The following is a 56,910-nucleotide window of genomic DNA, read 5'->3' as shown; positions in this document are numbered from 1 at the left end:
CTCTCGGTCGTGGGCAGCGACCGCCTGCCCGCCAACGGCTACCTGCGCGCCAAGGTGGCGCAGGAGTCGCTCATCAGCAACGGCAAGGTGCCTTTCACCATCGTGCGGGCGACGCAGTTCTTCGAGTTCCTGAAGCCCATCGCGGATACCAGCACCAGCGGCCAGGCGGTACGGGTGTCGTCCGCCACGCTGCAGCCCATCGCCGCGCTGGACGTGGCCCGCGCGCTGGCCGAGGTCGTGTCCCAGCCGCCGCTCAACGGCCTGTGCGAGGTGGCCGGCCCGCAGGCCATCCCGCTGGACGAGCTGGTCCGGCGCGTGCTGCGCGCCGCCAAGGACACCCGCGAGGTGCTCACCGACGACGACGCTCCCTACTTCGGCGCCCGCCTGAGCGACGAGTCGCTGACCCCCGGGCCGGGCGCGCGCATCGCCGCCACGTCGCTGGAGCGCTGGCTGGCGGACCAGGCCGCCACGGCCTGAGCGCCCTGGCGCACCCGCGCAAGCCCATCTCCACCGGACCGACGAACCCAGACAAGGACCCCCCATGTCCCGACTCAGAAAGATCGCGCCGCTGCTGTGCCTGGCGTGCGCCGCATTGGCCGCGCAACCCGCCGCGGCCTCCCCGGACATTGCCGTCGCAACACTGATGACCAAGGCGCTGGAGAACCTTCCCGGCAAGGAAGCGCTGATGATCACGGTGGACTACGCACCGGGCGCATCGGACCCCGTCCACCGCCACGATGCGCATGCCTTCGTGTACGTGCTCGAAGGCTCCATCGTGATGGGCGTCAAGGGCGGCAAGGAGGTCACGCTGACCCAGGGACAGACCTTCTACGAAGCGCCATCCGACGTGCACCTGGTCGGCCGCAATGCCAGCGCCACCCAGCCCGCGAAGTTCGTCGTGTGGATGGTCAAGGACCAGGGCGTTGCGTTCTTCACGCCCTTGCCGTAGGCGCTTTTCAGCCGCCGCCAAGCGTCGCTCAGGCCGTCGGCCCCGGTGTGCGGGCCACGTTCATCAGCCAGCACACCATGCCGAAGTAGCCGACCAGCGTGAGCACTTCCACCAGCGTCGGCTCGCCCCACATCCGCAATCCTTCGCGCCAAGTGTCGTCGCTCACGCGGTGCCGGCTGATGAGCTCGCCGGCCACCGTGCGCGCCAGCGCGAGATCGGCACGCAGGTCGGACGGCGAAGGATCGCCCGCGTCCAGTGCGTCCAGCGCCGCGGCCGGCACGCCTGCGGCCGCGGCAAGGGGCAGGTGCATGTCCCACTCGAAGACGTTGGAGAGCTCACGTGCAACGACGCAGATGGTCCATTCGCGCAGCGCGGCGTCGAGCGTGCCCTCGTAGCGCAAGGTTTCCCCCACCTTGGCCACGGCGCGCAGCAGCGGCGGGCGATGCAGAAGGGGGCGGAATGGGCCGTACACGCCACGGCGCGGCCCGTTGATCAGCTCGTCGGCCGCCGCTTGCTGCGCGCCGTCCAGGGAGGCCGGCGGCCCAAGGCGCTCGCACTGGCCGGCTTCGGGAAAGGGCCGAGGGGAAGTCATGGAGGGAACAGATTTCATCGCAACTGCTTCTTCAGCGTTCAGGAGGAAGGGGTGGCGCCGCGCCACAGCCAAGCGGCCGAGACCAGCAGCAGGACCGTGGCTGCGGCGTTGGCCCACGTCAGCGCGTCCCAGCCGGCGACGAGGCCGGGGCCGAGTGCACGCACCAGCAGCGGGCCCAGGATCTGGCCGGCGGCAAAGGCGACGGTCATGCGGGCGAGCAGCGGCGTCGGGTTGGCGGGCAGCTTTTCACGCGCCAGTTGCAGGCCGGCCATCGTCGCGACCATGAAGGTGCCGCCCACGAGCACGGCGCTGGTGGCCAGCGCCCACAGCGACGGCGTTGCCAGCGGCAAGGCCGTGCCCAGCGCCATGGTTCCTTGCGCCAACGCCCAAACGCGCCTGCGCGGCCAGGCCGAGAGGTAGCGCGCGGCCGCCACGACGGACAGGGCCGCCGCCAGGCCAAACAGTGGCCAGGTGAAGCCGAACAGCAGCGGGTCGGAAACCTGCTGCCGCGCCAGCGCCGGCAGGAAGGTGGCCGGCACGATGTAGCCGAAGCCGAAGGTGCCGTAACACAGCACCAGCGGCAGGTGCCCCGGGGCTGCAGGCCTTGGGGACGGCCCAGGCCCAGGCGCAGACGCCACGGCCACAACCCCGTCCGCGCCTGCGTGCCGCAGCTTCAATCCCACGAACAGCGCGCCGCCTGTGGCCAGCAGTCCCATCTCCAGCCACAGCCAGCGCGCCGGCTGTGGCCCGCCGAGCCAGGCAAGCATGCCTGCCAGCGCAATGCCGAGGCCCACGCCGACGTAGAGCCAGGCGCCGAGTTGTGGTGCCTGCCGCCGGGCCAACGCCGCGAGGCCCCAGGCACTCGTGCACACCAGTGCCCACGCACTGAAGACGCCAGCGGCGCCGCGCAGCAGCGCCCCCACCCACGCAGGCAACCCGTGGCCCGTGCCCGCAATGGCCAAGGTGGTCAGCGCGACACCGGTCAGTGCCAGCCGCAGACCGCGTTGCGGATCGCTTGAAAACCAGGCCGCGGTCAGTGCCCCGAGCAGGTAGCCGATGTAGTTCGAGGCCGCCCATTCCGCGCCTGCGGCCGCCGTCAGCGTGCCGTCGCGCAGCATCAGCGGCATCAACGGCGTGAAGGCGAAACGGCCGATGCCCATGGCAACCGCCAGCGCGACGCCGCCGCTGGTGACGATCAGCCGGCTCATGTGGTCGCGGCCGGCGGATTGAGAAGGTGAAGTGTCCATCGCGAGCCGTATTGGACACACTTGATATCGCATTGAATACTGAATTATTGAGACATACACTTCTCTCAATGAGAATGATGAATCTCGACGACCTGCACATTTTTCGCTGCGTGGTGAGAGAGGGCGGCGTGACCCGCGCGGCCAGCCAGCTTCACCGTGTCCCCTCCAACATCACCACCCGCATCAAGCAGTTCGAAGAGCGCCTGGGCGTCACGCTGTTCAAGCGCCAGGGTCGTGGCCTGGTGCTGACCGATGCCGGCCGCACGCTGCTGGGCCACGCGGAGCGGCTGCTGCAGATGGCCGACCTGGCCGAGCAGGAGCTCTGCAGCGGCATCGTGCGCGGCGTGTTGAGACTGGGATCGCTGGAAAGCGCGGCGGGCGCCAGGCTGCCGCCCGTGCTGTCGGCGTTCCATGCGAAGCACCCGGAGGTCTCGATTGAATTGCAGACCGGCACGACCGGCGCCTTGCTGCGCCGGCTGGAAAACTTCGAGATCGAGGCCGCCTTCGTTTCGGAGCCTTTCGACAAGGGAAAACTTTCGTCGCGGCCGGCCTTTGAGGAAGAGCTGGTCCTGATCACCGCCCAGGGCGCTCCCGTGCTGCAACGCCCGGCGGACTTGGGGAGCCGGACGCTGGTGGCCTTCCCGCACGGCTGCTCGTACCGGCGCCGCCTCCATGAATGGCTGGCCGAAGAAGGCGTTTCACCGGGGCGGGTGCTGGACCTGGGTTCCTATCACGCCATCGTCGCCTGCGTGGCCGGCGGCACGGGCGTGGCCGTCGTCCCTGCGGAAGTGCTCGATCACGCCGTGCTGGGAAGCGCCGTGCAGCGTCATCCGCTGCCGATGCGGCTCAGGTCAAACCACACGCACCTGGTGTGGACGGGCGAGGCTGCTCCGGCGCTGCAAGGGCTGATCAACTTGCTGCCGCAACCACGTGACGGCACAAGAAGCGGGAACAGCCTGCCGGCCAGCACCGAGCCAGGCGCGCCAACGTCCGGGCGGAAGAAGGCGGCTCGCCCATCGCGGCGGCCCAGTGCGAGCGCGCGCACCGAGGGATGAGCCGGGGTTTGGGCGGCTGCCGCACGCGGCCCCACGGTGGCGCCGGCACCCCTCCTTAGCCACGTGGTGTCGCGGGCGCCAGGCGCGGGTGGAGTGCCAGTGCCAGCGGCACGATCGCCAGCGCCGTCAGTGCCGTCGTCACGGTTGCCGTTTGGATGCCCATGTAATCACCCAGAAAGCCATAGACGATGGGCGACAGCGCGCCTGAAGCGATGGTGCCCGTGTAGAACACGGCGAAGGCGCGTTCGATGCTGCCCGGACGAGCGAGGTCCGGCACCGTGCCGTAGAGCACCGACGATGTGCCGTTGAGCATCAGGCCCAGGAGCGGGAGCAGCACGAGTGCCGGCCCCAGCGGGCACAGCAGCACGGCCACGATGCATGCCGCCGTGCCGCCTTCGGTCACCAGCACCGTGCCCGTCACGCCGAGGCGCTCGCCCAGCCACCCGCAGACGAACTTTCCGGCAGCGCCGCCGATGAACACCATCGCCAGAGCCGTGCCCAGCATGGGCGGCGAGATCCCCTTGGCCTGCAGCAGAAAGGGCAAAAAAGTCAGCATGCCCATGCGCACCGCGGTGTCGAGCACGCCTATGGCCAGCAGCAGTTGGAAGCCGCGGCTCGATGCGTCCGGCACTTCCCTTTTCTGACGCTGCACTTTCGGCGTGTCGTGCGGCAGAGACGGGAGGAAAAGTGCAATGCTTGCCGCGACCAGGACACCCAGTGCGGTGACCACCCACAGCGCATGGCGCCACGGCATCCCGGCCACGAGAAACGACAGGGCTGCCGGCAATGCGGCCTTGCCCAGGTCGCCAGCGAAGTTGTAGATGCCCAGCGGTCCCCGGGCGCGTGGGCCGTAGGCGTGCGACACGGCCGAAGAAGCCAGTGGATGCTGGGTACTGGACCCGCAACCGGCCACCGCCAGCGCCACGCACACGCCGAGCAGGCCTCCCGATAGGCTGGCCGCCGCATAGCCCAGTGCCGCCAGCAGCGTGCCCAGCGCCAGCACCGTTCGACGCCCGATCCGCTGCGACAGCCGGCCGGCCGAGAGCTGCAGGCAAGCCATGGTGCCGCCGTAGACCGCGCGCAGCATGGCCAGCGCGCCGTAAGTCAGGCTGAATTCCGTCTGCCACACCGGCAGCAGCACGTAGATCAGGTCGGTGTAGCCGTCGTGCAGGGCATGCGCCGTGCAAGACAGCCACAGCACCCGGTTCGCCTTCGGCGTGGCGTGCTGGCGCCCAGTCGAATCGGGAGCGAGGGAGGGCGTCGTCATGCGCTGGATCGTAAGCATTCGCAAGCCACGCCACCACGGACGTAATATTGCGTCTATGGGGAGAAAAAGTCCCACCAACACCGAAGAGGCCGAAGCCGGCGTGGAGCGCTCGCGGCTGCCGCCGCTCAATGCGCTGCGCAGCTTTGAAGCGGTGGCCCAGCACGGCAGCTTCACGGCCGCGGCGGCCCAACTCAACGTCACCCATTGGGCGGTCGGCAAGCAGATCCGCCTCTTGGAAGATTGGTTCGGCAAGCCGCTGTTCGAGCGCCGCGCGCGCGGCGTGCGCCTGACCGACGAAGGCGCGGCCCTGCTGGGTGACGTCAGCGATGCCTTCGACCGACTGGCCACGGGCACCGCCCGGCTGCGCGACCGGGGGTCAGCTCGGCGCCCTTCGGGCACCGTTCGAGTCAGCGCCCTGGTCAGCTTCGCGGTGAGCTGGCTGCTGCCACGGTTGCCCGATTTTTGCGGGCAGTTCCCTGAGATCGACGTGCAGGTGTCCACCACGTCGCGCAGATTGCGCTACGTAGGCGGCACCTTCGACATCGGCGTGCGATCCAGGCATGAACAGAGCGTCGGCCTGGAGTCGCGTGTGCTGATGGCAGACGTGCGCCTGCCCGCGTGCAGCCCGGCCCTGCTGACGCAGCACCCGATCCGCGACGTCGCCGATCTTCGCCACCACACGCTGCTGCACTCCGCCAGCACCAAGGGCGCCTGGATGCGATGGCTGCGCGAGGCGGGCGCTTCCGGGCTGCGACCGCTGCGGCAGATGGAGTTCGAGCATGTCTTCCTGCAGCAGGCCGCCGCGGTGGAAGGCCTGGGCGTGGCGCTGGCCTCACTGCCGCTGATACGGCGCGATCTTGCCGCCGGGCGTCTTGTGTGTCCGCTGCCGGCACAGACCTGGCGCGCACCGGACTATGTGATGGTGCTTGCCACCGAGCGCGAGAGCGACGCGGCCGTGTCGGCCTTCAGAGACTGGCTGGTGCAAGCCGCGGCGCAAGAGCCGGGCATGCCCCCGACAGCATGACACCAGGGAGATTGGCCAAGTGCCCTGAGACGCCGTGAGCCTTGTCGCCAGGCGTTTGGGAAACCGACGCTCAGTGCCCGCGCCCTCGGTGCCGCCACACCCACACCAGCAGCGCCAGGCCCACGAGCGCGCCCATGAGCGCCATCTGGTAGCGCTGCAGCTCGCCCAGCAGCGCCTGCGCGGCAGCGCCAAAGCTCCAGCCGATGCCGCCCACCACCGCGGCCCAAATCACGGCGCCCACGCCGTTGTAGACGATGAAGCGCCAGGCCGGCAGCGGCGAGGCGCCTATGAACAGCGGCCCGGCGATGCGCAGCCCGTAAGCGAAGCGCAGGCCGATGATCAGGGGCGCATGCCAGCGCTCCAGCAACGCTTGCACGCGCTCAGCCTTGGCATGGAGCTTGGGATAGCGCGCCAGCAGCTGCGGCCCGCGCCAGCGGCCCAGCCAGAAGTAGATCTGGTCGCCCACCATGGCCATGACGGTGGCAATGCCGAACACGGCCCAGGGGTTCAAGTGGCCTTCATGCGCGGCGAAGCCCGCCAGCACCAGCAGGGTCTCGCCTTCGAGCAGGCAGCCCAGCGCCAGCATCCAGTAGCCGTGGGTTTCGATGAGCGCGCTCAGGTCCATGCACCACCTCCTTGCACCGCGGGCCGCTTCAGCAATTCGCGAGCCGGGCGCCCGCGCGCAGGGCCATCGCAGGGCTGGCGCCGGCCCCCCTGCATCACCGCCGCCCCGAGCTGCGCCTACAGCCGCTCGAAGATGCCCGCCGCCCCCTGCCCCGTGCCCACGCACATGGTCAGCATCCCGTAGCGCCCGCCACGGCGGCGCAGGCCGTGGATGAGCGTGGCCGCGCGTATGGCGCCCGTGGCGCCCAGCGGGTGGCCCAAGGCAATGGCGCCCCCGTAAGGGTTGAGCTTGCCGCGGTCCAGCCCCACGCTGTCGATCACGGCCAGCGCCTGCGCCGCGAAGGCCTCGTTCAGCTCGATCCAGTCCAGGTCGTTCTGGGAGATGCCCGCGCGCTTGAGCGCGGCCGGAATGGCCTCGATCGGCCCAATGCCCATGATCTCCGGCGGCACGCCCTTCACCGCGAAGCTCACGAAGCGCGCCAGGGGCTGCAGGTTGAAGCGCTTGACCGCAGCCTCGCTGGCCAGGATGAGCGCGCCCGCGCCGTCGCTGGTCTGCGAGCTGTTGCCCGCGGTCACCGAGCCCTTGGCGGCGAACACCGGCTTGAGCTTGGCCAGCCCCTCCAGCGTGGTGTCGGGGCGCGGGCCCTCGTCGGTGTCCACCAGGCGGCTGGTCTTCACCACGTCGCCGGTGTCCAGGTTGGGCCGGCGCCCTATCACTTCCACCGGCGTGATGGCGTCGCGCGCCTCGCCGCCGGCAATCGCCGCCACGGCCTTCTGGTGCGACGCGAGGGCGAACTCGTCCTGCCGCTCGCGGCTCACCTTCCACTGCGCCGCCACCTTCTCGGCCGTCAGGCCCATGCCGTAGGCGATGCCCACGTTCTCGTCGCGCGTGAACATCTCGGGGTTGAAGGACGGCTTGTTGCCGCCCATGGGCACCAGGCTCATGGACTCCACGCCGCCGGCGATCACCACGTCCGCCTCGCCCACGCGTATGCGGTCGGCCGCCATCTGGATCGCCGTGAGGCCGGAGGCGCAGAAGCGGTTGACCGTCGCCCCGCCCACCGACGAGGGCAGGCCGGCCAGCAGCACCGCCATGCGCGCCACGTTCATGCCCTGCTCGGCCTCGGGGAAGGAGCAGCCGACGATGGCGTCCTCGATGGCCGCCGGGTCCAGCGACGGCACCTGCGCCATCGCGCCGCGCAGCGCGGCGATGAGTAAGTCGTCGGGCCTCGTGTTGCGGAAGCAACCCCGGCCGGACTTGCCTATGGGCGTGCGCGTCGCCGCGACGATGTAGGCCTCCTGAACTTGCACCGTACTCATGTCGTGTGTTCCTCGCGGGGTTCAGTTGCGCACGGGCTTGCCGGTCTGCAGCAGGCCCATGATGCGTTCCTGGGTCTTGGGGTGTGCCAGCAGCGTGCAGAAATGCTTGCGCTCCAGGGCCATGAGGTAGTCCTCGGTCACCAGCGTGCCCGCGTCCACGTCGCCGCCGCAAACCACGTCGGCGATCATGCGGGCGATGCGGAAGTCGTGAGCGCTGATGAAGCCGCCGTCGCGCATGCCCACGAGCTGGGTCTCTATGGTCGCGATGCCGGAGCGCCCCGCCACCGGGAAGCTGCGCCGCAGCGGCGGCCGGTAGCCGCAAGCGGCCAGGGCCCGCACCTCGTTGAGCGCGACATAGAGCAGCTCATCCTTGTGCGGGACGACGAGGTCGCTCTCCAGCAGGTAGCCCAGCCGGCGCGAATCCAGCGCGCCCGTGCCCACCGTGGCCATGGCGGCCGCCGTGAAACCTTCCTTGAGGAAGGGCAGCAGGTCCGTGTTGGGCGCGGCCGCACCCTTTTCCGCGGCACGGCGGGCGATGTAGGTCAGGCCGCCCGCGCCCGGGATCAGGCCCACGCCCACTTCCACCAGGCCGACGTAGCTCTCCATCGCCGCCACGCGCCGCGCGCAATGGACGATGAGCTCGCACCCGCCGCCCAGCGCAATGCCGCGCAGCGCAGCAACCACCGGCACCTGCGCGTAGCGCACGCGCAGCATGAGCTGCTGCAGCTTCTTCTCCTCCGGGTCTATGCCCGCCGGCCCCTTGGCCATGAACACCGGCATGAGCGCTTCGAGGTTGGCGCCGGCGGAGAACATGTCGTCCGGCGACCAGACCACCAGCCCCTTGAAGCGCTCTTCCGCAAGCTCCACGGCCTTCATCAGCCCTTCGGTGACGGTTGGACTGATGAGGTGCATCTTGGAGGTGATGCTGGCGATGAGCACCTCGCCGTCCAGCGTCCAGGCGCGCAGCTCCTCGTTCTTGAACAGTTCCGTGCCCGACTGCAGCGCGTTGGCACCCAAGCCGGCCACGCTCTCGGGAAAGAGCTGGCGCTCGTACACCGGCAGCGCGTGCTTGGGCACGAAGCGGCCCTGCGACGCGCTCCACGAGCCCTCCGGCACGTGCACGCCGCCGCGCTCGGCCACCGGGCCCTCGAACACCCAGGCCGGCAGCGGCGCGCTGGACAGCGTCTTGCCCGCGGCGATGTCCTCGCGAATCCACTGCGCCACCTGCGTCCAGCCCGCGGCCTGCCACAGCTCGAAGGGCCCCTGCGCCATGCCGAAGCCCCAGCGCAGGGCGAGGTCCACGTCCCGCGCCGACTCGGCAATGTCGTGCAGGTGCACGGCCGCGTAGTGGAAACCGTCGCGCAGGATGGCCCACAGGAACTGCGCCTGCGGGTTGCTCGCCTCGCGCAGCAGCTTCAGCCGCTCCGGCGCCGGCTTCTTGAGCATGCGGCCGATGATCTCGTCGGCCTTGGCGCCGGAGGGCACGTAGTCGCGCTTCTCGGGGTCCAGGCGCAGGATGTCCTTGCCCACCTTCTTGTAGAAACCCGCCCCCGCCTTCTGCCCAAGCGCGCCCTGGGCGATCAGCCCGGCCAGCACGGGCGGCGTGGCGAAGTGTGGGTTGAACGGATCGTTGGGCAACTGCTCCTGCATGGTGCGCACCACGTGCGCCAGCGTGTCCAGGCCCACCACGTCGGCCGTGCGGAAGGTGCCGGAGTTGGCGCGGCCCAGCTTCTTGCCCGTGAGGTCGTCCACCACGTCGTAGCCGAGCTTGAAGCGCTCGGCCTCCACCATGGTGGCCAGCATGTTCATCACGCCCACGCGGTTGGCGATGAAGTTGGGCGTGTCCTTGGCCCGCACCACGCCCTTGCCCAGCCCGGTGGTCACGAAGGTTTCGAGCTGGTCCAGGATGCCCGGCGCAGTGCGCGGCGCGGGAATCAGCTCCACGAGCTGCATGTAGCGCGGCGGGTTGAAGAAGTGGATGCCGCAAAAGCGCTCCTGCACGCTGTCCGGCAGCCCCTGCGCCAGTTGCGTGATGGACAAGCCGGACGTGTTGGAGGCCAGGATGGCGTGCGGCGCCACGTGCGGGGCGATCTTGGCGTAGAGGTCCTGTTTCCAGTCCATGCGCTCGGCGATGGCCTCGATCACGAGGTCGCACTCGGCCAGCAGCGCCAGGTCGTCCTCGTAGTTGGCCGCGCGTATGAGCGCCGCCTCCTCGGCCAGCCCAAGCGGCGCCGGCTTGAGCTTCTTGAGGTTCTCCACCGCCTTGACGGCGATGCCGTTCTTGGGCCCTTCCTTGGCCGGCAGGTCGAACAGCACCACCGGCACGCGCACGTTGATGAAGTGGGCCGCGATCTGCGCGCCCATCACGCCGGCGCCGAGCACGGCGGCCTTGCGGACCTGGAATCTCATGGGGTCGTCCTCCGGTAAAGGGTCAAGCCGCGGGGCTCAGAACAGCGCCTCGTCCATCGCCATCAGCGGCTGCGCTCCGCTGCGGGCGCGCCGGATCAGCATCGCGGTCTCAGGCAACAGCTTGGCAAAGTAGAAGCGGATGGTGGCCAGCTTGGCGCGGTAGAAGGCGTCCTCGCCCTGCTTGCGCACGGCAATGCGCGCCTGCAGCACGAAGAGGTAGGCGAACACCAGATGGCCGCACACGCGCAGGTAGTCCACGGCGGCAGCGCCCACCTCGTCGCGGTTCTGGAAGGCTTTGAAGCCCAGCTCCGTCGTGAGCTTCACGACCTTGTCGCCCAGGTCGGCCAGCGGGTTGACGAACTCCTGCAGCGACTCGTTGACGCCTTCCTGCTCGATCAGCTCGCGCACCTTGGCGCCGAAGATCTTCATGCGCTTGCCGTTGTCGCCCAGCACCTTGCGGCCCAGCAGGTCCAGCGCCTGGATGGTGTTGGTGCCCTCGTAAATCATGTTGATGCGCGCGTCGCGGACGAACTGCTCCATGCCCCATTCGGCGATGTAGCCATGCCCGCCGTACACGCCCAGGCATTCGGACGTGGCCGTCCAGCCGTTGTCGGTGAGGAAGGCCTTCACGATGGGCGTGAGCAGCGCCAGCAGCTCAGCGGCCTCGTGGCGCTCGCCTTCGTCTTCGCACGCATGCGCCTGGTCCAGCAGCAGCGCGCTGTACATGGCCAGCGCCCGCCCGCCCTCGGCATAGGCGCGCGCGGTCAGCAGCATGCGGCGCACGTCGGGGTGGACGATGATGGGGTCGGCCGGCTTGTCCGGCGCCTTTGGGCCGGAGAGCGCGCGCATCTGCAGCCGGTCCTTCGCGTAGGCCACGGCGTTCTGGTAGGCCACCTCGGTGAGGCCCAGGGACTGCATCCCCACGCCCAGCCGCGCGGCATTCATCATCACGAACATGGCCTGCAGGCCCTGGTTGGGCTGCCCAACCAGCGTGCCGTGCGCGCCCTCCAACACCATCTGGCAGGTGGCGTTGCCGTGAATGCCCATCTTGTGCTCCAGCCCCGAGCAGAAGATGCCGTTGCGCGCACCCAGGGCGCCATCGGCCTGCGGCATGAACTTGGGCACCACGAACAGCGAGATGCCCTTGCTGCCCGGGGGCGCGTCCGGCAGCCGCGCCAGCACCAGGTGCACGATGTTGGCCGCCAGGTCGTGCTCGCCGGCGGAAATGAAGATCTTCTGTCCCGTGAGGCGGTAGCTGCCGTCGGCCTGCGGCTCGGCCTTGGTGCGCAGCAGGCCCAGGTCCGTGCCGCAATGCGGCTCGGTCAGGCACATGGTGCCGCTCCATTCGCCGCTGGTGAGCTTGGGCAGGTAGAGCTGCTTTTGCTCGTCCGTGCCGTGCGCGTGCAGGCATTCGTAGGCGCCGTGCGACAGGCCCGGGTACATGGTCCAGGCCTGGCTGGCGGAATTCAGCATCTCGTACAGGCACTGGTTGAGCACGATGGGCAGACCCTGCCCACCGTACTCGGGGTCGCAGGACAGCGCCCCCCAGCCCCCGGCCACGAACTGCCCGTAGGCCGCCTTGAATCCGGTCGGCGTGCGCACCTCGTGCGTCGCCTTGTCGAGCGTGCAACCTTCGCGGTCGCCCACGGCGTTGAGCGGCGTGACGACCTCGGCGGCGAACTTGCCGGCCTCCTCCAGCACGGCGTTGATGGTGTCGGCGTCCACGTCCGCATGCCGCGGCAGGGCCTTGAACACGTCGGCAACCTGCAGCATCTCGTGCAGGACGAACTGCATGTCGCGCAGCGGAGGCGTGTACGTGGGCATGAGACTCTCCTTGAGGTGCAGGGATCGTTGCGCCGCTCAGCCGCGCGCGGCGGCAGGGGCCTGGGACATGCCGGCCGAGGCTTGATCACCAGCAGCCCAGCGCTCGACGATGCGGTTGAAGCCCAGGCGGGCGCGGCGCGGCGCGTCGGTGCGGCGCAGCAGCCGCGCGTCGTGGTGCACGGCCAGGATGAGCCCGTGGATCTCGAAGCGCAGTTGCGCCGGCTCGGCGTCAGAACGCAAGTGGCCTTCGCTCACGGCCAGCGCAATGGCGCGCTCCAGCGCCGCGTGCCAGCCGCCCACCATGGCCACCAGCGCGTCGCGCACGGCGCCCGGGCGGTCGTCGAACTCCACCGCACCGCTGATGTAGATGCAGCCCGCGGCCAGCTCTGCCGTCACGCGCTCCAGCCAGTTCTCGAACAGCACCCGCAGCCGCGGCAGCCCGCGCGACTGGCGCAGCGCGGGCTCGAACACCTCGGCCGAGAAGCGCCGGTGGTATTCGTGGATCACGGCGATCTGCAAATCCTCGCGCGAGCCGAAGTGGGCGAACACGCCGGACTTGCTCATGCCCGTGCGCTCGGCCAGCAGGCCTATGGACAAGCCCTCCAGCCCCGCATGCAGCGCGTGCGCCAAGGCCGCCTCCAGGATGGCCGCGCGCGTGGCCTGGCCCTTGGTGGGCCTCGCCGGCGTGCCTGGCGCGTCAGCCGTCCGGGAAGAAGTCATCGTGGGGTGCCACCTTAAAACGAACGTTCGTTCTATTTTAGGCAGCACCCTTTCCCCGTCTCAAGGGGGGTTTTTACGGACAGGGGATGGACTCAGAAGGCGCGCGAGTACTGCACGCCCATGAGCCAGATGCGGCTGTCGTAGCTGCCGCGCACCAGGCCGCGGCCGGCGGCGAGCTGGTTGTTGTTGATGTCCGTGTCCTTCACGAAAATGTGGGCCAGGCCGAAGTCCACGCGGCTGTCGGCGTCCGGGCGCCACTGCGCGCCCGCCGACAGCCAGGTGCGGTTGCCGTCGGGCAGCGACACCAGCGTGGTCTCGGCCGCGGCCACGGGCGTGCGGTCGTAGGCCAGGCCACCCTTGAGCGTCCAGGCGTTGTTGAGCGCGTAGTTGGCGCCCAGCGCGACGCGCCAGGTGTTGCGAAAGCGCGCCTCCAGCGTCTGCGCCGTGGCGCCGGATGCGCCCGTGGGCGTGATGGGTTGGGCCACCGAGGAAGTGCGCACGATGTTGACGTCCTGGACACTGTTCCAGCCCGTCCACGACACGTCGCCCAGCACCTCCCACTGCGCGTTGACGCGCTGCGCGCCGGAGATGATCAGCGTCTCGGGCAGCTTGATGCGCGTGTAGGCGCCACTGTTGCCAATGGCTGCGACCGCGGGCGCAGCCGCCGCCGGCGCGGACGTGTTCAGGCTGCCGTCCAAGGTGTGCTTGATGGCCGAGCGGTAGGAGATGCCCAGCCGCGTGTCCTCGTTGGGCTTGTAGAGCACGCCGACGTTCCAGCCCCAGGACCAGTCGTTTGCCCGGAACGACACCGAGGACGCCTGCAGCGGCAGCACGCCTATGGGCGTGGGCAGCGGCGCAACGCTGATGGTGCGCAGGTAGTCGGCGCTGATGCGCTGGTAGTTGATGCCCGCACCGACCGACAGCGTGTCGTTGACCTTGAAGGCCAGCGAGGGGTTGATGTTGAGGGTCTTGACGTCGAAGTGGCGCGCGTGCGCGGCGCCCACCCACGGGTCGTCGTACTCGGTCTTGAGGCCGAAGGGCGCGCTGATGCCTATGCCGCCCCAGAGTTGCGGGCTCAGCTTCCAGCTCAGGTAGGCATTGGGCACGAGGTTGGTGGTGCCCGCGTTGCCGCCGTTGCCCGCCAGCGTGGGCACGCCGGGCGGCGTGCCGGTGAAGGAGCCGTTGTCGCGGAACTTGGCGCTGATGTCCACCAGCGAGCCGCCCAACGAGATCTCGCGGTCGCGCAGCTCCGTCATGCCCGCGGGGTTGAAGTAGATGGTGCTGGCGTTGTCGGCCACGGCCGCCGAGCCGGCATAGGCCGTGCCTATGCCGCTGGCGTTCTGCTCCAGCAGCTGAAACCCCGCGGCCTGCGCCAGCGAGCAGCCCAGCAGCCCAAGCAGCGCGGCCGGCACGGCCTTGAGAGCCGGCTTGTGCAAGCGGGGGTTCAGCGGGTTCTTGGTCATGCCTGGTCTCCTGCGTGATGACATGTCGGACGTGAGGAACATCAAGATGGATGCGCGCGCGACGCGGCGCACGCGTTCCGTACGGCAAGCATGCGGGTGAAGTCCATGGCACGCCGTACGTGAGAACGCCAGCCTGTGGCGCATGGGCAACGACGCGCCACACGGCAAGGCACATACCCAGGACGCTGCCAGGCGCAGCCCCGTGCAAATCCCGGGTCCGGCGGGCCTGCAGGGGCCGGGGAACAGGCCTTGCCGGAAGCCGCCATCGCGCGCCCGCCGGGACGCGCCCAGGAACAGCAGCAAGGGAGCACGCGCATGGCCGAAAGCCGGGCGGCGATCTACGGCGCCATAGGCGCCAACGTGGCGATCGCGGTGACGAAGTTCGTGGTGGCCGGCATCACCGGCAGCTCGGCCATGCTGTCCGAGGGCATCCACTCCGCCGTGGACACGGGCAACGGCGTGCTGCTGCTGGTGGGCACCAAGCTCAGCGAGCGCCCGCCCAGCCCCGAGCACCCCTTCGGCCACGGCAAGGAGCTCTACTTCTGGAGCCTCATCGTGGCGGTGCTGATCTTCGGCATCGGCGGGGGCGTGTCGCTGTTCGAGGGCATACAGCACATACGCCACCCCGAGCCCATGACGGACGTGCGCTGGAACCTCATCGTCCTGGGCGCGGCCGTGCTGTTCGAGGGCGCGAGCTTCCTCGTTGCGCTGCGCCAGTTCCGCCGCGAGAACAGCGGGCGCCCCTTCTGGCAGGCGCTGCGCTCCAGCAAGGACCCCACCACCTACACCGTGATGGCCGAGGACTCGGCCGCGCTGCTGGGCCTGCTGGTGGCCTTCGTGGGCATAGGCACCAGCCAGTGGCTCCACGAGCCGGCGCTGGACGGCGCGGCCTCGGCGGTGATCGGCCTCATCCTGGCCGGCGTGGCCATCCTGCTGGTGCGCGAGTCGCGCGGGCTGCTCATAGGCGAAGGCATACGCGCCACCACCGCGCACGACATCCGCGCCCTGGCCCTGGCGCAGCCCGGCGTGCGCGAGGCGGGCTGGCCGCTGTCCATGTACATCGGCCGCGACGAGGTGCTGCTCACGCTGGAGCTGGTGTTCGACGAGGATGTGCCCGTGCAGCAGGCGGCCGCCGCCACCGCCGCATTGCGCCGCGACGTGCAGGCGCGCTTTCCCGTGATCAAGCGCATCAGCGTCCAGCCCGTCACGGCGCTGGCGGTGAAGGCGCCCACCCCGGAAGACATGCCCGCGCCCGTGGCACCCCTGTGAGGGCATCGCGCGCCAGTGGCCTGCCCACGTGGCCCGTGCCTATTGCTCCTGCGACGGGTGCCCCGGCGGCGGGCGCAGCGCCTGCGCGATGCCCCACCACGCCAGCGCCCACGCCGCGCCCACGGCCCAGCCGGCCAGCACGTCGCTGGGCCAGTGCACGCCCAAATAGACGCGGCTGATGCCCACCAGCAAGGTCAGCACCACCGCCACGCAGACCACGTGCAGCCGCAGCCGCCGGTGCGGGAGCTGCCGCGCCACCAGCGCCGCCAGCGTCAGGTAGACCAGTGCCGACAGCATGGCGTGCCCGCTGGGAAAGCTGGGCGAAAGCACGTAGGCGCCGTGCGGCACCAGGTCCGGCCGCGGCCGGTCGAACAAGCCCTTGAGCAGCCAGGACAGCAGCATCCCGCTCAAGCTGGACGCCAGCACCGACGCGGCCGTGCGCCGCAAGCCCGCCAGCAGCAAATAGCTGCACACCGCCAGCAGCACCAGCCCAAGCACGCCATGGCCGCCCAACCCGGTGAGGTCGCGCATGAATTCCTCGAACCAGCGCGGCCCAAGCGGGTCCGACGGGTCGGCCGGGTTGCGCATCGCCAGCAGGATGGCGCGGTCCAGCGTGTGCAGCTCGCCCTCGCCCACCTCCTCGCTCAGCGCGATGAAGGCCCACAAGCCCGCCGCTGCCGCCAGCAGCGCGGCCAGCACCCGCGGCTCCGGGCGCCGCGTCCACAAATTTCTCATGTCGCTCCTTTGGCCCACACCGGGCCGCCACCGCGCGGCGGTGCACAGGGCAAGAGGCTCGCCCGCCGGCCCGGGTTCCCCGGCAGGGGCCCCGAACCACGGCGCCCCCGCGCACGTTACCTCCTGTCCCAACGGCAACCGCGCCACGGCTGGACAAGGCGCAACCCGGCGCGCTATGCCTGCGCTGCCGCGGCAACAGGCCGCCAATCAAGCAAGCACGACACAGGAGGACGACGATGAGGCTGGGATCCGCACTCGGGACGCTGGCGCTGGTGCTGGTGTCCGCCGGCAGCGGCTGGGTGCTGCACGGGCTGGCGCAGCCGGACCCCGTACCGCCCGCCGCCCCGCAACAGCCGCCGGCCTCCATGCCCACGCAGGGGCGCTCCAACGGCTCGCTCATGGCCTTCCCGCAGGCCGGCCCCGCGTCAGGCGCGGACGACGTGGTGCAACTGCACCCCGACGGCAGCGCCAGCCTGCAGGTGCAGCGCAAGCCGCCGGCCTGGGTGCTGGCCGAGCTCTGCCGCCAGGGCGCGCGCGACCTGCCCGGCTGCACCACCACCACCGCGCTGGCCACGCCCATGCCCGCCGCACCGTCCCCCGCGCCGGGCACGGCGCCCGCCAGCTACGGCAGCGACAGCGAGGTGCTGCGCCGCCTCAACGACGCCAGCGAGCAGGTGCGCTTCGAAAGCCTGCAGCAGGCCCGCGGCAACGGCGTGCTGGTGCCCAAGGAGACGCTGCTGTCCATCATGCGCAACGACCCCTCCGAGCGCATGCGCCAGGAGGCCTTCGAGGACTACGTGGACGCCAGCTCCGGCACGCTGCAGGAGCTGCGCGCGGCCATGCAGGACGCGCTGCGCGTGCCCAACACCGTCATACAGACCCAGGCCCGCGAGCAGTTGGACCTGCTGGAGCGCGCCGAGCGCGAGGACGCCGAATCCCCCGTGCAGCGCGAGCGCTGAAGACGGCCACTTGGCGCGCACCTTGCGCCGGCTTTCGCCGCAGCGCCGCCCGCCGCGTGGGACGGGCGCCGCCGGGGGGTGGGCAATAATTGCGCGTTTGCCCAGGGCGCGGCTCAAGAGCTTGTTCGCACGGGCGCGCAAGGGGCCTGTATCCGCCGGGCCCGCCATCCCCCTCGTCTTTCTTCAGCACCCACGATGCCCGCATACCGTTCCAAGACTTCCACCGCCGGCCGCAACATGGCGGGCGCCCGCTCCCTGTGGCGCGCCACCGGCATGAAGGACGATGACTTCTCCAAGCCCATCATCGCGGTGGTCAACTCCTTCACCCAGTTCGTCCCCGGCCACGTGCACCTGAAGGACCTGGGCCAGCTCGTGGCCCGCGAGATCGAAGCCGCCGGCGGCGTGGCCAAGGAGTTCAACACCATCGCCGTGGACGACGGCATCGCCATGGGCCACGACGGCATGCTGTACTCGCTGCCCAGCCGCGACATCATCGCGGACTCGGTGGAGTACATGGTCAACGCGCACTGCGCCGACGCCATGGTGTGCATCTCCAACTGCGACAAGATCACCCCGGGCATGCTCATGGCCGCCATGCGGCTCAACATCCCGGTGATCTTCGTCTCCGGCGGCCCCATGGAAGCCGGCAAGACGCGGCTGGCCAACCCCGTCACCAAGGCCATCGAGCTGCGCAAGCTGGACTTGGTGGACGCCATGGTCATGGCCGCCGACCAGGCCTACTCCGACGCCGACGTGGCCGAGGTCGAGCGCTCGGCCTGCCCCACCTGCGGCTCCTGCTCCGGCATGTTCACGGCCAACTCCATGAACTGCCTGACCGAGGCGCTGGGCCTGTCGCTGCCGGGCAACGGCACCGTGGTGGCCACGCACGCCGACCGCGAGCAGCTGTTCAAGCGCGCCGGCCGCCGCATCGTGGAGCTGGCCCGCCAGTACTACGAGCAGGACGACGAGCGCGTGCTGCCGCGCTCCGTGGGCTTCAAGGCCTTCGAGAACGCGATGACGCTGGACATCGCCATGGGCGGCTCCACCAACACCATCCTGCACCTGCTGGCCATCGCGCGCGAGGCGGACATCGCCTTCACCATGGCCGACATCGACCGCCTCTCCCGCGTCGTCCCGCAGCTCTGCAAGGTGGCGCCCAACACCAACAAGTACCACATCGAGGACGTGCACCGCGCCGGCGGCATCTACGCCATCCTGGGCGAGCTCCAGCGCGCGGGCAAGCTGCACACCGACGTGCCCACCGTGCACGCGCCCACGCTGGGCGAGGCCCTGCGGCAGTGGGACGTCACCCTCTCGCAGGACGAGGCCGTCCAGACCTTCTACAGGGCCGGCCCCGCCGGCATCCCGACCCAGGTCGCCTTCAGCCAGAACACCCGCTGGCCCAGCCTGGACCTGGACCGCGCCGAAGGCTGCATCCGCTCCTACGAGCACGCCTTCTCCAAGGAAGGCGGCCTGGCCGTGCTCACCGGCAACATCGCCCTGGACGGCTGCGTGGTGAAGACCGCCGGCGTGGACGAGAGCATCCTGGTCTTCGAAGGCACGGCCCACGTGACGGAGTCGCAGGACGAGGCGGTGGAGAACATCCTCAGCGGCAAGGTCCAGGCCGGCGACGTGGTGATCGTCCGCTACGAGGGCCCCAAGGGCGGCCCCGGCATGCAGGAAATGCTCTACCCCACGAGCTACATCAAGTCCAAGGGCCTGGGCAAGGCCTGCGCGCTGCTGACCGACGGCCGCTTCTCCGGCGGCACCTCGGGCCTGTCCATCGGCCACTGCTCGCCGGAAGCGGCGGCCGGCGGCGCCATCGGCCTGGTGAAGGACGGCGACCGCATCCGCATCGACATCCCCAACCGCAGCATCGACGTGCTGCTGTCCGACGAGGAGCTGGCACACCGCCGCGAGGTGCAGAACGCCAAGGGCTGGAAGCCCGCCCAAGCGCGCCCGCGCAAGGTGTCCGCCGCCCTCAAGGCCTACGCCAAGCTGGTGATGTCGGCCGACAAGGGCGCCGTGCGCGACCCGTCGCTGCTGGACGACTGACGGCTGCGCCCACGGCGGGCCGCCCGGCCCGCCCGCCGCCGCTCCAAGCCGCTCCCGGAGCGGCTTTTTCGTTGCCGGCGCTTTACAGCGTTTGTCGGCGGCGCAAGGCCCGGTATCCAGCCCGCACCAAGTGTTGCGGTGGTGAACAGCGTGTTTCTTTGGTCTCGGCGGTGCACGCCGCTGCCGCCGCGCGGGCCCCTCCACGGTGGGAACCGGCCTGGAGGAAGACGGGGTGGCGCCACCCGCCGGCCGGGGCCGCATCCCGCCCCCATGAGCAGGTCCATGGGTGCCACCGCACGGTGGTGGTGGCCCAACCGGCGTACACCTACCTTGTAGACATGCAGCGATGCCAGACCAGCCGGCGCACCCCATGCGCCCGCTCCTGGCCGTCGCCCGCCAACACAAGGAAACGAACCCGCTGGAGCCGCTCATGAAGATTTCCAAAGGACTGGGCACGTTGGTGCTGATGGCGCTGTCGGTAGGCGCGAGCTGGGTGCTGCTGGCGCCGGACGCCGTGCCGCCCGCCGCTGCGGCCCCCGCCACGGCCACGGCGGCGGCGGACGGACGGGGCTTTTCGGTGCTGGCCTGGCCGCAGCCCGTGACTGAGGCGCCCCACGCCACCGCCGTCACCGCGCCGGCCGGGGCCGCCTTGCCCGCGACACCGGCGCCCAAACCGCACACCGAGCCGTCCACCCAGCCGGAGACCGACCCCATGGAAACCACCTTGGAAGACGATCCGCCGCCGCAATGACCCCGCGGGCTGGACGGATACCTGAAATGCCTTGAACCGCCGCGCCGCCCTGGATCACCCAGGAGCGCCACACGGCCAACAGCGAAGGAGTCGGGCATGAACGCAATCCATGGCGCAAGCGCACTGGCGCTGGCGGCGGCTTCGGCCGCGCTGGGCTGGGCCCTGCATGCGCCCGCGCTGCACACGGCGGCGGTGCTGGCGCCGTCTTCCGAGGCGTCCAGCTTGAGCCCCTCCCCGCTGGCCTGGCCGCGGCCGGAGCAGGAGGGCAGCGGCGACGGCACCGCCCCCAGCGTGCGCCTGCACGAGGACGGCAGCGCCAGCGTGCAGGCGCTGCGCCAGCGGCCATTGTGGATACTGGACGAGCTTTGCCGCCAGGGCGCGGCCCTGCGCCCCGGCGCCTGCACACCAGCCATGGGCGACGCCGCCAATGCCAGCGCAGCCTCTCCCGCCGCCGCCCCGCTGGCGCAGGCGCTGCGCGACGGCAGCGAGGCCCAGCGCTACGACGCGCTGGTGCAGTCGCGCACGGCGGGCGTGCTGGTGGCCGAGGACGTGCTGATGCGCCTCATGGCCGAGGGCCCTTCCGAGCGCGTGCGCCTGGCCGCCTTCGACAGCTACATGGAGCTCAAGTCCGGCGACGTGGACCACCTGCGCAGCGGGCTGCAGGCCGTGCTGCGCATCCCCTACACGCCGCTGCAGGCCCGCGCCCGCGAGCAGCTCGACGGCATAGAGCGCCTCTACGACCAGGGCGTGGCGCTGCAGCAAGGCCAGCGCCAGCCCTGACCCCTTTCCCCGCCCGCCGGCGCCGCCGGCCGTGCCGCCCCCGCGCGGCGCGGCCCGCACGCGGGCGGCGACCTTCCCGCGGCACCGCGCCCTGCCGGGCCCCGCGCGGCGACTGCTTGATACGGCCCGGCCAAGGAGCACACATGAAGCTCACATCCGTTTTCGCGCCGTCCCGCACCGTGTTGGCTGGCCTGTTGGGCGCGGCGGCACTGGCCGCGGCCGTCCCGGCGCAAGCCGAAATCCTGGTCACCATGTCGCGGCCCGGCAATTTCGCCGGCATCACCGCGGGCGGCCAGCTCATGCCGCTGACGCCGGCCGGCGCCAACCAGACGCCAGCCTTCTTCGTCCCGGCCGGCAGCCGCTTCCTCGTCAGCTACACGGCCGAGTGCGCCAACGACGCGGCCACCACGTCCTCCTGGGTGAGCCTGGACATTCGCGCCGTCAACGTCGCCACCGGCGCCATCACCGTGCTGCCGCCCACCAACGTCGCCGGCAGCCAGGACGCCTTCTGCACGTCCAACGGCACGGCGGGCTACGACGGCTGGACCACCACCACCGTCATCGCCACGGGCGTGCAGTTGCCCGCAGGCAATTACCGGCTCCAGGTGTATGCCCGCACCGTCAACGGCGGCTTCGGCTGGCTCAGCGACAGCTCGCTGACGGTCTGGCGTTGAAAGCCCGCACCCGCGCCACGCGCCTGGCGCCGCACGGCGGCGCCCGCGGCGGCAAGGCAGGCCGGCCCGCAGCACCCCTGCGGGCCGGCCTGCCGCCGTTTCACCCGTCCCTTTGACCCTTGCGATTTCCAGCATGCGGAACAGCCCGCCAGCGCTTGCCGCGCCCGCGTACTAAGCTGTGGCCACTCTCCCCACTCCAGCGGCACAGCCCGGCGCGTCCGGGCTGGCGCGTTTCTGGACCCTCGAAACAGGAAGTACCCCCATGCTGCAATCCATAGATGCCCGCACGCACGAGCCCTTCGGCCAGGCGCTGCCGGAATCCGGCGCCGACGACGTCAACCGTGCCGTTGAAGCGGCCGCCGCCGCGTCCGACGCTTGGGCCGCCTCGCCCGCCGCCGCCCGCGCCGCGCTGCTGCGCGGCCTGGCCGACGCACTGGAAGGCCAGCGCGAAGCGCTCGTCCCGCTGGCCGACCGCGAAACCGGCCTGGGCCCCGTGCGCCTGAACGGCGAGCTCGACCGCACCGCCTTCCAACTGCGCGGCTTTGCCGACCAAGTGGACGCCGGCGCCCCCTACACCTGCACCGACGACCCGGCCGTGGCCGGCGCGCCGCCCGCGGGCCGGCCGCGCCTGACCCGCGTGCGCGTGCCCGTCGGCCCCGTGGCCATGTTCTCGGCCAGCAATTTCCCCTTCGCCTTCTCGGTGCTGGGCGGCGACACGGCCTCGGCGCTGGCCGCCGGCTGCCCGGTGGTGGTCAAGGCCCACCCGGGCCACCCGCAGCTCTCGCGTGCGGTGTTCGAGCTGGCGCGCGGCGTGGCCGCGGCGCAGGGGCTGGACGAGGGCGTGCTGCAAATGGTCCAGGGCGCGGGCATTGACGTGGGCGTGCAGCTCGTCCGCCATCCGCTGATCCAGGCCGTCGCCTTCACCGGCTCCTTCCGCGGCGGCGCCGCGCTGCAGGCCGAGGCCAACGCCCGCCCGCAGCCCATTCCCTTCTACGGCGAGCTGGGTTCCATCAACCCCGTGATCGCCCTGCCCGCGGCACTGGCCGACAAGGGCGCCGAGTTGGCCAAGACCCTGGCCGCCTCCATCGCCCTGGGCTGCGGCCAGTTCTGCACCAGCCCCGGCGTGGTGGTGGTGCAGCAGGACGAGGCCTCGCAAGCCTTCGTTCAAGCCTTTGCCGAGGCGCTGGCCGCCCAAACCCCGCACGCCATGCTCACGCCCGGCATGCGCAAGGCGTTTGACGCCGGCGTGGCCCGCCTCACCGGCCACGAGGGCGTGAAGACGCTGGTGGCGGTGGACGCCGCGCCGGCCGCCGTGGCGCCCACGCCGCTGCTGGTGCAAACCACGGCCGAGCGCTTCACGGCCAGCCACGCCCTGCGCGAAGAGGTGTTCGGCCCCGCCGCCGTGGTGGTGCAGGTGGCCGATGCCGACGAGGCCGTGCGCGTGCTCAAGGCCGTGGGCGGCAGCCTGACGGTGACGGTGTGGGGCGCGGAAACGGCGGGCGACGAGGCGCAGCGCATCGTCCGCGCCGCCATGCAGGTGGCCGGCCGGGTGCTGTTCTCCGGCGTGCCCACGGGCGTGGCCGTGACCGCCGCCCAACACCACGGCGGCCCCTGGCCCGCCTCCACCGCGCCCTTCACCACCTCGGTGGGCTACGCCGCGCTGGACCGCTTCCTGCGCCCCGTGGCGCTGCAAGACGCGCCGGCCTGGCTGCTGGAGCGCAAGGGACAGGCCTGCTGATCCGGGTGCACTGAAACCGCCTCCCGTGGATTGGAGTAGGGCCGTGGCAAAGCCACCGGCCCTGCTCCCACCCGGCCGACAGCGCCGTTGCCGTGCGCACGATGCCGGCCATCCAAGCCCAAACGCGGGCATACGGACTTTCCCTTGAAAGCCAATTTGATTTGAAGTAAATCAAACGCACAGATTCATCTGCTGATGACAATTTGAAATTCTGTTTCACCCGCAAATCTCACGCATCAAAAAGTCTCAGGATTTCCAGCGCTCAGCGCCAACCCTTAGCATGAACGGATGATTACCCTCGCACGGTGAAAGTCTTGTAATTCACCACAGCATTTTTACGGCAGTTTTCATGAAGTTTTCCCGCGTTTTTCTGGTATTTTCGGCCGGCACCTTGGCGGCAGGCCTGTGCCAAGCGGCACCCACTGGCGCTTTCGGCCCCATATACCCCTCCATCAATAACACCTGCAAAACCATTGCGAGAGACAAAAGCGTCAGCTACCCGGAGACCGGATCCTGGGAGATGGTGCATTTCAAGATTGCCGGAACGGTCGTCCCCACTCAAGAGCAGTCCGGCGGCACATCGCGCTTGAAATTCACCATTGAAACCCACGGCGAAGGGTTGGGTGCCACCACGGGCGCCAAATACGTGTTCGACGGCCGCATGGAAACCACGGTCAACACCGGCAGCAATACCGGGAGCAACAGCGGCGCAAACTCCAGTATCAAATCCACCGGCAATGCCGCCGCGGTAGGCGACAAATTCCAATTTACCGGCATTTACAAGATCTCCGCACGCGTTCACAGCAGCGAGAATGCCGACCCGTCGAAAGACAATCTCACCATTGAATTCCCTATTCAGGTCAGCTATGCCGACGGCGCTGCCGTTGCATGGCCGGTCAATGCCCGGGACGACATCCGGCTGATCTGCCAGCCCGCGCCCTGACGTGCCACCGGAGCACGCGCCTGTCGTGGCTTGGAGAAGCCCGGCAGGCGCAATTTTTTGAAAGGCCGGTCAGCCGAGTGCCTGAGGCACTTTCAGCCGCCGAGCTGGCGCGCGAAGTCGTCAATGCTGCTGCGCAAGTCGTCCTCGCCCGGTAGTTGGCCCTGCGGCGTGAAGCGGTCCACCACCTCAGGCAGCAGCTCGGACAGGCCCATACGCGCCTCGTCCTCGCTCACACCGGCCTCGCCGGCGATCTCGGACAACTGCTGTGGGTCGAAAAGCTGCGACACCGCCTCCGGCGGCAGCGGCTCGTTGGGCCCGGCGCTCACCCACGACTGCGCCTGCTGCCCGTAGCCCTGCTGCGAAAGCTGGCCCAACAGCCCGGCCAGCCCGCCCAAGCCGGCCAACGCACCCAGGCCGCCCAAACCACCCGCGCCGCCCAGGCCGCCACCCATGGGCGAGTGCCCGCCGCCCAACACGCTGCCGAGCACACCGCCCAAGCCGCCCATGCCGCCGGCACCGCCCAAGCCCCCCACCCCGCCACCCGCGCCCCGGCGCCGGTTGGCCAGCAGGTTGAGGACGATGGGCAGCAGCGCCATCAGCACCCGCGGGTTGACGCCGCCGCGCCCAACGCCGCCGCCCATGGGCGTGTTCATGCCCGTGCCCATGGGAGCGTTGCGCCCCGCATTCACGCCGGCGAGTCCGCCCAGGATCTGGTCCAGCAAGCCCATGTCCGTACTCCTTCAGGTTTGACGCATCGAGCCCGCTTGCCGGCAACCCCTGTGCCAGCCCCGTTGGAAAACACGGCCGAAAACACAATCCATATTTGATTGCCGCATATTGGCGCGCGGGCCGCCTGTATATCCGTATGCGGAAGTTTTAGTTCGGTCATTAATCCTTCTTGCCTAGCATGGCCTTCGTCCAATCAAGAACGAGGGAACACCGTGACGGACCTCACCATGGAAAAGGCCAGGCCCGCGGTGGCAGGAGAAAACCCGCCCACGCTGGCGGAGTTGAAACGCCGCGCCGCCGCCTTGCTGCCTGAATTGCGGCGCGGCGTGGAGGACAGGGAAAGAAACCGCGTCCTCCCGCACGACCAGATTCGGCGCATCGCCGCCGAACGTTTATTGACGCTTCGCATTCCCGTGCCCTACGGCGGCCCCGGCGCCAGCGTGCGCGAAGTGGTTCAATTCGTCGTGGATGTTGCCGCCGTGGATTCGAACCTTGCCCAGGCCTTGCGCCCAAGCTTCTTGTTCCTGGAGGGCCTGCTTTCCAGCGGCGACGAGGCCACGCGCCGCCGCTGGCTGCCGCGGTATTTGCGCGGGGACATTTTCGGCAACGCGGGCTGGGAAATCGGCGGCGCCAGTGGTGCCATCAGCAGCCGGATACGGCGCGAGGGCGAGCATTACCGCGTGAACGGCAGCAAGTATTACAGCACCGGCAGCCTGTATGCGGACTGGGTCAGCGTTGCGGCGCTGGACGAAAATAGCCACGAGCTCAGATTCATGCTGCCGCGCGGCCGCCAGGGCCTGGAATTGGTGGACGATTTCGACGCCATGGGCCAGCGCCTGACCGCCAGCGGCACCACGAATCTGGTGGACGTGCTGGTGCAGGCCGAGGACATCATTCCCACCCCGCTGCAATCATCCGGACAAACCCGGCGCTCCATCGTCACGCCCTTTGCCCAATTGTTCCTGGCCGCGGTGGAAGCGGGCGTGGCCAAGAATGCGCTGGCCGACGCGGTGGAATTTGCCCGCCACCACGCACGGCCCATCAAGCACAGCACGGCGCAGCGCTCGGTGGATGACCCTTATGTCGAATTCTCGGTGGGAGAAATAGCCGCCCAGGCTTACGCGGCCGAGGCCGTGGTATTGCGAGCGGCCGAACAAATCGACGCCGCGTGGGCAGCGGGGCTGGACGAGGCTGCCATCGTTCACGCCGCCCTGGACGTCGCCCAGGCCCAATATGTGGCCGCCGCCGCGGCCTTGAAAGCCTCGGAACTGGTATTCGACGTGGGCGGCGCCTCCACCACCGCGCGCAAGCACAACCTGGACCGCCACTGGCGCAATGCACGCACGGTGGCCAATCACAATCCGCGGCATTGGAAGGCGGCCGTGGTGGGCGCCTGGCATTTGAAAGGCACACCGCCGCCCAATTCCGGCCTGTTTTGAAAAACTGAATATCTCGGCCGTTTTCAGATTCAGGCGTTCCTGCCGCACCGCCCGCGCAAGCAACACGCGCCGCCCATGCTTTTCATCTGCAGTGGAGATCCCATGCCCTACGCGCCCTGCGCCGACTTCACCCTGCGCCACCCGAGCGACGAGGCGCTGGCTGCCTACGCCGAAGAGCTGGCCGCCGAGATCGGCAAGACGGCCCGCTTCTACGACGAGACGGGCGGGTTCCCTTCCGAGCATTTCGAATTGCTGCGCCAGCGCGGCGCCCTGAAACTCACCATTCCGCGGGCATTGGGCGGCCGGGGCTTGTCGCTGTACGAGCTGCTGATATTCCAGGAGCGCCTGGCCAAGGGCAGCGCCAGCACGGCCTTGTCGCTGGGCTGGCATTTGATGGCCTTGGGCTATTTGAGTTTTGACTTGAAATGGCCCCGCCCCGCTTTCGAGCGCCTGTGCCGTGGCGTGGTACAGCGCGGCGATCTGGTGAATATCTTGATTACCGAGCGCGACGGCGGCAATCTGCTGCGCGGCGGCAAGGCCGCCACGGTGGCGCACAAAACCGGCGAAGGCTACGTCATCTCAGGCCGCAAGGCCTTTTGCTCGGCAGCCCCGGCCTTGAACCAGATGATCCTCTACGCCTGGGACGAGCAGGCCGGAAAAACCGCGGAATTCCTGGTGCCGCGCACGCCGGACGTTCATGTCGTTGAAAACTGGAACAGCCTGGGCATGCGCAGCACGGGCAGCCATGACATTGAATTCGACGGCGTGCTAGTGCCGCACGAAGCCAAATTGCTCGAAATCGAGAAAGACCAACCCAGCAGTTTCACGACCGGCAGCCGCGCTTTTGGACTGCAGGTTGCCGCGGTTTACCTGGGCATCGCGGCAGCGGCGCGGGATTTCATCCTGGAATTTGCCGACAGCCGCCAATCACCCAGTTTGGGCAGCGCCATTCTCGATGCGCCGCATGCCCAGCAAAAACTCGGCGAGATCGAGTTGCTGCTCTCAGCTTCCAAGACCCAGCTTTACGGCCTGGCCGAGCTGTGGGAACGCCACGACGCTTTGAAACACCGCCTGCACCACGAGGTATGGACCACCAAATACATGGTCACCAACAACGCCGTGCGCATCGTGGAATTGGCCATGGGCATTGCCGGCGGGCATGGATTGTCACGCGATTTCCCGCTGGAGCGGTATTGGCGCGACGTCCAATGCGGCCTGCACAACCCGCCGCAAAACGACATGGTCGTTTCCACGCTGGCGCAGGCCGCCACCAGGGATTACCGGCAGCGCAGGCGGGAGGCCGAAAAACCCGCGGCGCCCGGGGCCTCCGCGCAAACCGCACCTGTGGAAACTACTGCGCAGGCCGAATCCACTGTTTCGCAAACCGCTTCTATACCCACCGAGGAAGCCGTGTTTCATTGAACCCAAAAAAAACCGCGCCCAATTTTCACCGAGCTGAAGACTTGCCCATGCCGAAGAAACAAATCATCCTCAACGCGTTCAACGAAAATTGCGTGGGCCATATCAACCATGGCTTGTGGACGCATCCGCGCGACCGCAGCACGGAATATCACAGCCTTGAATTCTGGACGGACATGGCGCGCACGCTGGAGCGCGGCCTGTTCGATGGGATATTCATTGCCGACATCCTGGGCGTTTACGACGTTTACGAAAGCGGGCTGGATCTAACCTTGCGTGAGGCCGTGCAACTGCCCATCAACGACCCGCTGCTGCTGGTGTCGGCCATGGCGGCGGCGACCTCGCACCTGGGCTTTGGCGTCACGGTCAACGCGCTGTCCGAGCACCCTTACCTGCTGGCGCGGCGCTTTTCCACGCTGGACCACCTCACGCGCGGGCGCTTCGGCTGGAACGTGGTCACCGGCTACCTGGACAGCGCGGCACGCGCCATCGGCCTGGACAACCAGCTCATCCACGACGAGCGCTACGACCGCGCCGACGAGTGCCTGGACGTGCTCTACAAGCTGCTGGAGGGCAGTTGGGAAGACGGCGCGGTGCGCCGCGACAAGGCCGCGCGCGTCTATGCCGACCCGGCCCGGGTGCACCCCATACGCCACCACGGGCGCTGGTACGACGTGGAGGGCGTGCACCTGAGCGAGCCCTCGCCGCAGCGCACGCCCGTTCTTTACCAGGCCGGCACCTCGGGCCGCGGCCAGCGCTTCGCGGCGCGGCACGCGGAAGCCATCTTCATCGGCGGCCACGACAAGGCCGCGGTGCGGCACACCGTGCAGGAGCTGCGCGGGGCGGTGGCGCTGGCCGGGCGGCGGCCGCAGGACGTGAAGATCGTCCTGGGCGTGAGCGTGGTGCCCGGCACCACCGCGGCCGAGGCGCGCGACCTGCACGAGGAGTACCAGCGCCACGCCAGCCCCGAGGCGGGACTGGCGCACTTCGCCGCCAGCGTGGGCGTGGACCTCTCGCGCTACGGGCTGGACGACCCGATCCGGCCGGAGGGCACCAACGCCATCCAGTCCGCCGCCAAGGCGCTGCAGCAGTTGGGCGGCACGCGGCGCAAGCTGCTGGAGCATTTCAGGCTGGGCGGCCGCTACCCGGCCATCGTGGGCGACGCCTCCCAGGTGGCCGACGAGCTCCAAAGCTGGGTGGAGGACACGGGCATAGACGGCTTCAACCTCACCCGCACCGTCGTCCCCGAGAGCTTCGAGGACTTCGTGGACCTGGTGGTGCCGGCCCTGCAGGACCGCGGCGTCTACAAGACCGCCTACGCGCCGGGAACGCTGCGCCACAAGCTCTTCGGCGAAGGGGACCGGCTGCCGGATCGGCATGCCGCAGCCGCATTCCGCCGCACCCACTGAGCCGCTTTTCTTCCGCCATGGCATGCCGCCCTGCCGGCAAGGCGGCGCTGCCCGACACCACCTCTCCCGAACTCAAGAGCCATGAAACCCACCTTCTCCCGCTTCCTCCTGCCCCTGGCCGCCACCTTCTTCCTCCTCGGCGGCGCCCAAGCGCAGGCGCTCAAGGTCGGCGCCTCGGCCGGCGTGCATGCCGACACCATGGAGGCCGCCGCGCGCGAGGCGCGCAAGCAGGGCCTGGACGTGAAGGTGATCGAGTTCACCGACTGGACCACGCCCAACACCGCCCTGCAGGCCGGTGACCTGGACCTCAACTACTTCCAGCACCAGGCCTTCCTGGACAACGCCATCAAGGAGCGCGGCTACAAGTTCGCCGTGGCCGGCGTGGGCGTGCTGCCCAACATCGGCCTGTTCTCCCACCGCATCAAGAAGTTCGAGGAGCTCAAGGACGGCGCCAAGGTCGCCGTGGCCAGCGACCCGGTCAACCAGGGCCGCGGCCTGTCGCTGCTGGAAAAGGCGGGCCTCATCAAGCTGCGCGAGGGCGCGGGCCTGCGCGGCTCGGTCAACGACATCGTCGCCAACCCCAGGAAGCTGAAGTTCGTCGAGGTCGAGGGGCCGCAGCTGGTGCGCGCCATAGACGACGTGGACCTCGCCCAAGGCATCCCCGCCCATTTCGTGAGCGCCGGCAAGCCGCAGGTGGCCAGCTCGGGGCTGCTCTACACGGGCGTGGCCGACCGGCTCTTCGCCATCCGCTTCGTCACCCGGCAGGACAACGTGAACGACCCGCGCGTCAAGAAATTCGTCAAGGTCTTCCAGGAATCCAAGGCCGTGCGCGACGAGATCAGCCGCCTCTTCGGCGGCGACGCCAGGCTCTACAGCCTGCCGTGGCTGAACCAGTGAGGGCCAGCGCCATGACCGCCAAGCAATGGGCCCTGGCGCCCTGGTCCTGGTTCCTGCCGGCGCCGCCGCACGGTGGCCAGGGCACGCCGCCCGGCGCGGCCGGTGCCGGCGCCCCATCCGGCCGCGACGCCTGCGGGCACCGCCCCACGGCGGGCACCGTGCGCTTCGAGCAGGTGGGCAAGACCTACCCGTCCTCGGCCGGCCCGGTGCGGGCGCTGTCGGGCATCAGCCTGGACATCCCGGCCGGCAGCATCTTCGGGATCATCGGCCGCAGCGGCGCGGGCAAATCCAGCCTGCTGCGCACCATCAACCGCCTGGAGCAGCCCAGCGAGGGCCGCGTGCTGGTGGACGGGCAGGACCTCGCCACGCTGGACGAGCAGGGCCTGGTGCTGCTGCGCCGCCGGGTCGGGATGATCTTCCAGCATTTCAACCTGCTGTCCTCCAAGACGGTGTTCGACAACGTGGCGCTGCCGCTGCGCGTGGCGGGCGTGCGGCCGGACCACGTCCGCGCCCGCGTGGCGGCGCTGCTGGACCTCGTCGGCCTGCGGGGCAAGGCCGACACCTACCCGGGGCGGCTTTCCGGCGGGCAGAAGCAGCGCGTGGGCATCGCCCGCGCGCTGGTGCACGCGCCGGAAATCCTGCTGTGCGACGAGGCCACCTCGGCGCTGGACCCGCAGACCACGCAATCCATCCTGGCGCTGCTGCGCGACATCAACCGCCGCCTCGGGCTGACGGTGGTGCTGATCACGCACGAGATGGGCGTGATCCGCGAGATCTGCGACGAGGTGCTGGTGCTGGAGAAGGGCCGCATCGCCGAGGCCGGTGCCGTGTGGCAGGTATTCGGCTCGCCCGCGCACGACGCCACGCGCGCCCTGCTGCGCCCGCTGGAGCACGGCCTGCCGGGCGACCTGCAGGAACGGCTGTCCGCCCACCCCGTGCCCGGCGGCGCCAGCCGCCGCGTGCTGGAGCTGCACTACAGCGGCGCGGGCGGCCTGGAGCCGGACCTGGCGCGCATTGCCGCCGCGTTGGGCGGCACGGTGCGGCTGCTGCACGGCGGGGTGGACCGCATCCAGGGCCACAGCCACGGCCGGCTGCTGCTGGCCGCCGACCTCGGCGGGCCGGACGCCGCGGCGCTGGCGGCCCTGAACCTTTGCCATCACGCCAGGGAGCTGGGCTATGTCCCCGATCATGCTTGAGCGCCTATGGGAGGCGCTGCTGGACACGCTGCTGATGGTGGGCAGCTCCGCGGCCATCGCGCTGCTGGCCGGCATTCCGCTGGCGGTGCTGCTGGTGCTCACGGCCCCGGGCGGCGTGCTGCCCTGGCCGCGCTTCAACAAGGTGGCGGGCGCCATCGTCAACGCCTTCCGGGCCACGCCCTTCATCGTGCTGCTGGTGGCGCTCATACCGCTCACGCGCCTGCTCACCGGCACCACGATTGGCGTGTGGGCGGCGGTGGTGCCGCTGTCCATCAGCGCCACGCCGTTTTTCGCGCGCATCGCCGAGGTGAGCCTTCGGGAGGTGGACGCGGGGCTGATCGAGGCCGCGCAGGCCATGGGCTGCCGCCGGCGCCACATCGTGTGGCACGTGCTGCTGCCGCAGGCGCTGCCGGGCATCGTGGGCGGCTTCACCATCACGGTGGTGTCCATGATCGGCGCCTCGGCCATGGCCGGCGCGGTGGGTGCCGGCGGCTTGGGCGACCTGGCCATCCGCTACGGCTACCAGCGCTTCGACACCACGGTGATGGTGGTGGTCATCGCGGTGCTGGTGGCGCTGGTGAGCGCGGTGCAGCTCACCGGGGACTTCTGGGTGCGACGTTTGAAGCAGCGGTAAAGAGGGAAGCGAGGGGGCGCCATGGCGCTGCAGCCGCTGCGCGCGCGTGGGTTCGCAAGCACCCACGCGCTTTTTTCATTGGGCGCGGCGCGTCACACCGTCTGCGGGAACAGCAGGTCCACGAAGCGCTGCACCACGGGCTGCGGCTCATGGTTGGCCAGGCCGGGGCGCTCGTTGGCCTCGATGACTACGTAGTCCGGCTGGTCCACGGCGGGCACCAGGAAGTCCAGGCCCGTCACCGGGATGCGCAGCGCCCGCGCCGCGCTCTCGGCCGCCTCGCGCAGGCGCGGGTGCAGTTGCGCCGTGACGTCGTGGATGGTGCCGCCCGTGTGCAGGTTGGCCGTGAGCCGTGCCCGCACCACCTGGCCCTCGGCCGGCACGCTGTCCCAGGTGAAGCCTTGGGTGGCGAGGCAGCGTTCGGTCTCGGCGTCCAGCGGGATGCGGCTTTCGCCGCTGGTGGCCGCGGCGCGGCGGGCGCTGTGGCGCTCGATCAGCTCGCGCACGCTGGACCGGCCGTCCCCCGTCACCTGCGCCGGCCGCCGCACCGCCGCCGCCACCACCCGGTAGCCGATGACGACGATGCGCAAATCCTCGCCGGCGCAGAACTCCTCCAGCAGCACCGGGCCGCCCTCGGCGGCGGCGCGCTCCACGGCTTGCGCCAGCGTCGCCTCGTCGCGCACGTCCACGCTGATGCCGCGGCCCTGCTCGCCCTGCAGCGGCTTGACGACCACGGCGCCGTGCTCGCGCAGGAAGGCGGCGTCGGCCTGTACGTCGCCCGCGCGCTGCTGGTGCGGCACGCGCAGGCCCACGGCCGAGAGGCGCCGCAGGGTCAGCGCCTTGTCCTGGCACCAGCTCATGGCCACGCCGCCGGTGAGATCGGTGAGCGACTCGCGGCAGAGAATTTCGTTGCCGAAGTGGCGCAGCTTGAAGATGCCGGCCTCGGCGTCCAGCACTTCCACGCCGATGCCGCGGCGGCGGGCTTCGTCCACGATGACGCGGGCGTACACGTTCAGGCCCGCGACCTCGCTGCCGCCGTCGAAGATGCGCTGGTTGTGGGCGTTCTTGCGCTTGACCAGAAAGCCCGTGGCGGGCTCGAAGCCCAGCTTCTCGTACAGCGCGATGGCCTGGTGGTTGTCGTGCATGACGGACAGGTCCAGGAAGCGCCGGCCGCGGCGCGCGAAGTGGTCCATCACGTGGTGCACCAGTGCCTGGCCGATGCCGGCGGTGCGGGACTGGGGATCGACCGCCAGCGCCCACAGGCTGCTGCCGCCCTGGGGGTCGCCGAAGGCCAGGGCGTGGTCCAGGCCGAGCACGGTGCCCACGACCTCGCCGCTGGCCTCGTCCTCGGCCACGAAGTAGGCCAGGGCGTCGTGCTGGCGTTGCGCCCAGGCCGTGGCCGGGTCCAGCGGCAGCATGCCGCGCTGGCGGTAGAGGCGGTTGGCGGCGGCGACGTCGCCGCGCGTGGCCAGCGGACGCAGGGCCACGCCGGGCGGGGGCGGCGGCAGGGGCTCCAGGGCGTCCAGCGCGTGGCGCAGCAGCAGCGAGGGGTCCAGGAACAGCTCATTGGGCGCCTCGGCCAGCACCAGTTGCGGCGACTCGACGTAGAGCGCGATGTCGCGCCGGTCCGGCGCCTCCTGCAGCAGCGTGCGGGCGATGTCGGCGGGGCTGGCCAAGGCGGGGGCGAACAGCAGCCGGCCCCAGCCGAAGTCGGCCCAGGGCTGCGCGGGTTGGGCGGCATCGGCGCTCGGCGGGCCGTCGGCGGCGGGCGAGCGCAACAGGGCCGGCGTGGCCGGCGCGCGGGAGGCGGTCGAGTGCAACAGGTTCATCAGGCGGTCTTCCCCGGCGCCCTCATGGGGGCGCGTCTGGTGTTCGTCCATGGAAGCGCCTGCAACCGGGCAAGGCGGCAAGCGCGTGGAACACGGGGAGAGCAAGGGGCGTACCGCCCGGCAGGAGGACGACCGCGGTTGCGCTCTGCGCCGGGGCCTTGCACGCCCGCTGGAACATCAGTCAGCCGCCCTCGCCTTCGCCCAAGGGCAGCCGCCACAGCACCGTGGTGCCGCCCCCGGGCTGGGACTCGATGGCGAAACTGCCGCCCAAGGCCTCTATGCGCTCCTGCATGCCCACCAGCCCCCACTTGGCCCGGCCGGCCACGGGTTGCGCGGCCTCTTCGAGGCTGAAGCCCCGGCCGTCGTCCTCCACGCTGCCCACGAGCTGGCGGCGGCGGCGCTCCAGGCTGACGCTGGCGCGCGAGGCGTGGGCGTACTTGGCGACGTTGGTGAGTGCCTCCTGCACCACGCGGAACACGGCGGCCTCCACCTGCGGCGGCAGGCGCTGGCCGTCGTCCAGGCCGCGCGCTTCCACGTCGGCGTCCACGCCGGTGAGCTCGGACCAGGTCTGCACGTAGGCGGCCACGCCCTCGGCCAGGCCGCAGTCCTCCAGCGCCGTTGGGCGCAGGATGAAGATGATGCGGTCCAGCTCGCGGTCGAGCTGCTGCATGAGGTCGTGCAGCCTGTCCAGCGCGTCGCGGGGCGGCGCGGCGGCGTGGCGCAGGCTGCCCACCGACAGCGCCATGGACGAGAGGTACTGGCCCAGCCCGTCGTGCAGCTCGCGGGCGATGCGGCGGCGCTCGTCGTCCTGCAGCGTCTCCATGTGCAGCAGCAACTGGCGCAGCGCATAGGTGCGCTCGGCCACGCGCTGCTCCAGCAGCTCGTGGGCGCGGCGCTGCTCGGTGACGTCGCGCATCACGCCGATCATGCGCACCGGCTGGCCGTAGGCGTCGTAGAAGAAGTGGCCCCGTGCCGAGAGCCAGTGCACCGAGCCGTCAGGGTGGAGGGTGCGGAAATCGTGCTCGTAGCTGCAGCGGCCCTGCATGGAGCGCTGCAGCGCGGCCTCGGTGCCGGCACGGTCGTCCGGGTGCACGCGCGCCATCCAGGCCTCGTAGCTGGGCTGGATCTCGCCGACGGTGTAGCCCTCCATGCGGTAGTGCTCGTCGGACCAGATCACGCGCTGGGTGCGCAAGTCCCAGTCCCAGGTGGCGAGCTCGCCCACGGCCACGGCCAGGCGCTGGCGCTCGACGTTCTCGCGCAGCGCGCGCTCGGCGCGCACGCGGCGCGTGGTCTCGATGATGGTGAGGAAGATGCCGGCCACACGGCCCGCCTCGTCGTACACCGGGCTGTAGGAGATGGTGAACCAGGCGTCTTCCAGCATGCCGGAGCGCTGGATGGGAAAGAGCGCGTCCTCCATGGACACCGAGTCGCCTTTCCACACCCGCTCGTAAATCGGCCCGTTGATGTGCCAGACCTCAGGCCAGCACTCCCGCGTGGGCTGGCCCAGCCCGGCGGGGTGCTTGACGCCCATGAGCTCGCGGTAAGGGTCGTTGTAGACCTGTATCAGCTCCCGGCCCCACAGCACGATGGTGGGAAAGGGGTGGGCAAGAACGATGTGCACGGCGGTACACAGGCTCGCGGGCCATTGCGCCAGGGGACCGAGCGGCGTCGCGGCCCAATCGTGCGTGCGCACCAGGTTGGCCATTTCGCCCTTGGCGAACGGCCAGGCCTGCTCGTTGTCCAGGGAGTACTGCGTTGCCACGGGAGAAGAGTAGTCCGACGGTGGGCGGTCATCCAGGATAACGCCCGGGGAGCAGGCGGCAGGCCCGGGAGAGGTGCACGGGCTCATGGCGTGATGCCGCGCAGCCCTGGCCGGCGCCGGGCGCGGCGCTTAGTCCTTGCCTCTGACAGACCGTCCACCGCGGGCCACACTGGCGCTTCTGTCCAGACGCAGCCGCCCCAAGAAAAGCCTTCCCATGCCTGCCTTCAATTTCCGCTTCGACAACTCCTACTTCCGCGACCTGCCCGGCTTCTACGTGCCGTGGAAGCCGGCCACGGTGCCGGCGCCGCGGCTGCTGTTCCTCAACCGCGAGCTGGCCGCCGAGCTCGGGCTGGAGGCCGACGCGCTGGACGGCGAGCCAGGCGCCGCGCTCTTTGCCGGCAACGCCCTCCCCGAGGGCGCAGACCCGCTGGCCCAGGCCTATGCCGGGCACCAGTTCGGCGGCTTCTCGCCGCAGTTGGGCGATGGCCGCGCGCTGCTCCTGGGCGAGGTGCTGGACAGCCAGGGCCGCCGCCGCGACATCGCCTTCAAGGGCTCGGGGCGCACGCCGTTCTCGCGCGGCGGCGACGGCAAGGCGGCCGTGGGCCCCATGCTGCGCGAAGTGCTCATCGGCGAGGCCATGCACGCGCTGGGCATTCCCACCACGCGTGCCCTGGCCGTGGCCGCCACGGGCGAGCCCGTGCAGCGCGAGCGGCCCCTGCCCGGCGCCGTGCTCACCCGCGTGGCGCTGAGCCACCTGCGCGTGGGCACCTTCCAGTTCTTCGCCTCGCGCGGCGACCTGGACAAGCTGCGCCAGCTCGCCGACTACGCCATCGCCCGCCATGACGCGGACCTCGTGGACACGCCGGACCGCCACCTGGCCCTGCTGCGCCGCGTGGCCGAGCGGCAGGCCAGGCTCATTGCGCGCTGGATGAACGTGGGCTTCATCCACGGCGTGATGAACACCGACAACATGACCCTCTCCGGCGAGACCATCGACTACGGTCCCTGCGCCTTCATGGAGGCCTACGACCCGGACGCGGTGTTCAGCTCCATAGACCACGGCGGCCGCTACGCCTACGGCAACCAGCCGCTGATCGCGCGCTGGAACCTGGCGCGGCTGGCCGAGGCGCTGCTGCCGCTCATCGCCGGCAACGGCGAGGACGAGGCCGCCATGGCCCAGGCCGTGGCGCAGGCCACCGAGGTGCTGGACGCCTTCCCCAATCTCTACGCCCAAGCCCTGCTGCAGGGCCAGCGCGCCAAGCTGGGCATCGAGCAAGCCACGGCGGCGCAGGACGAGGCCGACCAGGCCCTGGCCGACGATTTCCTCACCCTGCTGCACACCCACGCCGTGGATTTCACGCTGGGCTGGCGCCGCCTGGCCGATGTGGCGGCAGGCAACGAAGCGCCGCTGCGCGCGCTGTTCGGCGACGCGGCCACGGCGCCGGACGCGTGGCTCGCCCGCTGGCGCGAGCGCCTGGGCGCGGGCGACGCCGCGCAGCGCGCGGCGGCCATGCGGCGCGTGAGCCCCATCGTGATCGCGCGCAACCACCTGGTGGAAGAGGCGCTGACGGCCGCCAGCGAGCACGACGACCTGGGCCCCTTGAACCGCATGCTGGCCGCGCTGCGCGACCCCTTCACGGAAAGCGCCGAACACGCCCGCTACGCCGAGCCGGCGCCGGCCGCGGTGACGGCCTGCTACCGGACCTTCTGCGGCACCTGAGCGGCGCGGGCCGCTGGCGCGATCAGTCCTGCGAGGCGAGCACGCCGCGGCGGATCTGGTCGCGCTCCATGGACTGGAACAGCGCCTTGAAATTGCCCTCGCCGAAGCCGTCGTCGCCCTTGCGCTGGATGAACTCGAAGAACACCGGGCCCATGAGGGACTGCGAGAAGATCTGCAGCAGCAACCGCTTGCTGCCGTCGCGGGTGGTGCCGTCCACCAGGATGCCGCGGGCTTTGAGCTCCTCCACCGGCTGGCCGTGGCCGGGCAGGCGTTCCTCCAGCATCTCGTAGTAGATGTCGTTGGGCGCCGTCATCACCGGGATGCCCGCCATCTGCAGCGCGTCCACGCTGGCCAGGATGTCGTCGGTGAGCAGCGCCACGTGCTGTATGCCCTCGCCGTTGAAGGCCATCAGGAACTCCTCGATCTGGCCGGAGCCCTTCTTGGATTCCTCGTTGAGCGGGATGCGGATCATCCCGTCCGGCGCCGTCATGGCCTTGGAGGTCAGGCCCGTGTACTCGCCCTGGATGTCGAAGTAGCGGATCTCGCGGAAGTTGAAGAGCTTCTCGTAGAACGAAGCCCAGTACGCCATGCGCCCGCGGTACACGTTGTGCGTGAGGTGGTCAATGACCTTGAAGCCGTGGCCGGCCGGGTGGCGCTCCACGCCGTCCAGGAATTCGAAGTCGATGTCGTAGATGCTCTTGCCATCCTCGAAACGGTCGATCAGGTACAGCGGCGCGCCGCCGATGCCCTTGATGGCCGGCAGCCGCAGCTCCATCGGCCCCGTGGGAATTTCAACGGGCTGCGCGCCCAGCGCCAGCGCGCGGTTGTAGGCCTGGTGCGAGTCCTTGACGCGGAAGGCCATGCCGCAGGCCGAGGGCCCGTGCTCGGCGGCGAAGTACGAGGCCACGCTGTTGGGCTCGTTGTTGACGATGAAGTTGATGCCGCCCTGGCGGTAGAGCAGCACGTCCTTGGAGCGGTGCTTGGCCACCAGGGTGAAGCCCAGCTTCTCGAACAGCGGCTCCAGCAGGCCGGGCGTGGGCGAGGCGAACTCGATGAACTCGAAGCCCATGAGGCCCATGGGATTGTCAAACAGGTCGGCCATGATGATTTCCGGTGAATGCTTGTGTTGAAACGGGAGTGGAGGTCAGCGCGGGCGTGGGCCGCCGGTGGCGCGCAGGCCTTGCCGCGCACGCTGCGCGCCAGGTGCTCGCCGATGAAGAGGGCAAAGGTGCACATGGTTTGTTGAGCCTGCCGCTTCACCGCGCGGCCAGGTCCAGCGGGTAGCGGCGTCTGGCCTCTTCCGCCGCGCGGCCCACGGCGCCGAAGAGCGCGTAGGCGTCCGGGCGGGCGCCGGCAAAGCGGCGCAACTCCTGCAGCGTCGCCAGGTCCAGGCCGGCCGGTACGCCACGGCGCAACAGCAGCGCGGCCACGGCTTCCAGGCAAACGTTGCCCTGCGTGCCCGGCACCAGGCGGCTGCCGCCCATGCCGGCCAGCGAGGCGTCCAGGTGCGTGACGCCCGCGTCCAGCGCCGCCTGCACGGCGGCGAGTTGATCGTCATCGCCGCCGTGCAGATGGGCACTCAGCACGCAGCCGCCGGTGGCCTCGCGTGCGCGCCGGAACAGGTCCAGCACCGCCACGGGTTCCGCATGGCCGAAGGTATCCGCCAAACCTATCTGGTCCACGCCCAGGGCGACGCACTCGCGCACCAGCGCGAGCACGGCTTGCGGGTCCGTGGGCCCAAGGCGCGCGCAACTGAAGGCTGTGCCTATGCCGGCTTCGATGCGGGTGGCGACGCCGCGCTGCGCGCGCAGGGCGTGGATGCGCCCAAGCTCCCGCAGCATGCCCGCCGCGTCGCGGCCCACGCTGGCGTGGCCGTAGCGGTCGCTCGCGGCCACCGGCAGCGTCACCAGGGCCACGCCGGCGTCGAAAGCGCGGGCCGCGCCCTCGGCGTCGTGCACCTGCACGCACACGCGCAGCGCCGGCAGCGTGGTGGCGAAGGCCACCACCTCGGCCGTGTCGGCCATGGCGGGCAGGCGCTGCGCGTCGGCGTAGGTGCCCACGTCCACATGGCGCACGCCGGCGGCGTAGGCCAGCAGTATCCAGTCGCACTTGAAGGCGGTCGGCACCGGCCGGGCAAGCAGTTGCAGCCCGTCGCGCAGGCCGACTTCGCGCAAGACGACGGGCGATGCAGCGGGCGCGGCTTGCATGGCGAATCCTTGGCCGCGGGCGCTCAGCCCACGCGCTCCAGTTGCGAGGCGAACAGCGCAGCGCGCCGGGCGTAGTCCGCCGCGCTGGCTTCGAGCTGCTTCACGTCCTCGTCGCTGAGCTGGCGCACGGCCTTGGCCGGCGCGCCCAGGATGAGGCTGCGGTCCGGGAACTCCTTGTGCTCCGTCACCACGGCGCCCGCGCCCACCAGGCAGTGTTTTCCTATCCTGGCGCCGTTGAGGACCACGGCCTGTATGCCAATGAGCGAGCCCTCGCCAATGGTGCAGCCGTGCACCATGGCCTGGTGGCCTATGGTGACGCGCTCGCCAATGGTGAGCGGATAGCCCGGGTCGGCATGCAGCACGGCACCTTCCTGCACGTTGGACAAGGCGCCTATGGCGATGGGCTCGTTGTCGCCGCGCGCCACGGCCTGGAACCAGATGCTGGCCTGCGGGCCGACGCGAACGTCGCCCACCAGCGTGGCGTCGGGGGCGACGAAGGCGCCGGCCGCGACGCCGGGGGCCTTGTCGCCCAAGCGGTACTGAGTCATGGCCGTTCCTTATTCCATGGTGACGTTGGCGCGCTTGACGATGCGCGCGTAACGTTCCTGCTCGGTGCGGAAGAACTGGGCCGAAGCCTCCGGCGTCATGGGGTTGAGGATGGTCACCTGCTTCTCCATGGCCTGCTTCACTTCCGGCGTGTTGGCCGCGGCGACGAAGGCGTTGTAGAAGCGCTTGACCAACTCCGGCGGCAGCCTGGCCGGCCCCACCAAGGCGAACCAGCCGGCCACGTCCACGCCGGGCAGGCCCTGCTCGGCCACGGTGGGCACGTCAGGCAGCGCGGCGACGCGCTCCTTGCCGGTCACGCCCAGGGGGCGCAGCGCGCCGCTCTTGATGTGGGGCGCGGCCGAGGGCACGGCAACCACGCCGAAGTCCACCTGCCCGCCCACGAGGTCCGTGACCATGGGGCCCACGCCCTTGTAGGGCACGTGCAGCGCCTTGGCGCCGGCCTCGTCCAGCACCATCGCCGCGGCCAGGTGCAGGATGGTCCCGTTGCCCGACGACGCGTAGCTGTAGGCGTCAGGCTTGGACTTGAGGAGGGCAACGAAGTCCTTGACGCTCTTGGCCGGCACGCGGTGGGCGTTGGCCACCAGCACGAAAGGCGTGGCGCCGCCCACGGTGATGGGCGTGATGTCGGCCAGCGAGTCATAGGGCATCTTCTTGTAGATGCTGGGATTGACCGCGTGGTTGTTGGACACCACGCCAAGGGTCAGCCCATCCGGCGCGGCCTTGATGATAGCCTGCGTGCCCGTGATGCCGCCGGCGCCGGGCAGGTTCTCGATCACCACCGGCTGGCCCAGCGCCTTGGAGAAGGCCGGGCCCATGGCGCGCATGATGGCGTCCACCCCCGAGCCCGTGCCCACGGGCAGGATCACCCGCAGCGGCTTGTCGTTCTGCGCCAGCGCGGGCAGCGCAGCGAGGGCGAATGCGACGGCCGCACCGGCCACCAGGGCGCGGCGCCCAATTGAAATCTGCATGCTTGTCTCCTGTTGATGTCGTCGTCGGCAGGCGTTGCGGCTTACTCGGCCGTCTCTTTCGCCAGGCGGGCCAGGACTTCTTCGGTGTGCTCGCCCACCTTGGGCAGCGCGTGGCGCACGCCCAGGCGGCGCTCGCCCATGAGCAGCGGCAGCAGCACGGCCTTGGTCGTGTCGCCGTCGTCGGTGGGCATGTCCACCAGGCCGCCGGATTCGATCAGGTGCGGGTCGTTGACCAGCTGGTCCGGCCGCACGATGGGGGCATAAGGCAGGCCGGCGGCCTCCAGCGCGGGCATCAGGTCGGCCACGTGGTGGTGCGCAAGCGTTTCGCCCAACTGCGCCAGCAGTTGCGCGCGCACCGCCACGCGCTGCGCGTTGGTGGCCAGCTCGGGATCGTTGGCCAGGTCCGGGCGGGCCAGGACGCGGCACAGCGTCTGGAACTGCTTGTCGCTCACGGCACCGATGAAGAGCTGCTCCTCGCCGGCCAGCGTGAAGACGTCGTACACGCTCCAGGCCGACACGCGCGAGGGCATGGGCGGCGGCGGCTCGTGGGTCATGAGGAACTGCTGCATGTGCTGCGAGGCCAGCAGCACGCAGTTCTCGAACAGCGCGCTTTGGATTTCCTGGCCCCGGCCCGTGCGGTGGCGCTCCTGCAACGCGGCCAGCACGCCGATGGCGCCGAACATGCCGCCCATGATGTCGTTGACCGAAGTGCCCGCGCGCAGCGGCCGGCCCTTGGGACCGGTCATGTAGGTCAGGCCGGCCATGTTCTGCACGACCTCGTCCAGCGCCAGCCGCTTTTCGTAGGGGCCGGGCAGGAAGCCCTTGTGCGAAACGTAGATGAGCTTGGGGTACCTGGCTGACAGCGAGGCGTAGTCCAGCCCCAGCTTGGCCATGAGGCCCGGTCGAAAATTCTCCAGCATCACGTCGCACTGGGCGATCAGCTCCAGCGCCGTCGCGTGGCCTTGCGGCGTGTTGATGTCGAGGACGACGCTCTTCTTGTTGCGGTTGAAGCTGCGGAAGAAGCCGATGCCCAGGCCGGGCAGCTTGCGCGTCTTGTCGCCGCCGGGCGGCTCGATCTTGATGACCTCGGCGCCCAGGTCGGCCAGGATCATGCCGCAGGTCGGACCCATCACCATGTGGGTGAACTCGATGACGCGCACGCCTTCAAGCGGCAGGCCGGTGGTGGCGGTGTTGGTGGTGCTCATGACAAGGGTTCCCGGAAAGCGTGGTTCAGGCCGCGGCGGCCGCGGCAGGTTCGAACGTCTTGGGCAGGCCGGCGCGCCACAGCGTGCCGTGCAGCGTCTCGCCCTCCAGCCAGCCGGCCACTTGCGCGCGCAGCGCCAGCAGCCTTTCGATGTCCAGGCCCGTGCCCATGCCCATGCTCTCCAGCATGAAGGCCAGGTCTTCGGTCGCGGCGTTGCCGCTGGCGCCCGGCGCATGCGGGCAGCCGCCTATGCCGGCCAGCGTGGCGTCGAAGCGGTTCACGCCCACCTCCAGCGCGGCGCACACGTTGGCCAGGGCCAGGCCGCGCGTGTCGTGGAAATGGCCGCACCAGAAGCGCTCGCCGGCGATGTCGCGCGCTCGGGCGAACAGCTCGCGCACGCGGCACGGGTCGGCATAGCCCACGGTGTCGGCGATGCTCACGCGGTCGCAGCCGGCGTCCAGCAGCGCCTGCATGCAGCGCAGCACGTCCGCGGGCCGGACCTCGCCTTGCAGCGTGCAGCCGAAGGCGGTGCCTATGCCGCCTTCGATCAGCGTCTTGCTGCCCGCCGCGTCGCGGGCGGCGCGTATGCGCGCCACCTCGGCCACCACGTCGTCCGGCGTCTTGCGCAGGTTGGCCAGGCTGTGCGCGTGGCTGGCCGACAGCGGCACCAGCAGCAGGTCGGCCTGGGCTTCGATCGCCTTTTCCGCGCCCTTGAGGTTGGGCACCAGCACCGAGGTGAACAGGCCCGGCAGCGCCTTGGCATAAGCCACCAGCTCGGCCGTGTCCGCGAGCTGCGGCAGCGACCTGGCCGGGACGAAGGAGCCGACCTCGATCTCGGTCTGCCCGGCGGCGTGGGCCTCGCGAATCCACTGCAGCTTGCGCGAGGTGGGCACGATGGTCTGAATGCTTTGCAGGCCGTCGCGCAGGCCGACTTCGCGGATCACGACGTTCGAGGGAATAGCGGACATGCGTCTTGTCTCCAGCACCGCCCTGGACAGCGGGCGTTGGACAAGACTGTGAGAGATTCCATGATCTTCCACAAATGGTATTTTGGAAGCTCAGAACTTCCATTTTGGAATCTCTAAACGAGTTGGAGGGTGACAGACGTGAAAGACCTGGACATCAAGTCGCTGCGCCTGCTGGTGGCCGTGTGCGAGCACCAGAACATCAAGCGCGCCGCGGAGCAGTCGCACATCGAGCCTTCGGCCATCAGCAAGCGCATCGCGCAGCTGGAAGAGGCCTTGGGCACGCCGCTGCTCATGCGGGGCCGGCGCGGCGTGCTGCCCACGCCCGCGGGAGAGGCACTGCTTCAGCATGCGCGCACGCTGCTGTTCACGCTGGAGCGCATGGAGCAGGACGTGGCCGCGCTCAGCGGCGGCATCAAGGGCCAGGTGCGGCTGGCGGCTTCGGCCTCGGCCATCGCCGAGACGCTGCTGGACGACGTGGCGGCCTTCATGCGCGAGGCCGAACATCGCGACATCCGCGTGGACATCGAGGAGCAGCTCTCGCGCGACATCGTGCGCGGCCTGCGCGAGGGCACGGCCAGCGTGGGCGTGTGCTGGGACAACGTGGATGTGTCGGGCCTGCAGCACCGCCCCTACCACAGCGACCAGCTCGCACTGGCCGTGCACCCGCAGCACCCGCTGGCTCGCGAGGAGCGCCTGCGCTTTGACCAGACGCTGGGCCACGAGCACGTGGGCCTGCCGCCCTCGGCCGCCGTGCACGCCCTGCTCCAACGCGCCGCGGGGCAATCCGGCGGTGCCGTCGCGTATCGGGCCATCGTCTCCAACTTCGACGCCGCGCTGCGCGTGGTGGCCGCGGGGCTGGCCATCAGCGTCGTCCCCGCGCAAGTGGGCCAGCGCTACGCCGCCATGCTGGGCATACGCGTGCTGCCGCTGGCCGACGACTGGGCCCACCGCCGCTTCATCGTGTGCTTCCGCGACTTCGACACGCTGCAGCCCGCGGCCCGCCGCATGGTGGAGTACCTGCACGCGCGCGCCCAGGAGCCACAGGCCGCACCAGCCTGAACCAGCCCGCCGCACTTTGGAATTCCGCGCATAAGCACGGACGGAATGCGTCGTTGTTGGCGCCCAAGTGCGACTTCTAGACTGCCTTCATTCGAACAATGAAGCAGTCGGAAGATGTCCAACGACAACAGGAATGCCGGCGCCGCCCTGCTGGCCGACCCGGCAGAGGTTGACCGCACAACCGAAGCGCTGGCCCACGCGCTGGACGAAACCGCCATCGCCCGCGACCAGCGCGGCGGCCACGCCCACGAAGAGCGCAAGCTCCTGCGCGACAGCGGGCTGCTCAAGCTGACCATCCCGCGCGAGCACGGCGGCCTGGGCCACCCGTATGCGCTGTTCTTCAAGGGCCTGCGCCGGCTGGCGCAGGTGGACAGCGCGCTGGCCCACGTCTACGCCTTCCACCACCTGCAGGTCGCCACCGTGCTGCTGTACGGAATGCCTGAGCAGCACGCCCAGTTCCTGCGGCCCACGGTGGACAAGCGCCTGTTCTGGGGCAACGCGCTCAACCCCAATGACAAGCGCACGCTGGCGACTCCAGCAGGCGACGGCGGCTGGCGCATCCAGGGCCCCAAGAGCTACTGCTCCGGCTCCGTGGGCTCGGACATGCTCACCTTCTCGGCCTGGCACGAGCCCTCGCAGGCCCTGCTGATCGCTGCGCTGCCCAGCCGCAGTGCAGGCGTGACCATACGCAGCGACTGGGACGCCTTCGGCCAGAAGCAGACCGACAGCGGCACGGTGGAGTTCAACGCCGTGCACGTGGGCGACCACGAGGTGCTGGTGCGGCCGGGCACCGTGCTGTCGCCGCGCGCCACGCTGCGCGCCCAGATCGCGCAGCTCATCCTCGTGAACCTCTACGCCGGCATCGCCCAGGGCGCGCTGGCGCAGGGGCTGCGCTACACGCGGGAGTCGTCACGGCCCTTCTTCGCCTCCGGCGTGTTCCGCGCCGTGGACGACCCCTACGTGCAGCAGCGCTATGGCGAGCTGTCTGTGCGGGTGCGGCCGGCCGAAGTGCTGGCCGACATCGCGGCGCAAGGCCTCGACCAGGCCCTGGCCCGCGGCGACGCGCTCACCGCGGCCGAGCGGGGCGACGTGGCCATCGCCGTGGCCCAGGCCAAGGCCGTGGCGCACCACGCGGCCATCGAGGTCAGCTCCCAGATTTTCGAGCTCACCGGTGCGGGCTCCACCACCGCGCGGCTTGGGCTGGATCGTTTCTGGCGCAACGCCCGCGTGCACACCCTGCACGACCCGCTGGACTACAAGCTGCGCGACTTGGGCCGCCACGCGCTGTTGGGCGAGCACCCGGCGCCGACCTCTTATTCCTGACTCCTCCACACACCCACAAAACGCCATCTCCATGAGCCTCGACATCTTCTGGTTCCTGCCCACCTCCGGCGACACACGCTACCTGGGCAAGTCCGACTTCGGCCGCCCCGCCAGCAGCGAGTACATGCGCCAGATCGCCGTGACGGCGGAGCACCTGGGCTACGACGGGCTGCTCATCCCCACGGGCGCGTCCTGCCTGGACCCGTGGGTGGTCGCCTCCAGCCTGGTGCCGGTGACGCAGCGCATCAAGCTGCTGGTGGCGCTGCGCACCTCCATCAGCGGGCCCACGGCCTCGGCACGCCAGGCAGCCTCGCTGGACCAGGCGCTGCACGGCCGGCTGCTGCTCAACGTGGTGCCCGGCGGCGACGCGGCCGAGCTGGCCGCCGAGGGCGTGCACCTCAGGCACGACGAACGCTACGAGGTGGCCGACGAGTTCCTCACCGTCTGGAAGCGGCTGCTGCAGGGCGAGACCGTGGATTTCGAGGGCAAGCATTTCAACATTCAGGGCGCCAGGAACTTCTTCGAGCCGGAAAGCGCGCCGTACCCGCCGCTGTACTTCGGCGGCTCCTCGCCCGCGGCGCACGAGCTGGCGGCCAAGCACGTCGATGCCTACCTGACCTGGGGCGAACCGCCCGCGGCCGTGGCCGAAAAGATTGCCGACGTGCGTGCGCGTGCCACCAGGCAGGGCCGAACGGTGCGTTTCGGCGTGCGGCTGCACGTCATCGTCCGCGAGACCAACGCCGAGGCCTGGGCCGCGGCCGACAGCCTCATCAGCCGCCTCACGGACGAAGACATCCAGGCCGCGCAGGCCAACTTCGCGAAGATGGATTCCGTGGGCCAGCAGCGCATCACCGCGCTGCACGGCGGGCGCCGCGACAAGCTGGAGATCAGCCCCAACCTGTGGGCCGGCGTGGGCCTGGTGCGCGGCGGCGCCGGCACGGCACTGGTCGGCGACCCCGAAACCGTCGCCGCCCGCCTCAAGGAATATGCCGACCTGGGCGTGGACAGCTTCGTGCTCTCCGGCTATCCGCACCTGGAAGAAGCCATCCGCTTTGCCGAGCTGGTGTTCCCGCTGCTGCCGGGCAAGCAGCCCGTGACGCTGCGCGACAAGGTGCTCACCGGCGGCGCCTTCGACGTGCGCGCCGCCGGCAAGGGCGGCCAGGCCACCGTGGCGGACGTGCAGCGCAAGGCGGCCTGAGCAGCATGAGCGTCCCCGTCATCGACATGCGCTGCAGGCCGGCCTACCTGCACGACTTCTTCGGCGCCACGCCAGGCAATGCGGCCAACGGCGTCGCGCGCTGGCTCAACCAGCGCGTGGGCACGCGCGGCGACCCGGAGCACTACGCGCGTTCGCGCACGCACGAGGGTTTCATTGCCGAGATCACCGACGCGGGCCTGGCGCAGGCCGTGGTCGTCGGGCGGCACACGCCCTCGCAGCACCTGACCAACGACCGCATCCACGAGATCGTGCGCACCGATGCGCGCCTGGTGGGCATAGGTGCCGTGGAGCCCGCGCTGCTTGGGCCGGCAGCCACGGCCAACGAGATCAACCGTGCCGTGAATGGGCTTGGGCTGGCGGGCGTGGACATCGAGCCCGGCTTCGGCGAGCCGGCGCGGCATGCGGACGACCCGCTGTACTTCCCCGTCTACGAGCAGCTCTCGGCGCTGGGCGTGCCGGTGTTTCTCATGTCGGGGCCGACCACGCCGGACCACCGCTTCAACGACCCGGCGCCGCTGGCGCGCGTGGCGGCGGCTTTCCCCCGGCTGCGCATCGTGGCCTTCCACGGCTACTGGCCCAACGTGCAGCAGCTCGTGGGCGTGGCCTTCCGGCACGAGAACGTGTTCCTGGTGCCGGACATGTACCTCTTCCTGCCCGGCAGCGAGGTGATCGTCCAGGCCGCCAACACTTGCCTGGGCGACCAGGTGCTGTTCGGCTCCTCCTACCCCTTCCGGCCCATACGCCAGAGCATCGAGGACGCGCAGCAACTGGGCTTCAAGGACGCCGTGCTGCAGCGCTTCTTCCACGACAACGCGCGCCGCGTGCTCACGCGCGGCACGGCGGCCTGAGCGGGCCCCGGCCTTCACCGCGGGCCGCAGACCACGCGCGTGGAAAGCCAATCCCCGGTGCCGGTCAGCGCCACGTGCGCGCTCCGTGCCGGCCATCAAGGCGCCGCGATGTCCACGCCCTGCGGCCACAGCAGCAGCACGTGGGCCGTCTGTCCGGCCGACACGTGCACCTCGCGCTGCAAGGTGTGGCCGCGCAAGGTGGCGTCCACCTTGTAGTCACCCGGCGCCAGCCGCGCCAGCAGGAAGGGGCCGCTGGCGGTGGACTCCAGCACGCTGCGGTTGCGCGCATCGCGGACGTGCACGGCAACGTTGGCGGCGAACTCCGCATGGGGGCCGTCCTTCACCGCAAACTCCAGCGCCAGCGGCCAGCGCCGCGCCTCCAGCTCCATGGCGCGCGCCTCGTCGTGGCCCACGCCGCCGGTGAGCACCTCCACCCCGCCCACGCGCTGTGCGGCCGGCAGCTCGCCGGCGGCCTGTGCCGCGGTGAGGCCGGCCACGCCACCGGACAGCGCCACGAAGGAAGCCGCGGCGATCCACTTCGCCCATCTCGTCCGTGCCGTCCGTGCGGACCGTGCCGTCCTTGCTATCCCTGTCGTCCGTTCCATGAACGTGCTCCTGTGATGCGGTGAGCACAGGATCGGCGCCCCGGATTGCATGGCGGCTGCATCCGGCGCAAAACAAGTTTCAAGTGCAACGTCCGATGCAACCGCCCAAGGCCACCGGCAAGGCGCTCAGCCCACCTTCTGCCGCTGGTTCATCCCCAGCGGCGGCGGCCGGCGCAAGGCGCGGTCCACCGCGCGCGCCAGCTCCGCGCGCTCCAGCGGCTTGTGCACGACCTGCAGCGCACCGGCGGCTTCGGCGCGGGCCTCGAAGTCCGGCCCGCCGAAGCCCGTGGCGATGAGCACCGGCAGTTCCGGGCGCAACTGCAGCAGCCGCTGCGCCAGCTCCACGCCGGTGAGCCGCGGCATGGCCTGGTCGCTCACCAGCAGGTCGAACTCGCCCGGCCGGGCCGTGAACACGCGCAGCGCTTCCTGCGCATCGCTGAAGCCGCGCGGCTCATAGCCCAGCTCGGCCAACTGCTCCTCCAGCAGCTCCACCAGCGCCGGCTCGTCGTCCACCACCAGCACCACCTGTCCCTGGCCGCGCGGCACGTGGCTGTCGTCGCCGGCCTCCATCGCCACGGCCTGCGGTGCCAGCGGCAGGTACAGCTCGAAGCACGCGCCCTGCCCAGGGCGCGTGTGCACGTCGATAGCGCCGCCCATGTCGCTGACCACGCCATGCACCACCGCCAGCCCAAGCCCCGTGCCGCGCTGCGGGCCCTTGGTGGTGAAGAAGGGCTCGAACAGGTGAGGCAGCGCTTCGGCCGCGATGCCGGTGCCCGTGTCCGCCACCGACAGGCGCAGCCACGGGCCCGGCGCCAGCAGCCCCTGCCACAGCGCGCGCGGCTCGCTCACCGTTTTCTGCGCCAGCGTGATGCACAGCTCCCCGCCGCCGGGCATGGCCTGCAGCGCGTTGTTGCAGAGGTTCATGGTCGCCTCGAACAGCGCCGTGGAGTCGCCCAGCGCCACGGCGTCCGGCGCGCCCAGCTCGCGCCGCACCTGTACCTGCGCCGGCACGGAGGCGCCCAACAGGTCCAGCACCTCCTCGATGACCGGCTGCACGCGGAAGGGCTGGCGCACCCGCGCGCCGCTGCGGGTGAAGGACAGCACCCGCTCCACCAGCGACTTGCCGCGCCGCCCGGCCTGCAGCACGTGGTCCAGGTGGCGCGCGATGGGCGAGCCCTCGGCCACCGCCTCGCGCGCGCGCTCGCTCCAGCCCAGCACCGCGGCCAGGATGTTGTTGAAGTCGTGCGCCACGCCGCCGGCCAGCGTGCCCAGCGCCTCCAGGCGGCGCGCGCGCTGCAGCTGGTCGTCCAGGCGGCGTGCCTGCTGGTCGGCGGCCACCTCGGCGCTCACGTCGTAGGCCGTGCCGACGAACAGGCTCAGTGCCCCGTCCCCATCGCGCAGCGACCGGCCACGCCAGCGCACGTGGCGCCAGGCGCCTGCGCCGGCGTCCACGCGCAGCGTGAAGCTGAACTCGGCCGAGCGCCCGTCCAGGTGCGCCTGCATGGCCTGGCGCAGCGGCGCCACGTCGTCGGGGTGTATGCCGTGCAGGGCGGCGAGCGCTTCGCCCCGCGGCGCGGGCTCGTCCGGCGCCAGCCCCATGAGCTCCTTCATGCGCGGCGACATGTAGGTCTCGCCCGTGGCCAGGTCCCACTCCCAGGCGCCTTCGCGCGCGGCCTGGAAGGCGTAGAGGGCACGCTCGCGCTCCGCGGCCAGCACCGCCTCGTTGGCGCGGCGCCACTGCTGCTCGCGCGCGTTGCGCAGGCTCAGGCCCAGCGTCACCAGCAGCGCCGAGGCCACGAAGGCCGCCACCAGCCGCGCGTGCTCGCGCCAGCCCGCCAGCACGGCCGAGGCGTCGCGCGTGACCACCAGCAGCAGCGGGGCGCGCTGCAGCAGCCGCGGCGCCACCAGCCGCCGCCGCTCGCCCTCCTCCACGATGCGCGCGGCCTCCGGATCCGGCTGCTCCCACAGCGCCCGCGACAGCGCCGGCGGCAGCAGCTTGGCGCTGTTCTCGCCCGGCCCGTCGGAGAGCACGCCGCCGTCGCGCCGGTAGATGCCCAGCCCCGTGTCGCGCGTGGGCGCGCCGCGGGCGAAGCCGGCATCGAGAAACTCCGGGTCGGCCAGCAGCACCACCAGGCCGACGAAATGCCCGTCCTCCGACAGCCAGGGCCGCGACAGCGGGATGACCGGGTCGTCCAGCCCCGGGACGTACTGCGGCAGCCCAACGTACAGCCCCGCGCCGCCGGCCTTGCGCGCGTGGCGGAAGTAGGTGGCCGCGGCGTGGCTGGCCACGGCCAGCACGGGGCGGTTGGAGGCGGCCACCTCCAGCCCCTGCGCGTCCAGCACCAGCAGCTTGCGGAACGGCAGCGCCGAGGCGCGCGTGCGCAGCGTCTCCTGCGCGTGCGGGCTGCCGGGGACGATGGCGCCGCCGGCGAGCTCGTCCACCGTGGCGCGCAGCGTGGTGTCGGCCACGGCCAGCGTGCCGTCGGCCTGCGCGGCCAGCGCCGAGGACAGCGCGTCCAGCATGCGCAGTTCGCTCTCCAGGCTTTGCTGGCGCAGCGTCAGCAGGCTGAAGGCCACCCAGGCCGCGATCAGCAGCGATATCGCCAGCGCCAGCAGCATGCCGCGCTGGCGCGCCACGTCGCGCCAGCGCGGCGGCGGCACGGCCGCGCGGCGGGCGTAAAGTCCCGTTTTGTGACCGCTCGGTGCCGTCATGGCCCGTCCATGCCGCAGCGTCGGCGGTCGCGCACGATCAAAAACACATCCATGGCCATGCCAGCCTTTCCTGCCGGAGGACTGCGGTGCAAACGGTGCAAGAGCCTGTCCCCACGGGCCCGGTGAATCCGCCCCACATTCTGGTCGTCGACGACGACCCCGCCCTGCGCGAGCTGCTCGCGGGCTATTTGGGCGACAACGAGTGCCGCGTGACGGCCGTGGCCGACGGCCGCGCGCTGTTCGAGGCCTTCGACCGCGAGGCCATCGACCTGGTGGTGCTGGACCTGCGCCTGCCCGGCGAGGACGGGCTGATGCTGGCGCGGCGCCTGCGCGAGCGCGCGCCGGTGCCCATCGTCCTGCTCACCGGCAAGGCCGAGGAGGCCGACCGCGTCATGGGGCTGGAGTTGGGCGCGGACGATTACGTCACGAAACCCTTCAGCCCGCGCGAGCTGCTGGCGCGCATACGCGCCGTGCTGCGCCGCTACCGGCTGCCGGCGCAGGTGGCGGCGGTGCGCGATGAGCAGCGCCGCGCCTTTCGCTTCGCCGGGTGGGAGTTGAACTTGCGCACGCGGCGCCTGAGCGCGCCGGACGGGCGCCGCATCGAGCTCAGCAACCAGGAGTTCAACCTGCTGGCCGCGCTGTGCGCCGCGCCGCAGCGCGTGCTCAGCCGCGACCAGTTGCTCGACCTCTCGCGCCTGCACGGCGCGGAGGTCTACGACCGCACCATAGACGTCCAGATCCTGCGGCTGCGCCGCAAGCTGGAGGCCAACCCCTCGCAGCCGGCGCTCATCCTGACCGAGCGCGGCGCGGGCTACCTCTTCGCCGCGCCGGTGGAAACGCTGTACTGAAGCGCGGGGGCGGCGCGGGCGGGACTTCAGTCCCACCCGGGCACGGTGTCCTGCCAGGCCCGCTCTTCGGCCTTGGAGTCCTTGCGCTGCCCCTGCTCCGAGCGCAGTTGCGTGCGCGCCTCGGCCAGATCGGCGAGGTCGGGCCTGCGCCCGCGCACCGGCGGCGGCGCAGGCTGCACCAGGCGCATGAGCAGCCAGGCCAGCGCCGTGCCGCTGGCCAGCGCCACCCACAGCTTCCAGGGCTGGCCGGCATGGTCCGGCGAGGGCAGCGCCACCGAGAAGGGCGAAGCCAGCGCCGTGGAGTCGAGGGCCTGGTGCAGGGCCTGCACGGCCTGCGCGTCGGCAAAGGGCAGCCCGGGCGCCAGGCGCTCGGCGGCGGCCAGCTCCTCGCGGGCCGGGTCGCGCTCGCCCTGCCGCGCCCGCAACTCGGCCGCGACGAAGTGCACGCGGGCGTCGGCCGGGTGCAGGTGCAACTGCTCCCCCACCACCTCCTGCGCCTGCTCCACGCGGCCGGCACGCAGGTCGCTTTCAGCCCGCTCCAGATCCGCGGGCATGTTGGCCAGCGCCGCCAGCGCGGCGCAGGCCAGGGCCGCGGCCACGGCTCGCTTGCCGCTTGCACTCATGCCACTTGTGCTGTCCATCGTGAAATCCTCCCTGAGTGGGAATTACTGGATGCGCAACGCCGCGTCGTGAGCAGGGAGCGCTTGGTCCAGGGAAGCGGCATCCGGCTCCAGCGGCGGCGTGGCCTGGGGATGGTCGGTGAGCAGCTGGTCGAGCTGCAGCAGCACGCCGGGGTCGATCTGGAAGGCAAAGCTCGCCAGCTCCTGCACCTGCTCGGCGCTGAAGGGCTGCGCGTCGTCCAGCGACACGTTCAGCGAGACCCCCGGCCCGCGTTGCAGGAAGCCGCCGAACGCGCCGGAGGCCACACCCGCCAGCGCCAGCGGCCCGCAGGGCTGCAGCAGGCAGGACAGGAGTTGGGCGCGCAGCGCTAGGTCGGCCTGGTCGTAGGCCTGGGCCACCAGTGACGGCAGCGCCTGCGCGGCTTCCGCGGGGGTCCAGGCAGGGCACAGGGCTGCGCCGGGCTGAAACAGCAGCTCGCGTGCATCAGGGCGTGATTGCATGGGGCTTCTCCTTTCAAGGCTCGGAGACTGGAGCTTGAAGGGCGGCCCGCCAGGGGCGATGACGCGGGCGGCGCGGCAAATTACATCTGCAATGCAGGCGTCAGAACCCCGCCTCGCGCCAGAACACCGCCACGGCCGAGCGCAGGTAGCGCCAGCCGGGCGAGGCCCAGTCGCCGTGGATCACGACCTTGCCGCGCCAGGACTGCGCGGCCAGCGCGCCCGCCTCGCCGGCGAGCTTGAAGGTCACGCGGTAGATGCCGTGCTCGGGATAGAGCTGGCCATGCTTTTCGCGCACCAGCACCGAACCGCCCAAGGTGGCGGCCAGCTCCGGCTCCGGCAGGGTGCGCGCGGCATCAGCCTCCACGCGCTCCACCTGCAGCGGGACGAAGGGCCCTTCCAGCCCGTCCGCGTAAAAGCGCGCCTGGTGGCCGGGGGCAATGCGCGCCACGTCCTCGCCGTCCAGGTAGGCCACCACGGTCTGCCCCTTGTCCGACACCAGCCGCGCCAGCGGCTCGCGCTGCATCAGCCAGTCGCCCGGGCGCAGCTCCGGGTCCAGGTCGCGCAGCACGCCGTCGAACGGCGCCACCGGCGCATAGCGCGCGGCGTCGGCCTCTATGGATTGCCACTCGGCCTCGGCCGTGGCCAGTTGCTCCTGCAGCACCTGCCACTGCACGCGCTGCTCGGCGTCGAAGGTGCCGGCCGTCACCTGCCAGCGCAGCTTCTCCAGCTTGGCCAGCGTGGCCTTGCGCCGGCCGTCCAAGTCTTCGGAGTCCAGCCGCATCAGCACCGTGCCGGCGGCCACGCGCGTGCCCTCGGCCACCGGCAGCTCGGCCACCTGGGCATGCGCGGGCGCATAAAGAATCGTCTGCTCCAGCGGCCGCAGCAGCGCCGCGGCCGAGATGCGCGTGGGCAGCGGCACGGCCAGCAAGCCCAGCAGCACCCCGGCCAGGCCCATCGAGAACCAGGCGCGGCGGCTGCGGCGCAGTTGCGGCCAGCGCTCGCGCCAGGCCTTGAATTCGCTGAAGAAGGGCATGAGAACGAACCAGCCGATTTCGACGATGAACAGCAGGATGCCCACCGCCTTGATGAAGAAGGCATAGACCAGCGCCGCGATGCCCAGGAACACCGTCAGGCGGTAGATCCAGGTCGCGTAGGCGAAGGCGATCAGCCCAACGTGGCGCCGCCGCGTGAAGTGCTCGGGAAGGGGCTCGCCCAGCTTGAACAGCCGCTCGCGCAGGTCCCAGCGCGCCAGCGCGAAGGCGCGCTGGTGCAGGTTGGGCATCTCCAGCCAGTCGGCCAGCAGGAAGTAGCCGTCAAAGCGCATGAAGGGGCTGGCGTTGATGGCCAGCGTGCTCACCCAGGTGGTGGTGGCCAGCAGGAAGGCCATGTCCCGCGCCGTGCCCTCAGGCAGCAGGCCCCAGGCCAGCGTCGCCCACACGGCAATGGCCAGCTCCGTGAGCACGCCCGCCCCGGCCACCTGCAGCCGCTGGCTGCGCCGCGTGAGCCGCCAGACCTCGTTGGTGTCGGTGTAGGCCACGGGCCACATCACCAGGAAGGCCACGCCCATGGTGGGCACGCGGCATCCCAGCCGCTTGGCCGTGACGGCATGCCCAAGCTCGTGCAGCACCTTCACCACCGTCAGCGTCACGCCATAGGCAACCATGCCCTGCCAGCCGAGCTTGTCCACCAGCGTCGAGGCGAAGCGCTCGCCCTCCCGGTACACCTCCATCAGGCCCAGCGCCAGCGCCGCCAGCGTCAGCCACAGGAAGCGCGCCGAGCAGAAGAAGCCCAGGTGCGGCGCCAGCCGCGAGAGCCAGCGGTCCGGCCGCACCAGCGGGATGCGGAAGAACAGGTAGCCGTGCAGCAGCTTGTGCCCCAGCGAGCCCTGGCGCGCCTGCAGCCGGCGGGCCAGCTCCGGCGCCGAGCCCGGCTTCACCTGCAGCAACTGGTTGTCGTGCAGGAAGCGGTACACCGCCTCCAGGTCCGGCGGCTCCAGCGCCAGCGTCGTCTCGCCGCGCACGGCGGCCACGATGGCGCCCGCATCCCCCAGGTGCCAGCGGCTGAGCACCTGGAAGGTGGCCCAGTCGAGCTGGAAGAACAGGTTGCGCACCGGGTCGTGCAGCGTGTGGCTGGGCTGGCCATCGGCCAGCGTGGGCCCGGGCAGCAGGTTCAGCTCTTCGCGCAGCGCAGGCAGCATCACATCCCCACGGCCTGCCGGATGGTGGCCAGCGGACGGCGCAGCATCCAGTAGGCCAGCGGCGCCCACTGGCCGCTGATCTTGGCCGTGCCCTTGAGGCCCACGCGCTGGCCGCTCGTGCCCTCCAGCGTCGCACGCAGCCGGTAGGCGAAGCTGCCGTCAGGCCTGGCCACGGCCTCGTGCGAGACGTAGCGCACCTTGGCCGACAGCGAGGACAGCGGGCTGGCCGCCAGGTACAGGCTCACCGGCGCGTCGGCGGGCAGCGGGATGGCGTCGCCCAGGGGCACCCAGGCCTCCACCTCCATGTCGCCGGGCGCGGCGATGCGCAGGATGCGCTCGCCCGTCTGCACCGGCTTGCCTATCCACTCGGAGGGATCGTCGAACAGCGCGATGCCGTCCTGCGGCGCCGGCACGCGCGAGCGCTGCAATTGGCTGGCCAGGTACTCGGCCTCGGCGCGCTTTTCCTCGATCTTGCCCTGCAGCAGCGCCAGTTGCGCCTTGGACTTGCTGTCCGACACCGCCTGCTGTGCGTACTGGCGGTACTCGGCCTCGGCCGTGGCCAGCGATTGCGCGGCCACCTCGGCGCGGGCCTGCAGCGCCGCCTCGTCAAAGCCGAACAGCGGCTGGCCGGCCTTGACCTGCTCGTTGGGCTGTACGTGGAACTGGCCGACCACGCCGTCTATGGGCGCGCGCACCACCGCCGGGTGCGCCGGCACCAGCTCGCCCGGCGCCAGCACCGACACCCGCACCGGGCAGGCCAGGACAGCCAACACCGCCGCGGCCAGCACCGTGCGGCGCTGGCGCCACCAGGGCAGCTGCGGCCGCCGGGCCAGCGCCGCGGCCGTGCGCCGGCGCATCACGCCCAGCTTCCACGGCGACGGGCTGTGCAGCGCCAGCCAGGCGTGGCGCCAGGTGTCCACCCACTCCTCCAGCACGGCCCGGCCTTCGCGCGTCCAGGGCAGGTCCGCGGCCAGCAGCAGGCCGCCGCCGGCACCGGCTGCGCCTTGGCCCGGATCCGCCGCGGGGCCGGCAAAGGGCAGCCACAAGCCGTAGGCAGGCAGCCAGTCGGCCCATTCCACGGCTTCGTCCCCGGGGAGCGAGTTGGCATCCACAGTGGTGGCCGCGTCGCGCGGCAGGCCGCGGCACACCCGCTCCAGCCACTGCACGTAAGGCGCGTTGGCCTCGGGCTGCACCACGCCGGAGAGGCATTTCACGCCCTCGTCGGCCAGCCACAGCGCGCCCTGGCGGTAGGGCTGCAGCGCGATGCTGTCGTTGACAAGCAGGAAGGCCAGCTCCTCGGCACTTTGCGCGGCGCGGGCCCGGCGCGCCAGCTCCAGCAGCAACAGCAGCGGGTCGGCCGCCGGCCTCAGGTCTGCCTGGTTCATGTCTTGGGTTACTCCACTGTCCACCCCGGACAATCCGGGGGAATACCGAGATGCTGAAGAGATTTGGGCGCCCTTGGCCGAGCCGGCGCCGCGCATCCGCGCATTAGTTCCGGCAGCCCGCGATGGCGAGCGGGCACCGGGGCCGGGCGCCGCGGTCCGGGCCCGCGGACGCTGCGGCGGGCCCGGACCGGCCCGCGTCAACGTCCGCCGTGCATCAGCCCTTCACCAGGTCCGCCGCCGGGCGCTTGGT

49 protein-coding genes (1 of these 49 only partly in view) are annotated in these 56,910 nt (G+C 70.6%); 24 read left to right on the top strand and 25 right to left on the bottom strand.

The genetic code is table 11. The annotated features are described in order from the left end of the window. Together SM757_RS19575 and SM757_RS19570 are read left to right on the top strand one after the other, a co-directional pair. On the top strand, positions 1-477 hold the 3' portion of the coding sequence (locus tag SM757_RS19575; RefSeq protein WP_322466777.1) for an SDR family oxidoreductase. 279 nt of this gene lie to the left of the window's left edge; only the last 477 of its 756 coding nucleotides appear in the window; its start codon lies beyond the left edge, outside the window; its stop codon occupies positions 475-477. 64 nt (positions 478-541) lie between these two features. After that, the gene (locus tag SM757_RS19570) at positions 542-949 is read left to right on the top strand and encodes a cupin domain-containing protein (RefSeq protein WP_322466776.1); all 408 of its coding nucleotides are present in this window, start codon (positions 542-544) and stop codon (positions 947-949) included. Between the two features lie 28 nt (positions 950-977). On the opposite strand, the gene SM757_RS19565 is transcribed toward SM757_RS19570, so the two are convergent. Together SM757_RS19565 and SM757_RS19560 are read right to left on the bottom strand one after the other, a co-directional pair. Continuing rightward, complete coding sequence (locus SM757_RS19565; RefSeq protein WP_322466775.1) at positions 978-1,559, bottom strand: carboxymuconolactone decarboxylase family protein; 582 nt, start codon at positions 1,557-1,559, stop codon at positions 978-980. A 20-nt stretch (positions 1,560-1,579) separates the two neighbouring features. Beyond that, the gene (locus SM757_RS19560; RefSeq protein WP_322466774.1) at positions 1,580-2,788 is read right to left on the bottom strand and encodes a YbfB/YjiJ family MFS transporter; all 1,209 of its coding nucleotides are present in this window, start codon (positions 2,786-2,788) and stop codon (positions 1,580-1,582) included. A 77-nt stretch (positions 2,789-2,865) separates the two neighbouring features. On the opposite strand from SM757_RS19560, the gene SM757_RS19555 reads away from it, so the two are divergent. Next, positions 2,866-3,843, top strand: a complete 978-nt coding sequence (locus SM757_RS19555) for a LysR family transcriptional regulator (RefSeq protein WP_322466773.1) — start codon at positions 2,866-2,868, stop codon at positions 3,841-3,843. 55 nt (positions 3,844-3,898) lie between these two features. Here SM757_RS19555 and SM757_RS19550 read toward each other — a convergent pair whose 3' ends face one another. After that, positions 3,899-5,110, bottom strand: a complete 1,212-nt coding sequence (locus tag SM757_RS19550) for an MFS transporter (RefSeq protein ID WP_322466772.1) — start codon at positions 5,108-5,110, stop codon at positions 3,899-3,901. Positions 5,111-5,165: 55 nt separating this feature from the next. Between SM757_RS19550 and SM757_RS19545 the strand changes: the two genes are divergently transcribed. Beyond that, positions 5,166-6,134, top strand: a complete 969-nt coding sequence (locus tag SM757_RS19545; RefSeq protein ID WP_322466792.1) for a LysR substrate-binding domain-containing protein — start codon at positions 5,166-5,168, stop codon at positions 6,132-6,134. A gap of 70 nt (positions 6,135-6,204) precedes the next feature. On the opposite strand, the gene SM757_RS19540 is transcribed toward SM757_RS19545, so the two are convergent. The 6 genes from SM757_RS19540 to SM757_RS19515 all read right to left on the bottom strand — a co-directional run bounded on the left by SM757_RS19540 (position 6,205) and on the right by SM757_RS19515 (position 14,494). Beyond that, positions 6,205-6,759: a DedA family protein gene (locus tag SM757_RS19540; RefSeq protein ID WP_322466771.1), complete on the bottom strand. Its 555-nt coding sequence runs from the start codon at positions 6,757-6,759 to the stop codon at positions 6,205-6,207. A 116-nt stretch (positions 6,760-6,875) separates the two neighbouring features. Continuing rightward, the gene (locus SM757_RS19535; RefSeq protein WP_322466770.1) at positions 6,876-8,078 is read right to left on the bottom strand and encodes an acetyl-CoA C-acyltransferase; all 1,203 of its coding nucleotides are present in this window, start codon (positions 8,076-8,078) and stop codon (positions 6,876-6,878) included. Between the two features lie 21 nt (positions 8,079-8,099). Then, entirely contained in the window at positions 8,100-10,487 is a 2,388-nt protein-coding gene (locus tag SM757_RS19530) for a 3-hydroxyacyl-CoA dehydrogenase/enoyl-CoA hydratase family protein (protein WP_322466769.1), read from the bottom strand. A 36-nt stretch (positions 10,488-10,523) separates the two neighbouring features. Beyond that, complete coding sequence (locus tag SM757_RS19525) at positions 10,524-12,311, bottom strand: acyl-CoA dehydrogenase C-terminal domain-containing protein (protein WP_322466768.1); 1,788 nt, start codon at positions 12,309-12,311, stop codon at positions 10,524-10,526. Between the two features lie 36 nt (positions 12,312-12,347). Beyond that, complete coding sequence (locus SM757_RS19520) at positions 12,348-13,031, bottom strand: TetR/AcrR family transcriptional regulator (protein WP_322466767.1); 684 nt, start codon at positions 13,029-13,031, stop codon at positions 12,348-12,350. 92 nt (positions 13,032-13,123) lie between these two features. Further along, positions 13,124-14,494, bottom strand: a complete 1,371-nt coding sequence (locus tag SM757_RS19515; protein ID WP_322466766.1) for an OmpP1/FadL family transporter — start codon at positions 14,492-14,494, stop codon at positions 13,124-13,126. A gap of 315 nt (positions 14,495-14,809) precedes the next feature. On the opposite strand from SM757_RS19515, the gene SM757_RS19510 reads away from it, so the two are divergent. Then, complete coding sequence (locus SM757_RS19510; RefSeq protein ID WP_322466765.1) at positions 14,810-15,763, top strand: cation diffusion facilitator family transporter; 954 nt, start codon at positions 14,810-14,812, stop codon at positions 15,761-15,763. A 39-nt stretch (positions 15,764-15,802) separates the two neighbouring features. Here the strand turns inward: SM757_RS19510 and SM757_RS19505 are convergent, their stop codons facing one another. Continuing rightward, positions 15,803-16,498 carry a phosphatase PAP2 family protein gene (locus tag SM757_RS19505; protein ID WP_322466764.1) on the bottom strand — a complete coding sequence of 232 codons (696 nt, stop codon included), beginning with the start codon at positions 16,496-16,498 and terminating at the stop codon, positions 15,803-15,805. Between the two features lie 236 nt (positions 16,499-16,734). On the opposite strand from SM757_RS19505, the gene SM757_RS19500 reads away from it, so the two are divergent. The 7 genes from SM757_RS19500 (at position 16,735) to SM757_RS19470 (ending at position 24,398) form a co-directional block, all read left to right on the top strand. Then, positions 16,735-17,457, top strand: a complete 723-nt coding sequence (locus SM757_RS19500; RefSeq protein ID WP_322466763.1) for a hypothetical protein — start codon at positions 16,735-16,737, stop codon at positions 17,455-17,457. 195 nt (positions 17,458-17,652) lie between these two features. Continuing rightward, positions 17,653-19,512 carry a dihydroxy-acid dehydratase gene (gene ilvD, locus SM757_RS19495; RefSeq protein ID WP_322466762.1) on the top strand — a complete coding sequence of 620 codons (1,860 nt, stop codon included), beginning with the start codon at positions 17,653-17,655 and terminating at the stop codon, positions 19,510-19,512. A 430-nt stretch (positions 19,513-19,942) separates the two neighbouring features. Next, complete coding sequence (locus SM757_RS19490) at positions 19,943-20,263, top strand: hypothetical protein (protein WP_322466761.1); 321 nt, start codon at positions 19,943-19,945, stop codon at positions 20,261-20,263. A 96-nt stretch (positions 20,264-20,359) separates the two neighbouring features. After that, positions 20,360-21,043 (top strand): hypothetical protein, encoded by a 684-nt coding sequence (locus SM757_RS19485; RefSeq protein WP_066333021.1) that lies wholly within the window; start codon positions 20,360-20,362, stop codon positions 21,041-21,043. 143 nt (positions 21,044-21,186) lie between these two features. After that, positions 21,187-21,717: a hypothetical protein gene (locus tag SM757_RS19480; protein WP_066333018.1), complete on the top strand. Its 531-nt coding sequence runs from the start codon at positions 21,187-21,189 to the stop codon at positions 21,715-21,717. 262 nt (positions 21,718-21,979) lie between these two features. Then, complete coding sequence (locus SM757_RS19475; RefSeq protein ID WP_322466760.1) at positions 21,980-23,455, top strand: aldehyde dehydrogenase (NADP(+)); 1,476 nt, start codon at positions 21,980-21,982, stop codon at positions 23,453-23,455. Positions 23,456-23,804: 349 nt separating this feature from the next. Further along, positions 23,805-24,398: a hypothetical protein gene (locus SM757_RS19470; RefSeq protein WP_322466759.1), complete on the top strand. Its 594-nt coding sequence runs from the start codon at positions 23,805-23,807 to the stop codon at positions 24,396-24,398. A 92-nt stretch (positions 24,399-24,490) separates the two neighbouring features. Here SM757_RS19470 and SM757_RS19465 read toward each other — a convergent pair whose 3' ends face one another. Continuing rightward, positions 24,491-25,126, bottom strand: a complete 636-nt coding sequence (locus SM757_RS19465; RefSeq protein ID WP_322466758.1) for a YidB family protein — start codon at positions 25,124-25,126, stop codon at positions 24,491-24,493. 99 nt (positions 25,127-25,225) lie between these two features. Between SM757_RS19465 and SM757_RS19460 the strand changes: the two genes are divergently transcribed. From SM757_RS19460 to SM757_RS19435, 6 genes are all read left to right on the top strand, one after another. Beyond that, entirely contained in the window at positions 25,226-26,566 is a 1,341-nt protein-coding gene (locus SM757_RS19460) for an acyl-CoA dehydrogenase family protein (RefSeq protein WP_322466757.1), read from the top strand. Between the two features lie 102 nt (positions 26,567-26,668). Beyond that, entirely contained in the window at positions 26,669-27,988 is a 1,320-nt protein-coding gene (locus SM757_RS19455; protein WP_322466756.1) for an acyl-CoA dehydrogenase family protein, read from the top strand. 47 nt (positions 27,989-28,035) lie between these two features. Then, entirely contained in the window at positions 28,036-29,394 is a 1,359-nt protein-coding gene (locus tag SM757_RS19450) for an LLM class flavin-dependent oxidoreductase (RefSeq protein WP_066342409.1), read from the top strand. Between the two features lie 81 nt (positions 29,395-29,475). After that, entirely contained in the window at positions 29,476-30,291 is an 816-nt protein-coding gene (locus SM757_RS19445) for a MetQ/NlpA family ABC transporter substrate-binding protein (RefSeq protein ID WP_322466755.1), read from the top strand. Positions 30,292-30,302: 11 nt separating this feature from the next. Then, on the top strand, positions 30,303-31,487 hold the full coding sequence (locus SM757_RS19440; RefSeq protein ID WP_084267998.1) for a methionine ABC transporter ATP-binding protein: 1,185 nt from the start codon (positions 30,303-30,305) through the stop codon (positions 31,485-31,487). Continuing rightward, a complete protein-coding gene (locus SM757_RS19435) occupies positions 31,468-32,121 on the top strand; it encodes a methionine ABC transporter permease (RefSeq protein WP_066342407.1) in 654 nt (217 codons plus the stop codon). Before SM757_RS19440 ends, SM757_RS19435 begins: the two co-directional genes overlap by 20 nt. Positions 32,122-32,213: 92 nt before the next feature. Here SM757_RS19435 and ngg read toward each other — a convergent pair whose 3' ends face one another. Together ngg and SM757_RS19425 are read right to left on the bottom strand one after the other, a co-directional pair. Beyond that, complete coding sequence (gene ngg, locus SM757_RS19430) at positions 32,214-33,998, bottom strand: N-acetylglutaminylglutamine synthetase (protein ID WP_322466754.1); 1,785 nt, start codon at positions 33,996-33,998, stop codon at positions 32,214-32,216. Between the two features lie 130 nt (positions 33,999-34,128). Next, positions 34,129-35,709, bottom strand: a complete 1,581-nt coding sequence (locus tag SM757_RS19425; protein WP_322466753.1) for a sensor histidine kinase — start codon at positions 35,707-35,709, stop codon at positions 34,129-34,131. Positions 35,710-35,923: 214 nt separating this feature from the next. Between SM757_RS19425 and SM757_RS19420 the strand changes: the two genes are divergently transcribed. Then, a complete protein-coding gene (locus SM757_RS19420) occupies positions 35,924-37,429 on the top strand; it encodes a protein adenylyltransferase SelO (RefSeq protein ID WP_322466752.1) in 1,506 nt (501 codons plus the stop codon). Positions 37,430-37,451: 22 nt separating this feature from the next. On the opposite strand, the gene hppD is transcribed toward SM757_RS19420, so the two are convergent. The 6 genes from hppD to SM757_RS19390 form a co-directional block, all read right to left on the bottom strand. Continuing rightward, a complete protein-coding gene (hppD, locus tag SM757_RS19415; protein ID WP_322466751.1) occupies positions 37,452-38,531 on the bottom strand; it encodes a 4-hydroxyphenylpyruvate dioxygenase in 1,080 nt (359 codons plus the stop codon). Positions 38,532-38,685: 154 nt separating this feature from the next. Then, a complete protein-coding gene (locus SM757_RS19410; RefSeq protein ID WP_322466750.1) occupies positions 38,686-39,636 on the bottom strand; it encodes a beta/alpha barrel domain-containing protein in 951 nt (316 codons plus the stop codon). Positions 39,637-39,659: 23 nt separating this feature from the next. Beyond that, on the bottom strand, positions 39,660-40,184 hold the full coding sequence (locus SM757_RS19405; RefSeq protein WP_066342258.1) for a gamma carbonic anhydrase family protein: 525 nt from the start codon (positions 40,182-40,184) through the stop codon (positions 39,660-39,662). A gap of 9 nt (positions 40,185-40,193) precedes the next feature. Further along, positions 40,194-41,171, bottom strand: coding sequence for a Bug family tripartite tricarboxylate transporter substrate binding protein (locus SM757_RS19400; protein ID WP_322466749.1), 978 nt, complete (start codon positions 41,169-41,171; stop codon positions 40,194-40,196). 41 nt (positions 41,172-41,212) lie between these two features. Then, complete coding sequence (locus SM757_RS19395) at positions 41,213-42,376, bottom strand: CaiB/BaiF CoA transferase family protein (RefSeq protein WP_066342260.1); 1,164 nt, start codon at positions 42,374-42,376, stop codon at positions 41,213-41,215. A gap of 25 nt (positions 42,377-42,401) precedes the next feature. After that, positions 42,402-43,343, bottom strand: coding sequence for a hydroxymethylglutaryl-CoA lyase (locus SM757_RS19390; protein WP_322466748.1), 942 nt, complete (start codon positions 43,341-43,343; stop codon positions 42,402-42,404). A 138-nt stretch (positions 43,344-43,481) separates the two neighbouring features. Between SM757_RS19390 and SM757_RS19385 the strand changes: the two genes are divergently transcribed. The 4 genes from SM757_RS19385 (at position 43,482) to SM757_RS19370 (ending at position 47,792) form a co-directional block, all read left to right on the top strand. Then, positions 43,482-44,402: a LysR family transcriptional regulator gene (locus tag SM757_RS19385; protein WP_322466747.1), complete on the top strand. Its 921-nt coding sequence runs from the start codon at positions 43,482-43,484 to the stop codon at positions 44,400-44,402. A 114-nt stretch (positions 44,403-44,516) separates the two neighbouring features. Further along, positions 44,517-45,725, top strand: a complete 1,209-nt coding sequence (locus SM757_RS19380) for an acyl-CoA dehydrogenase family protein (protein WP_322466746.1) — start codon at positions 44,517-44,519, stop codon at positions 45,723-45,725. A gap of 31 nt (positions 45,726-45,756) precedes the next feature. Next, positions 45,757-46,923 carry an FMNH2-dependent alkanesulfonate monooxygenase gene (gene ssuD / locus SM757_RS19375; RefSeq protein WP_322466745.1) on the top strand — a complete coding sequence of 389 codons (1,167 nt, stop codon included), beginning with the start codon at positions 45,757-45,759 and terminating at the stop codon, positions 46,921-46,923. A gap of 5 nt (positions 46,924-46,928) precedes the next feature. After that, positions 46,929-47,792 carry an amidohydrolase family protein gene (locus SM757_RS19370; protein ID WP_066342264.1) on the top strand — a complete coding sequence of 288 codons (864 nt, stop codon included), beginning with the start codon at positions 46,929-46,931 and terminating at the stop codon, positions 47,790-47,792. 95 nt (positions 47,793-47,887) lie between these two features. Here the strand turns inward: SM757_RS19370 and SM757_RS19365 are convergent, their stop codons facing one another. Both SM757_RS19365 and SM757_RS19360 read right to left on the bottom strand, forming a co-directional pair. Then, positions 47,888-48,307 (bottom strand): peptidase associated/transthyretin-like domain-containing protein, encoded by a 420-nt coding sequence (locus SM757_RS19365; RefSeq protein WP_066342265.1) that lies wholly within the window; start codon positions 48,305-48,307, stop codon positions 47,888-47,890. 216 nt (positions 48,308-48,523) lie between these two features. Beyond that, positions 48,524-51,109 carry an ATP-binding protein gene (locus SM757_RS19360; RefSeq protein ID WP_322466744.1) on the bottom strand — a complete coding sequence of 862 codons (2,586 nt, stop codon included), beginning with the start codon at positions 51,107-51,109 and terminating at the stop codon, positions 48,524-48,526. Between the two features lie 86 nt (positions 51,110-51,195). Between SM757_RS19360 and SM757_RS19355 the strand changes: the two genes are divergently transcribed. Beyond that, positions 51,196-51,957 (top strand): response regulator transcription factor, encoded by a 762-nt coding sequence (locus tag SM757_RS19355; RefSeq protein WP_322466743.1) that lies wholly within the window; start codon positions 51,196-51,198, stop codon positions 51,955-51,957. 26 nt (positions 51,958-51,983) lie between these two features. On the opposite strand, the gene SM757_RS19350 is transcribed toward SM757_RS19355, so the two are convergent. The 4 genes from SM757_RS19350 to SM757_RS19335 all read right to left on the bottom strand — a co-directional run bounded on the left by SM757_RS19350 (position 51,984) and on the right by SM757_RS19335 (position 56,660). Beyond that, positions 51,984-52,598, bottom strand: a complete 615-nt coding sequence (locus SM757_RS19350; RefSeq protein WP_157119289.1) for a tetratricopeptide repeat protein — start codon at positions 52,596-52,598, stop codon at positions 51,984-51,986. 24 nt (positions 52,599-52,622) lie between these two features. Next, entirely contained in the window at positions 52,623-53,078 is a 456-nt protein-coding gene (locus SM757_RS19345; RefSeq protein ID WP_066342269.1) for a hypothetical protein, read from the bottom strand. Positions 53,079-53,178: 100 nt separating this feature from the next. Further along, positions 53,179-55,275: an HlyD family efflux transporter periplasmic adaptor subunit gene (locus SM757_RS19340; RefSeq protein ID WP_322466742.1), complete on the bottom strand. Its 2,097-nt coding sequence runs from the start codon at positions 55,273-55,275 to the stop codon at positions 53,179-53,181. Beyond that, positions 55,275-56,660 carry an efflux RND transporter periplasmic adaptor subunit gene (locus SM757_RS19335; RefSeq protein ID WP_322466741.1) on the bottom strand — a complete coding sequence of 462 codons (1,386 nt, stop codon included), beginning with the start codon at positions 56,658-56,660 and terminating at the stop codon, positions 55,275-55,277. Before SM757_RS19335 ends, SM757_RS19340 begins: the two co-directional genes overlap by 1 nt. Positions 56,661-56,910: the final 250 nt, after the last annotated feature.

The organism is Azohydromonas lata, from assembly GCF_034427735.1.
GTDB classification, from domain to species: domain Bacteria; phylum Pseudomonadota; class Gammaproteobacteria; order Burkholderiales; family Burkholderiaceae_C; genus Azohydromonas; species Azohydromonas lata.
Note: the sequence above shows the minus strand (reverse complement) of the source record. Positions and strands in the feature narration are given on the sequence as shown.

Coding starts and splice junctions, on each gene's coding strand:
- SM757_RS19500 (WP_322466763.1), top strand. CDS start 16,735: ATGAGGCTGGGATCCGCACTCGGGACGCTGGCGCTGGTGCTGGTGTCC.
- SM757_RS19510 (WP_322466765.1), top strand. CDS start 14,810: ATGGCCGAAAGCCGGGCGGCGATCTACGGCGCCATAGGCGCCAACGTG.
- hppD (WP_322466751.1), bottom strand. CDS start 38,531: ATGGCCGACCTGTTTGACAATCCCATGGGCCTCATGGGCTTCGAGTTC.
- SM757_RS19345 (WP_066342269.1), bottom strand. CDS start 53,078: ATGCAATCACGCCCTGATGCACGCGAGCTGCTGTTTCAGCCCGGCGCA.
- SM757_RS19560 (WP_322466774.1), bottom strand. CDS start 2,788: ATGGACACTTCACCTTCTCAATCCGCCGGCCGCGACCACATGAGCCGG.
- SM757_RS19440 (WP_084267998.1), top strand. CDS start 30,303: ATGACCGCCAAGCAATGGGCCCTGGCGCCCTGGTCCTGGTTCCTGCCG.
- SM757_RS19435 (WP_066342407.1), top strand. CDS start 31,468: ATGTCCCCGATCATGCTTGAGCGCCTATGGGAGGCGCTGCTGGACACG.
- SM757_RS19530 (WP_322466769.1), bottom strand. CDS start 10,487: ATGAGATTCCAGGTCCGCAAGGCCGCCGTGCTCGGCGCCGGCGTGATG.
- SM757_RS19350 (WP_157119289.1), bottom strand. CDS start 52,598: ATGGACAGCACAAGTGGCATGAGTGCAAGCGGCAAGCGAGCCGTGGCC.
- SM757_RS19540 (WP_322466771.1), bottom strand. CDS start 6,759: ATGGACCTGAGCGCGCTCATCGAAACCCACGGCTACTGGATGCTGGCG.
- SM757_RS19570 (WP_322466776.1), top strand. CDS start 542: ATGTCCCGACTCAGAAAGATCGCGCCGCTGCTGTGCCTGGCGTGCGCC.
- SM757_RS19370 (WP_066342264.1), top strand. CDS start 46,929: ATGAGCGTCCCCGTCATCGACATGCGCTGCAGGCCGGCCTACCTGCAC.
- SM757_RS19400 (WP_322466749.1), bottom strand. CDS start 41,171: ATGCAGATTTCAATTGGGCGCCGCGCCCTGGTGGCCGGTGCGGCCGTC.
- SM757_RS19470 (WP_322466759.1), top strand. CDS start 23,805: ATGAAGTTTTCCCGCGTTTTTCTGGTATTTTCGGCCGGCACCTTGGCG.
- SM757_RS19455 (WP_322466756.1), top strand. CDS start 26,669: ATGCCCTACGCGCCCTGCGCCGACTTCACCCTGCGCCACCCGAGCGAC.
- SM757_RS19465 (WP_322466758.1), bottom strand. CDS start 25,126: ATGGGCTTGCTGGACCAGATCCTGGGCGGACTCGCCGGCGTGAATGCG.
- SM757_RS19380 (WP_322466746.1), top strand. CDS start 44,517: ATGTCCAACGACAACAGGAATGCCGGCGCCGCCCTGCTGGCCGACCCG.
- ngg (WP_322466754.1), bottom strand. CDS start 33,998: ATGGACGAACACCAGACGCGCCCCCATGAGGGCGCCGGGGAAGACCGC.
- SM757_RS19525 (WP_322466768.1), bottom strand. CDS start 12,311: ATGCCCACGTACACGCCTCCGCTGCGCGACATGCAGTTCGTCCTGCAC.
- SM757_RS19335 (WP_322466741.1), bottom strand. CDS start 56,660: ATGAACCAGGCAGACCTGAGGCCGGCGGCCGACCCGCTGCTGTTGCTG.
- SM757_RS19390 (WP_322466748.1), bottom strand. CDS start 43,343: ATGTCCGCTATTCCCTCGAACGTCGTGATCCGCGAAGTCGGCCTGCGC.
- SM757_RS19480 (WP_066333018.1), top strand. CDS start 21,187: ATGAAGCTCACATCCGTTTTCGCGCCGTCCCGCACCGTGTTGGCTGGC.
- SM757_RS19565 (WP_322466775.1), bottom strand. CDS start 1,559: ATGAAATCTGTTCCCTCCATGACTTCCCCTCGGCCCTTTCCCGAAGCC.
- SM757_RS19445 (WP_322466755.1), top strand. CDS start 29,476: ATGAAACCCACCTTCTCCCGCTTCCTCCTGCCCCTGGCCGCCACCTTC.
- SM757_RS19520 (WP_322466767.1), bottom strand. CDS start 13,031: ATGACTTCTTCCCGGACGGCTGACGCGCCAGGCACGCCGGCGAGGCCC.
- SM757_RS19340 (WP_322466742.1), bottom strand. CDS start 55,275: ATGCTGCCTGCGCTGCGCGAAGAGCTGAACCTGCTGCCCGGGCCCACG.
- SM757_RS19555 (WP_322466773.1), top strand. CDS start 2,866: ATGAATCTCGACGACCTGCACATTTTTCGCTGCGTGGTGAGAGAGGGC.
- SM757_RS19360 (WP_322466744.1), bottom strand. CDS start 51,109: ATGACGGCACCGAGCGGTCACAAAACGGGACTTTACGCCCGCCGCGCG.
- SM757_RS19410 (WP_322466750.1), bottom strand. CDS start 39,636: ATGCAAGCCGCGCCCGCTGCATCGCCCGTCGTCTTGCGCGAAGTCGGC.
- ilvD (WP_322466762.1), top strand. CDS start 17,653: ATGCCCGCATACCGTTCCAAGACTTCCACCGCCGGCCGCAACATGGCG.
- SM757_RS19395 (WP_066342260.1), bottom strand. CDS start 42,376: ATGAGCACCACCAACACCGCCACCACCGGCCTGCCGCTTGAAGGCGTG.
- SM757_RS19485 (WP_066333021.1), top strand. CDS start 20,360: ATGAACGCAATCCATGGCGCAAGCGCACTGGCGCTGGCGGCGGCTTCG.
- SM757_RS19475 (WP_322466760.1), top strand. CDS start 21,980: ATGCTGCAATCCATAGATGCCCGCACGCACGAGCCCTTCGGCCAGGCG.
- SM757_RS19550 (WP_322466772.1), bottom strand. CDS start 5,110: ATGACGACGCCCTCCCTCGCTCCCGATTCGACTGGGCGCCAGCACGCC.
- SM757_RS19450 (WP_066342409.1), top strand. CDS start 28,036: ATGCCGAAGAAACAAATCATCCTCAACGCGTTCAACGAAAATTGCGTG.
- ssuD (WP_322466745.1), top strand. CDS start 45,757: ATGAGCCTCGACATCTTCTGGTTCCTGCCCACCTCCGGCGACACACGC.
- SM757_RS19515 (WP_322466766.1), bottom strand. CDS start 14,494: ATGACCAAGAACCCGCTGAACCCCCGCTTGCACAAGCCGGCTCTCAAG.
- SM757_RS19405 (WP_066342258.1), bottom strand. CDS start 40,184: ATGACTCAGTACCGCTTGGGCGACAAGGCCCCCGGCGTCGCGGCCGGC.
- SM757_RS19420 (WP_322466752.1), top strand. CDS start 35,924: ATGCCTGCCTTCAATTTCCGCTTCGACAACTCCTACTTCCGCGACCTG.
- SM757_RS19535 (WP_322466770.1), bottom strand. CDS start 8,078: ATGAGTACGGTGCAAGTTCAGGAGGCCTACATCGTCGCGGCGACGCGC.
- SM757_RS19490 (WP_322466761.1), top strand. CDS start 19,943: ATGAAGATTTCCAAAGGACTGGGCACGTTGGTGCTGATGGCGCTGTCG.
- SM757_RS19505 (WP_322466764.1), bottom strand. CDS start 16,498: ATGAGAAATTTGTGGACGCGGCGCCCGGAGCCGCGGGTGCTGGCCGCG.
- SM757_RS19545 (WP_322466792.1), top strand. CDS start 5,166: ATGGGGAGAAAAAGTCCCACCAACACCGAAGAGGCCGAAGCCGGCGTG.